Raw genomic sequence first — 54714 nt, forward strand, 5'->3', positions numbered from 1 at the left:
GCTGCGCTTGTGGCTCCCGATAGATCGGAGACAGTCATATCGATCTCCTTCGTCTACGAAATTTACAAAAGGCGTTTCAGGAAATGCTTCTTCGATATCTAAGTATTAGATTTCGAATGATCGCATCATCATGTTTATGTTCTATCTTTATCTTTAATTGGTTGTTAATTCAATCAGAAATTTGTCGCGCGGTAATACTATATTATATAAAATTACTTAAATCATTTTTAACATAAACGGCATAGACATGTATTTGTCGCGCGAAATAAACAAATAACTAATTGCAAATTACTTTGCTATTCCGTTCGTTGTGTAGAAGATGTGTCGGATGATTATAGTATAGAAAAATTGTTGGCTGTGTAGTTTCCCTCAAAAGGCGTTCTCGCTATCGCCTAAATTTAGAGCTCTATTTATAGCTGGAGAAATTGGTGAAAGGAGAATTCGCCAAATAACCTCCCGTTAATCCGTGAACCGAAACGCACTTGACGTACATACCAACTGACCGGTATGTTTCACCCATGCCGAGACCTGCCAAACATCACCCCGAACGCGGCGATGCCCGCATCCGGCTCCTCGAAGCGGCGCGGGACGTCATCCGGGCCAAGGGCTTCGCGGCGACCTCCGTCGATGATCTCTGTAAGGTGGCGGGGGTCACCAAGGGCGCGTTCTTCCATCATTTCGAAACCAAGGAAGCGCTCGGTGTCGCCGCCGCCGCCTATTGGGCGGAAACCACCTCGGCCTTCTTCGCGAACGCGCCGTACCACCGGCTCGACGACCCGCTCGACCGGCTGTTCGGCTATGTCGAGTTCCGCAAGGCGATCATCGACGGCGATCCCGCCGAATTCACCTGCCTCGTCGGGACCATGACGCAGGAGGTCTACGGGTCTTATCCGGCGATCCGCGACGCCTGCGCCGCCAGCATCTTCGGCCACGCGGCGACGCTCGAACCGGACATCGCGGCGGCCATGGCGGCGCGCGGGATCGCGGCCGACTGGACCCCGGCAAGCCTCGCGCGGCACACCCAGGCCGTGCTCCAGGGCGCCTTCATCCTCGCCAAGGCGACCGGCGGGCGCGAGGACGCGCTGGAGAGCGTCGATCACCTGAAACGCTACCTCACGCTGCTCTTTTCACAACCCCGTTCGAAAGGGAATCCCCATGACGGAAGGTGAGCGCGACCTCGTTCTGACCCGCAGCCTCGACGCGCCGCGCGGCGCGCTGTGGCGCTGCTGGACCGAACCCGAGCTGCTGAAACAGTGGTTCTGCCCCAAGCCCTGGTTCGTGTCCGAGGCACGGATGGACCTGCGGCCGGGCGGCGAGTTCTTCACGCTGATGAACGGTCCGAACGGCGAAGCCTTCGGCGAGCCCGGCGTCTTCCTCGACGTGGAGGAGGGGCGGCGTCTGGTCTTCACCGACGCTTTCCGCCCCGGCTGGCGGCCGTCGGGCCGGGCCTTCATGACCGCCGACGTGCGGTTCGAGGACGCGGGCGCCGGCCAGACCCTCTACACCGCGCGCGCCATGCACTGGAGCGCCGAGGCGCGCGACGAGCACGAAAAGATGGGCTTCCACGAAGGCTGGGGCAAAGCGACCGACCAGCTCGAAGCCCTCGCCAAGACGCTCTGACCCAAGAACAGTCTGACCGGGAGGAAACGACAGCATGGAACCGACGATCTACCTGTTCTTCAACGGGACCTGCCTGGAGGCGATGACCCACTACGCCGAAACCCTCGGCGGCGAGGTCGTCTACGTGTTCCGCAACGGCGACGCCCCGGATGCGGACAGCCGCATGCCCGGCGGCGATCACCTCGTGATGAACATGATGGTGAAGCTGGGGGCGACCACGGTGATGGCGTCCGACTCGCCGGACAGCATGTACAGCAAGCCGCAGGGATTCCGGGTGCAGATCGCCCCGCCGTCGCTCGCCGAGTTCGACCGTATCTTCGCCGTGCTGGCGAAGGACGCCCGGTCCGTGGAGATGCCGCCGGGCGAGACCTTCTGGGCCAAGCGCTTCGCCATGGTCACCGACCGCTTCGGCACGCCCTGGATGCTGAACCATACCGGCGCGAAAGGGCCGGACGCGGCGGCGCCCTGACGGACGGGGCCGAAACTTCAAACAAGCAAGGGGAGGGGAGACATGTCTTACATCGACGGTTTCGTCATCGCCGTTCCGACGGCCAACAAGCAGGCCTTCATCGACCACGCCAACAAGGCCGACAGCGTGTTCAAGGAACTCGGCGCGACGCGCGTGCTCGAATGCTGGGGCGACGACGTGCCCAACGGCAAGCTCACCGATTTCCGCCGGGCCGTGCAGGCGACGGAGGACGAGACGGTCGTCTTCTCCTGGATCGAATGGCCGGACAAGGCCACGCGGGACGCCGCCATGAAGCGGATGGAAGAGCTGATGAAGACCGACGAGCGGTTCAGCGCGGAGAAAAATCCGATGCCCTTCGACGGCAAGCGGCTGATCTTCGGCGGGTTCGCGCCGGTCGTCGAGTTGTGAGCGGGCGCTTCAGGAGCCGGTGAGCGCGCCAGCCTCGCTGATTGAAAGACCGAGGTCCGCGGCGGCGCCGCGCATCAGCGCCACCGCGTCCCGGTCCCTCATGCGCCGGTATCCTGCCTCGGCCAGCGCCGTCCGCCGCGCACCGTCGGCGACCAGCGCGCAGGCGGCCTCGACCAGCCCGTCGTAGGGGGCGAAGGCCATGGCGTCCAGCAGGTCGGGGTCGATCTCTGTGCCGGGGTGGCGCTCGGCCAGCACCGCCTTACGGTTCGACAGCAGGTGCGAGACGCGGACGATCTCGAAGATGCCCGCCTCGTAGTAATGCAGGTTCAGCACCAGCTTGGCGTCGGCGACGAAGCCGTCGCGCAGCGCCCCGTAATAATGCTGGAGGCTGACCACGGTCAGGCCGCGCTCGCCCAGCGCGTCGAGGATGGCGCGGCGGCGCGGGTTCACGGCGCCGTAGAACAGCACGTCGATGCCGGGGGAGGGGCTGTTCGGGATGCGGGTCATCTCGTCCACATGCCCGATGGGAACGAGGCGCGCCCGGATGCCCTGGCCGGCCAGATCGGCGATGTTGCGCGGGCTGTAGTCCCACACCCGGCAGCGGCGCAGCAGGTCCAGGTAATGGGCGTTGCGCGGGTGGATCGTGGCGATCTGCTCCAGATTGTAGAGGATGGTGCCGCTGGGCAGACGGTCGCCTTCCTCCGGCGTCAGGTCGTGGCCGCCCAGGACGATGGCGCGGCGCCGGCGGCCGACGCGGTTCCACACGATCTCCGCGTCGATGCCCAGGCGGCGCAGCGCGAAACGCAGGGTTTCCGCGACCTCCAAAAAGACGCTGGCCCCGGCGTCGCCCAACCCGTTCTTCTTGATGATGACGATGTCGATCCCGCCGGCCATGCGCTTGTCCCTCTGCCCCGCACCCTCATCCTAAAGCGCGGGCGGGCGGGCGCACAAAAAGAAACCCTCCTTCCCTTGCGGGAAGGAGGGCATGCAGTCTGGGGACTTCGCTGAAAAATCAGGCCAAAAATCAGGCCGGAACCAGCTCCTCCAGGGAGCGCTCGATGATGTCCAAGCCCTCGTCCACCAGTGCGTCCGACGCGGTCAGCGGAACCAGGATGCGGATCACGTTGCCGTAGGTGCCGCAGGACAGCAGGACGAGGCCCTTTTCCGCCGCCTTGGCGACCAGCGCCTTGGTCAGCTCCGGCGCCGGCTCCTTGGTGCCGCGGTCCTTCACCAGCTCCATGGCGATCATGCCGCCCAGGTTGCGCACGTCGCCGATCACCGACAGCGTGTTGCGCTGGGCCATGCTGCGGAAGCGGCCGGCGATGCGCTCGCCCAGGTCGTTGGAGCGCTGGATCAGCTTCTCCTCTTCGATGACGTCCAGCACGGCCAGCGCCGCGGTGGTCGCCAGCGGGCTGCCGGCGTAGGTGCCGCCGATGCCGCCGGGGATCGGGGCGTCCATGAACTCCGCCTTGCCGGTGACCGCCGACAGCGGGAAGCCGCCGGCCAAGCTCTTCGCCATGGTCATCAGGTCGGGCTCGACGCCGGAATGCTCGATGGCGAACATCTTGCCGGTGCGGGCGAAGCCGGTCTGGATCTCGTCGATGATCAGCAGGATGCCGTTGTCGTCGCAGATCTTGCGCAGGGCCTGCAGGAACTCCGGCGGGGCGATGTTGAAGCCGCCCTCACCCTGCACCGGCTCCACGATGATCGCGGCGACGCGGGTGGCGTCCACGTCCGACTTGAACAGCTGCTCCAGCGCCTTCAGGCTGTCCTGGACGCTGACCCCACGGTAGGCGTTGGGGAAGGGCGCGTGGTAGACCTCGGCCGGGAAGGGGCCGAAGCCGACCTTGTAGGGCACGACCTTGCCGGTCAGCGCCATCGCCAGCAGCGTGCGGCCGTGGAAGGCGCCGGAGAAGGCGATCACGCCCGGACGGCCCGTGTGGGCGCGGGCGATCTTCACGGCGTTCTCGACGGCTTCCGCACCCGTGGTGAAGAAGGCGGTCTTCTTCGGCGTGGAGCCCGGAACCAGCGCGTTCAGCCGCTCCGCCAGGGTCACGAAGGACTCGTAGGGCGTGACCATCGCGCAGGTGTGGGTGAAGCGGTCGAGCTGGGCCTTCACCGCCTCGATGATCTTCGGATGGCGGTGGCCGGTGTTCAGCACCGCGATGCCGCCCGCGAAGTCGATGAAGCGGTTGCCCTCGACGTCCCACAGCTCGGCGTTCTCGGCGCGGTCGACATAGACCGGCATGGCGTTGGCGAGGCCGCGCGGAACGGCGGCGTTGCGACGATCCTGGAAGGACTGGTTGCTCATCTCAAACCCCCGATTGGAAAGGATGGCGTCAGGCGCCCAGGCCGACGCACAGGTACTTGATCTCCAGGAAGTCCTCCACACCGTACTTGGAGCCTTCCCGCCCGATGCCCGACTGCTTGATGCCGCCGAACGGCGCGACCTCGGTCGACAGGATGCCTTCGTTGATGCCGACCATGCCGTATTCGAGCTGCTCGGCCACCCGCCACACCCGGCCGATGTCCCGGCTGTAGAAATAGGCGGCCAGACCGAACTCGGTGTCGTTCGCCATGCGGATGGCGTCGGCTTCCGTCTCGAACTTGAACAGCGGGGCGACCGGGCCGAAGATTTCCTCGCGGGCCACGCGCATCCCGGTGGTGACGCCGGTCAGGATCGTCGGCTCGAAGAAGGTGCCGCCCAGGCCATGCCGCTTGCCGCCGAGCGCGACCTTGGCGCCCTTGGCCAGCGCGTCGCCCATCAGCTCCTCGACCTTCTCGACGGCTTGGCCGTTGATCATCGGGCCCTGGGTGACCCCGGCCTCCATGCCGTTGCCGACGCGGATCTGCTTCACCGCCTCGGCCAGCTTGGCGGCGAAGGCGTCGTAGACGCCGGCCTGGACCAGCAGGCGGTTCGCGCAGACGCAGGTCTGGCCGGAGTTGCGGTACTTGGACGCGAGGGCGCCCTTGACCGCCTCGTCCAGGTCGGCGTCGTCGAACACGATGAAGGGCGCGTTGCCGCCCAGCTCCAGCGACACCTTCTTCACCGTGTCGGCGGACTGGCGCATCAGGATCTTGCCGACCTCGGTCGAGCCGGTGAAGGACAGCTTGCGCACGATCGGGCTGGCGGTCAGCTCGCCGCCGATGGCGACGGGGTCGGACCCGGTGACGATGTTAAACACCCCGGCCGGGACGCCCGCGCGCTCGGCCAGTTCGGCCAGCGCCAGGGCGGACAGCGGGGTGTCCTCCGCCGGCTTGACCACGATGGTGCAGCCGGCGGCCAGCGCCGGGCCGACCTTGCGGGTGATCATCGCGTTGGGGAAGTTCCACGGGGTGATCGCCGCGACGACGCCGATCGGCTCCTTCAGGACGACGATGCGCTTGTTGCCGGCGAAGCTGGGGATCACGTCGCCGTAGACCCGCTTGCCCTCCTCGGCGAACCACTCGATGAAGCTGGCGCCGTAGGCGACCTCGCCACGGGCCTCGGCCAGCGGCTTGCCCTGCTCCAAGGTCATCAGGACGGCCAGATCCTCCTGCGCCGCCATGATCAGCTCGAACCAGCGGCGCAGGATGGCCGCGCGCTCCTTCGCGGTCTTGGCGCGCCACGCGGGCAGGGCGGCGTCGGCGGCGTTGATGGCCTGCCGCGTCTCTTCCGCGCCGACATCGGCGACCTGGGCCAGTTCCTCGCCCGTCGCCGGGTTGGTCACCGCGAAGGTCTTGCCGGAGAAGGCGTCGCGCCACGCGCCGTTCACATAGGCTTGTGTCCGAAGAAGGCTCTGGTCGTTCAGCGACAGCATGGGAATCAGCCTCGATTTGCGATGTGAAGGGAGCGTACCCATGTTTAATAAATTAAACAACCCTAATCGGGTGTTGAGTTTTTGATGACGCACACACGCGAATCCGGTATGCCTTCCGGTCAGGAGCGAGGAACCGATCCATGGATGTGGACGCTGTCGATTTCAACGTGGGCGCGCGCCTGAAGCAGGTTCGGGAAGCGCACGCCCTGTCCCAGCGCCAGTTGGCGCAACGGGCGGGCGTGACCAACGGCACCATCTCGCTGATCGAACAGAACCGGTGCAGCCCGTCCGTCTCCTCGTTGCGCAAGGTGCTCCAGGGCATTCCGATGACCCTGGCGGAGTTCTTCTCCTCCGACGACCTGCCGCCGCGCGAGCAGATCTTCTTCAAGGGAGGCGATCTGGTCGAGCTGACCGGGCTGGTGAAGAGCCGGGTCGGCTCCATCTCCTTCCGGCAGGTGGGCGACCTGCGCGGCCGTAACCTCCAGGTCCTTCACGAGAAATACGCCCCCGGCGCCGACACCGGCGGCCGCACCATGCTCCAGCACGAATCGGAGGAGGGCGGCATCGTCATCAAGGGCCGGATCGAGCTGACGGTCGGCGACCGCAAGGAAATCCTCGGCCCCGGCGACGCCTATCTGTTCGACAGCCGCATCCCGCACCGCTTCCGCAACCTCGGCGATGAGGAATGCGAAATCATCAGCGCCTGCACCCCGCCGTACCTGTGACATCACTCCACCGGATTTGAGGAAAGGCCGGACCGCCCATCGGGCCGCCCGGCTTTTTCATGTCAGCGCAGGTTGCCCTTGAGCCGCTCGTTGCGGCGGCGCAGTGCCTCCAGCGTGGCGAGCAGGATGACCGAGATGGTCGTCAGGATCACCGCCGCGGCCGTGATGGTCGGGCTGATGTTCTCGCGGATGCCGCTGAACATCTCGCGGGGCAGGGTGCGCTGCTCCGGACCCGCCATGAACAGCACCACCACCACCTCGTCGAAGCTGGTGGCGAAGGCGAACAGGGCGCCTGACGCCAGACCCGGCAGGATCAGCGGCAGGATCACCCGGCGGAAGGCGTAGATCGGCGAGGCGCCGAGCGAGGCCGCGGCCCGCGCCAGATTCATGTCGAAGCTCTGCAGCGTCGCGCTGACCGTGATGACCACGAAGGGCGTGGACAGCGCGGTGTGCGCCAGGATCAGCCCGGCGTAGCTGCCGGTCAGGCCCAGCGGCGCGAAGAAGAAGTACAGGCCGACCGCGGTGATGACGCCCGGAACGACGACCGGCGACAGCACGATGGCCAGCACCAGCGGCTTGAACTTGCTCTTCCACTGGGCGAGGCCGAGCGAGGCGAGCGTGCCCAGCACCATCGACAGGATGGTCGAGGCCACCCCGATGATGACGCTGTTCTTCAGCGACGACACCCAGCGCGGGGAGTTCAGGAAGTCCTCGTACCAGCGCAGGGAGAGGCCCGGCAGCGGGTAGGTCAGGTAGGAGCCGGAGCTGAAGGACAGCGGCATGATCGCCAGGATCGGGGCCATCAGGAAGACCAGCACCAGCGAGGCGACGACCACGGTGGTGATCCAGGCGACGCGCTGGCTGGCGGTGCGGGGGGCGTGGTTGTCGCTCAATTCTTCATCCCTCCCGTGACCTGCTGGCCGTGGACCAGCTTTCCATAGACGACGGCGAGCAGCAGCGTGGCGAGCAGAAGCACCGCGCCCAGCGCCGAGGCCAGACCCCAGTTGACGGTTTCCGTCGTGTAGAAGGCGATGAAGTAGCTGATCATCTGGTCGGCGGCACCGCCCACCAGGGCCGGCGTGATGTAGTAGCCGATGGCCAGGATGAAGACGAGCAGGCTGCCCGCCCCGATGCCGGGCACGGTTTGCGGCAGGTAGATGCGCAGGAAGGCGGTGACCGGCGAGGCGCCGAGCGACGCCGCCGCCCGCATGTAGGCCGGGGAGATCGAGCGCATGCTGCTGTAGAGCGGCAGGATCATGAAGGGCAGCAGCACGTGCGTCATCGCCACATAGACGCCGAAGCGGTTGTAGATCAGCCGCAGCGGCTCGTCGATCAGGCCGATCCAGCGCAGGCTGTCGTTGACGATGCCCTCGCTCTGCAGCACGACGATCCAGGCGCAGGTGCGCACCAGAAGCGAGGTCCAGAAGGGCAGCAGCACGAAGATCATCAGCACGTTCGACTGGCCCGTGGGCAGCGTCGCCAGCATGTAGGCGACCGGGAAGCCCAGGATCAGGCAAAGGACCGTCACGCCCAGGCTGATGGTGAAGGTGCGCCCGAAGACGTCGCGGTAGATCGCCTGCTCCTCGGGGGCGGCGACGATGGCGCCGTCCACGTTGCGCGTCAGGTCCAGCGCGCCCAGCAGGTAGAAGCTGGTGAGCGGCCCGCTGGCGCCCTTGATCGCCGCCCAGGTGGCGCGTTCGCCCCAGGCCGGGTTGATGCCGATCAGCGTGTCCTTGGCGGTGCCGGGTTCCGGCAGGGCCTTCAGGTTGCGCGCCGTGCCCGACATGATGGTGCGGAAGCCGTTCAGCGCGTAGTTCAGCCGCTTGGACGCGATGGCGACGGTGCCGGCGTCGCGCGCCGTGCGGATGTCGCCGGCCAGCGCGGCGAAGGCCGGCTCGCCCGGAACGTCCTTGCCGTCCCAGTCTGCCAGGGCCGCGACGGTGTGGGGCATGACCTGACGCACCTCCCAGTCGTCGACCGACCGCCAGAGCATGCCGGCGATGGGACCGAGGAAGGTGAAGAGCAGGAAGAGGAGGAGCGGCAGGATCAGCGCCAGGGCCTTGAGCCGGCGCGTCCGCTCCGCCCGCTTCAGGCGGCGCTTGAGAGGCACCTCGGGCGACGCATCGGCGCCGGCGACGAACGCGGCTGTCATGGGCGGCCTATTTCGAAAATGCGGTAGAGACGTGTGTGGTGGTCGAGGTGGGCCCCCACTCCGGCCCTCCCCCGCTGACGCAGGGGAGGGAGATTGTCCCCTCCCCTGCGAAGCGGGGGAGGGTTAGGGAGGGGGCCCGTCGCAACCACTCAGAGACGGAAGCGGCTTACTTCGCCGCCCACTTGTTGAAGCGTTCGGTCAGGCGGTCGATGTTCTCCAGCCAGAAGGGAACGCTGATCTCGACCGCGTTCTTCATGTTCTCCGGAGCGGTCGGCAGGTCCGTCAGAACCGCCGGGGCCAGCTTGGACGGGGCGTCCTTGTTGGAGGTGCCGTAGGCAATGTTCTCGGACAGCTTGGCCTGGTTCTCCGCCTTGCCGACGAAGTCGAGGAACTTGTAGGCAGCGTCCTTGTTCGGGCTGCCCTTCAGGATCACCCAGCTGTCGATGGTGTAGAGCGCGCCGTTCCACACCATGCCGAAGTTCTTCTTCTCGGCCTTGTTGGCGGCGTCGATGCGGCCGTTGTAGACCGAGGTCATCGCCACCTCGCCCGAGGCCAGCAGCTGCGGCGGCTGGGCGCCGGCCTTCCACCAGACGATGTCGTTCTTGATGGTGTCCAGCTTCTTGAAGGCGCGCTCCAGGCCCTCTTCGGTGCCCAGGACCTTGTAGACGTCCTTCGGCGCGACGCCGTCGGCCATCAGGGCGATCTCAAGGGTGGTCTTGGCGCCCTGGCGCAGGCCGCGCTTGCCCGGATACTTGGTGGTGTCGAAGAAGTCGGCCCAGCTCTTCGGCGCGTCCTTCAGCTTGTCCTTGTCGTAGCCGAGCACGAAGTCGTACACGATCGCGCCGACGCCGCAGGCATCGACGGTCTGCGGCAGGTAGGCCTGCTCGCCGCCGATCTTGCTGAACTCCATCGTCTCGAACAGGCCCTCTTCGCAACCGACGGCCAGTTCCTCGCTCTCCACCTGGACGACATCCCAGGTCGCCGCACCGCCCTGGACCTTGGCGCGCAGCACGCCGATGCCGCCGTCCCAGGACTCGTCGTTCATCGGGGTGCCGGCCTTCTTGAACGGCTCGAAATAGACCTTCTTCTGGGCTTCCTGATAGGCGCCGCCCCAGGACACGACCGTCAGGTCGCGGGCCTGCGCGGCGGTGGCCAGCGCCACACCGGCGGTGAACGTCGCAAGGAACCCAACTGCCACCTTAAGCTTCGACATCGTCCCCGTTCCTTCATTATGTGTGGTTGCGTCAGGAGGTTTTGCGCGCCCCCGGTCCCCCCTCCCGGAGAGACCGGACGGACGGGTGCGGCCGATCACACGGGATCGAGCGCCCGGCAGTCCTCGGGGCGGAAGCCGATGGACACGCTCTGGCCGTGGCTGAGTCCCGCGTGGGCGCCCGGCGGCAGCTTGACCATGAATTCCCCGTTGCCGGCGACCTTCAGCACGGCCAGCGCGTGGTCGCCGAGATAGATGGTGTCCTGGACATGGGCGGGCAGGGCGTTCATGCCGTCCGGGGCCTGCCCGTCGGTCAGGATGCTGATGCGCTCCGGCCGGACCGACAGCGCGGTGGCGGCCCCGGCGCCGGCGACGTTGACCGCCTGGGCCACGACCGAACCGCCCGACGCCAGCGCCACCCGGCAGAAGCCCTGTTCGATATTCTCGACGGTGCCGCTCAGCACGTTGTTCTCGCCGATGAAGTTGGCGACGAAGCTGTTGACCGGGCGTTCGTACAGCGCGTCCGGCTTGTCGATCTGCTGCACGATGCCGTCGTTGAACACCGCGATGCGGTCCGACATGGTCAGCGCCTCGCTCTGGTCGTGCGTGACGTAGACGACGGTGATGCCCATCGTCTCGTGCAGCTGCTTGATTTCGAGCTGCATGTGCTCGCGCAGCCGCTTGTCCAGCGCGCCCAGCGGTTCGTCCATCAGGACGAGCTGCGGGTTGAAGACCAGCGCGCGGGCCAGCGCCACGCGCTGCTGCTGGCCGCCCGAAAGCTGGCCGGGATGGCGATGCGCCAAGTTCTCCAGCTTGATCATGCGTAGCGCCGAGCGCACCCGCTCCTTCACCTCCGACCGCGGCATCTTGCGCACGGTCAGCGGGAAGGCGACGTTCTCCTCGATCGTCAGGTGGGGGAACAGCGCGTAGTTCTGGAAGACCATGCCGATGTCGCGCTTGTGCGGCGGCATGTTCTTGATCGGCCGGTCGGCGAGATAGATCTCGCCGTGGGTGGGGACCTCGAAGCCGGCCAGCATCATCAGCGTGGTCGTCTTGCCCGAGCCCGAAGGGCCGAGCAGGGTGACGAACTCGCCCTTCTTGATGTCGAGGTCGAGGTTCTTCACCACGAGGTGTTCGCCGTCATAGGTCTTCTGGACCCCGACGAAGCGCACCAGTGCCTGTGCGGTCGTGACCATGCCGCCGTCCATCATCCTCCCCCCGTCCGAGGTGTCCCGAGCGCGGTCCGGGGCCAGGGTTGCGTTCCCGACACAGGACCTATGCAATGGGCCAGACGGTATACCCGTTTAATAAATTCGACAAGCCCGTTGCTCGCGTCGCGATCAATTCAACGGTCTGACGAAAATTTGTGCATCTGCGAAGGCCGTGCACGCGGTTTGAACGGGAGTTTGCTCCTTCCTTGACCGCTTGAAAACCCAGACTTTGGGAGGTTTGGCGTCCGGACCGGCGATTTTCCCCGAGTCGCCGCTCAGGCACCGGGGATGGGTGGAACAAACGGAACGATCCGCTCCACGAGACCGGTGAATTTTTTCACCAGGGGCGAACTTTCGTTGCTCCGTTGGGCCAGTTGCAGGGTGGTGACGGCGTCCGGCGTGTCGAGCGGCCGGTACACCACCCCTTCCAGCGCCACCTGCCGAAGCTGGCCGGGCAGAATCGACACGCCCAGCCCGGCGGCGATCAGCCCGATGATGGTGAAGGCCTCGCGCGCGTCCTGGGTCACGTTGGGGCGGAATCCGGCGGCGGCGCACAGCGCAAAGACCTGCTCGTGCGTGCTGGTGCCGAAATCGGCGGGGTAGAAGACGAAGGGCTCGTCGCGCAGGGCGGCCAGCGGCACGACCTCCCGTCCGGCCAGCGGATGGTCGGCGCGCATCACCGCCAGCAGCGGCTCCCGCACCACGTCGTGGAAGCGGAAGGAGTCGGGATCGGGGATGAAGCGCGGCTCCCGGATGAAGCCGACGTCGAGCCGGCGGTCGGCCAGCGCGGTCAGCTGCTGCTTGGACGGCAGCTCGACCAGGGTCAAATGCACATCGGGATGGGCGCGGCGGTAGGCGTCGATGATCCGCGGCACCATCGGCAGGAAGGGGGCCGCCGCGGTGAAGCCGACGCGCAGCTCGCCGACCTCGCCCTTGGCGGCGCGGCGGGTCAGCACGGCGGCGCGCTCCGCCCGCGCCAGGATCTCGCGCGCCTCGCCCAGCAGGAGCTGGCCGGGTTCGGTCAGCTCGACCCGGCGCTTTGTGCGTTCGAACAGGCGGGCGCCCAGTTCGGCCTCCAGCGCCTGGATCGACTGGCTGAGCGGCGGCTGGCCGATGCCCAGCCGGGCGGCGGCGCGGCTGAAATGCAGCTCCTCGGCGACGGCGACGAAATGGCGGAGATGGCGCAGGTCCATACCAGTGTCTTATATGAGGATCATATTAAAGTCCCCTGATAAATGTATTTGAACCATGAAAGCGACCGCGCCATGTTGGGGCGCATCGGACCTAGGGAGACACTGATTATGGCCGCCAAGACCGGAGCCGCCTCCGCCAAGCTCGCTTCCTTCGCCTGGGAAGACCCGCTGCTCCTCAACGAGCAGCTGACCGAGGACGAGCGGATGATCCGCGATGCCGCGCGCAGCTATTGCCAGGACAAGCTGCTGCCGCGCGTGACCGAGGCCAACCGGCACGAGATCTTCCACCGCGAGATCATGAACGAGATGGGCGAGCTGGGCTTCCTCGGCTCTACCATCGACGGCTACGGCTGCGCCGGGGTCAACTACGTCTCCTACGGTCTGGTCGCCCGCGAGGTCGAGCGGGTGGACAGCGGCTACCGCTCCGCCATGTCGGTGCAGTCCTCGCTGGTCATGCACCCGATCTACGCCTACGGCAGCGACGCCCAGCGCGAGAAGTACCTGCCGAAGCTCGCCACCGGCGAGTGGATCGGCTGCTTCGGCCTGACCGAGCCGGACGCCGGCTCCGACCCCGCCGGCATGAAGACCCGCGCGAAGAAGGTCGCCGACGGCTACATCGTCAGCGGCGCGAAGATGTGGATCACCAACTCGCCGGTCGCCGACGTCTTCGTCGTCTGGGCGAAGAACGACGAGGGCAAGATCAACGGTTTCGTGCTCGAAAAGGGCATGAAGGGTCTGTCGGCGCCGAAGATCGAGGGCAAGTTCTCGCTGCGCGCCTCGGCCACCGGCGAGATCGTCATGGACGAGGTCTTCGTGCCGGAGGAGAACCGCCTGCCGAACATCGAGGGCATCGTCGGCCCGTTCGGCTGCCTGAACCGCGCCCGCTACGGCATCGCCTGGGGCGCCATGGGTGCGGCGGAGTTCTGCTTCCACGCCGCCCGCCAGTACCAGATCGACCGCAAGCAGTTCGGCCGTCCGCTGGCTGCGAACCAGATCCCGCAGCTCAAGCTCGCCAACATGCAGACGGAGATCGCGCTCGGCCTGCAGGCCGCGCTGCAGGTCGGCCGCCTGCTCGACGCGGGCAAGGCGGCGCCGGAGATGATCTCGCTCATCAAGCGCAACAACTGCGGCAAGGCTTTGGAGATTGCCCGTGTCGCCCGTGACATGCACGGCGGCAATGGCATCGCCGACGAGTTCCATGTCATCCGCCACGTGATGAACCTGGAGGCGGTGAACACCTACGAGGGCACGCACGACATCCACGCCCTGATCCTGGGCCGCGCCATCACCGGCATCCAGGCCTTCGCGTGAGGTGATTGTTGAAGCCCTCTCCCCTCTGGGGAGAGGGTGGCCCGAAGGGCCTCTCGCGCTGGCTGAAAGCCAGCGCTGGCGGCAGGCGGATGCCCTTGGCATCCGCTGAGAGCCGGTGAGGGGGATGTGCACGGCGGAAGGTCCGGCACAAGCAAACCCCCCTCACCCTGACCCTCTCCCCAGAGGGGAGAGGGGAAATGGTCGAATTTATAGGGATGTAGAGCATGCCCGGCCCGCTTTCCCATGTCCGTGTCCTGGAACTCTCCCGCGTGCTCGCCGGGCCGTGGGCGGCGCAGACGCTGGCCGATCTCGGCGCCGACGTCATCAAGGTCGAACGGCCCGGCGCCGGGGACGACACGCGCGCCTGGGGTCCCCCCTGGGCGGGCGAGGAGTCCGCTTATTTCCTCTCCACCAACCGCGGCAAGCGGTCGATCACCATCGACTTCGAACGCCCGGAAGGCCAGGAACTGGTCCGCAAGCTGGCTGCCCAGGCCGACGTCGTCATCGAGAATTTCAAGGTCGGCGGGCTGGTCAAGTACGGGCTGGACTATGAGAGCCTGAAGGCGATCAACCCGGGCCTCGTCTACTGCTCGATCACCGGCTTCGGGCAGGACGGCCCCTATGCCAAGCGGGCCGGCTACGACTTCATGATCCAGGGCATGGGCGGGCTGATGAGCATCACCGGCCAGCCGGACGCCGAGGCGGGCGGCGGGCCGGTCAAGGTCGGCGTCGCGGTCACCGACGTCTTCACCGGCCTCTACGCCACCATCGGCGTGCTCGGCGCGCTGGCCCACCGCGACCGGACGGGGGAGGGGCAGTGGGTGAACCTCGCCCTGCTCGACGTGCAGGTGGCGGTGCTGGCGAACCAGGCCATGAACTATCTGGTCGGCGGCAAGGCGCCGCAGCGGCTGGGCAACGCGCACCCGAACATCGTGCCCTATCAGGCCTTCGCCACGCTGGACGGCCACATCATCCTGGCGGTCGGCAATGACGGGCAGTTTGCCAAATTCTGCCAAGTCGCCGGGCGTCCGGAGCTGGCGCAGGACCCGCGCTACGCCACCAACCCGGCCCGCGTCGCCAACCGCAAGGAGCTGGTGCCGATCCTGGAGCTGCTGCTGGAGCAGCGGTCCAGCCGCGACTGGCTGTCGGCGCTGGAGGCGGTGGGCGTGCCCTGCGGGCCGATCAACGACGTGTCCCAGGTCTTCGCAGACCCCCACGTCCAGGCCCGCAACATCCACCAGGATCTGCCGCACCCGACCGCCGGGACGGTGCCGACGGTGGCGAGCCCGATCCGCTACTCCGTGACCCCCATCGAGCACACGGTCGCTCCGCCGACGCTCGGCCAGCACACCGACGCCGTGCTGGAGGAAGCGCTGGGCCTATGCGCGGCGGACATCGCGGCCCTGCGGGAGAAGGGCGTGGTCTGAACCGCGCGCACCCGTCATTTTGCCGCCCCTGTCCCATCCTTCAGGGCATCGTATCGACCGTCATAACCCTCTCCCCTCTGGGGAGAGGGTGGCCCGAAGGGCCGGTGAGGGGGGGCGCGAGGCGGTACGTTCGGCAAAAGCGCAACCCCCTCACCCTAACCCTCTCCCCGGAGGGGAGAGGGGATATACGATGCGAATGCCCAATCCCATCCCTTCCCCCGCCGTATGCGGGGGAAGGGATTTTTTGCGTGAACCGAGATGATCGCCTCCAGCACCCCGTCCTCCGCCGCCACCGACACCCGCCTGGGCATCCTGCTGATGCTGCTGGGCATGTCGCTGTTCACCGTCAACGACGCACTCGGCAAATGGCTGGTCGCCGACTATCCGGTGGCGATGCTGCTGGCCATCCGCAGCCTGTTCGGCGCGATGCTGCTGGCCCCGCTGATCCTGCGCGAGGGGGTGCGGTCGGTCTTCGCGGTGAAGCGGCTGCCGTTGCATCTTCTGCGCGTCGGCTGCGTGGCCGGGGAGGTCGCCTGCTTCTACTGGGCGGTGCGGTCGCTGCCGCTCGCCAACGTCATGACCATCTACATGGCCGCCCCACTGATCGTCACCGCCCTGTCGGTGCCGCTGCTCGGCGAGAAGGTCGGCTGGCGCCGCTGGGCCGCGGTGGTGGTCGGCTTCGCCGGTGTGGTGATCGTGCTGAATCCGACCGGCCAGTTCGACGCGGTGCCGTCGCTGGTCGCCCTATTCGGCACGCTGGTCTTCTCCACCGGCCTGATCTCCACCCGGCTGCTGCGCGATTCGAGCAACCTGTCGCTGGTCAGCTTCCAGACCTTCGGCACCGGCCTGCTCGGCAGTGCGGCGCTGCCGCTGGTCTGGGTGCCGCCGCCGGGGCTGGACTTCCTGCTGCTGGGGGCGCTGGGCGTCACGGCGCTGGCCGGGCACGCGGCGATGAACCGCTCGCTCCAGCTCAGCCCGGCGGCGGTGGTGGTGCCGTTCCAGTATGTCTCGATCATCTGGGCGGTGGTGCTGGACCTGCTGGTCTGGGGCACGGCGCCGACCCTGCGCATCATCGTCGGCGCGCTGCTCATCATCGGCAGCGGCCTGTTCGTCTTCCACCGCGAGCAGGCGCTGAACCGCGGTGCGGCGGCGGAGGCCAACGCCAGCGGCGGCCCCGGCGCTTAAGAAAAGGCGCCTAAAGCGGGAAAAAGCGCGGCTCCAGCCGGACGGCGACGGCCTCCACCGGAGTCCAGCCGAGGCGCGCGATCACCGCGTTCGACTCCACGGCGCGGCGGCCCGGTCCCAGCGACCATGTGACGTGGTAGGTCCCGCCGCCTGGGCGGTCGGTCGTCCCGGCGATGGCGACAACCAGCGCCTGAACGCCCTCGCCGTCGTCGGCCAGCCCCAGGACCGTTCCCTCACGTTCCGTGGGCAGCGGATGACGTGCCCCGACGCCGTGGGCCAGCGTGACATGATGGGCGACGGTGCGGGCGTAGCGCGCCGGGAACCGCGCCAGCAGGCGGGCGCGTTCGGCCTCCGGCAGCGCCCAGCCGACATAGCCTCCGCGACGCGTCATGCGATCTCCCCGGTACCCTCAGCGGCGGCCACCCCTCAGGATGTCGTCCATGATCTGGTTGGCCTCCGCCGGTCCGGCAATCAGCTCGATCATGCGGATGGCGGTGTAGCCGGTCCGCACGTCGCCGACGCCATCGGCCAGCGATTGCCGCGCCGTGCCGGTCAGCGAGGCGGTGGCCTGCTGGGTCACGCTCTTCAACGCGCCGCGCAGGCCCAGCGTGTCGGCGATGGTCGAGCATTTGCGCAGGGCGCGCGCCTGGTTCTCCGCCTGCACCATCCGGGCGGTGTCCGTTCCAGGAGTCATGGTCTCCACCGCGGACAGGATCTCGGTCTCCGCCCCGTCGAGCACCTGGGTGCGCACCAGCTCGTGCACGGAGTTCCGGATGATCTTCAGTCGCTGGTCGAAGTCCTTGTTGCGGCTGTGCTCCATGGCGTTGCGCGTGGCCTCCAGGCTGGCCACCAGATTGACCGCGAGGGTGGCGGCGGCCATGCGGTCCACCGTGCCGCCCGAGGCCGAGGCGACGCCGTGCGACCGCTCCTCGATCTGGGCCACCACCGTGCCGCTGAGATCCAGGAACAGGGCGGCCCGGTCGCTGGATTTCTGGCCCAGGTCCATGTCCCACAGGTTGCCCAGCAGAATCGACGGGTCGGACAGGCGGGCCGCCGCCAGCAGGATGAACAGCTTCAGCGCCTCCGGCCGCCCACGCGCGACCTGCCGCCCGATGGCCTGGATGCCGTCCAGATGGTCCTTGTGCAGCTTCTGGACCGGTTTGGGCGACAGGACGGCCTTCAACTCGGCCGCCGGCTGGGCGATGGTCAGGATGCGGGCGATGTCCTCGACGGTGCGGAGGCGGTCTGGGTTCAGCCGCAGCCCCAGCTCGTCCGCGAAGCGCCCCGTTTCCGTCTGCTCCAGAATGCCGGCCACGGCGGCGGAGGCCATGGACCAGAAGGCGCTGGCCGGCTCCGCTCGCGATGCGGCGTCGCCCAGTGCTCTGGCGACGCCGCGCAGCCGCTCCTTGCCGATCTGCCCCTCCACCAGCGGCCACAAGGCGTTGACCACCTTGCGGTCCAGCTTGTTCAGGGGGGCGGGCTGGTTGCCGCCGGGAAGCTGGAACAGATCCTCGAACGGCTCGCAGAACAGCCGCTTGAAGGTCGGGCGCCGCCTGGGCCGCACCTCCGCCAGACGCGGGCGGATCAGTGAGAAGGTGTGCTGCACCTCGGGATGGTCGCCGATCTGCTGCAGCAGGTCGACCACCTGCCGGAACCGGGCCTCGTCGATGTCCAGCAGCTTGGTGCCGAGGCTGAGGAGGGCCTTGGGGTCCGTGGTCATGGTCAGGCCGCCTTCCCCTTGATCGCCTCAATCCGCATCACGAGGTCCATGTCGAGCTGGCCGCTGCGCCAGTCCACATAAGCGCGCACCGTGCGGCGGTTCGCGGCCAGCAGCCCGTCGGCCAGCAGCGCGTGATCGGACTTCTCCTCGTCCTTGGGCAGCAGCGGCAGGACGCGGAACAGCTCATGCACGGTCATGTCCTGCTCGTGCTTGCTCCGGGTCTGGGCTTCCGCCCAGCTCGTGACGATGAAGTCCCAGCCGTCGAGCAGCCAGGACAGCCGGGTGGTCGCCTTCCGCACCAGCGTGCGCTTGGTGTCCCACTGGCGCAGCAGCAGTTCGAAGGCCGCCAACGATTGGTCGAGCTGGTTCACCACGTTGCGGACTTGGTTGAGCGTGTGCTCCGCCACCTCCGCGCAGAAGGCGCCGATGGGAGCGGCCTCCGACACGTTGCCGTTCGCCCAGTCGGTCATGCTGTCGCGGAACTGCAGCAGGTCGCGCGCCAGACGGCGCAACCGCGCCGGCTTCGGCGAGGTGGCGATGCTCACCGGCTCCATGAAGGTCGCCAGCTCGGCCACCCGCGCGTACAGCTCGGTCGGTTCCAGGGCGAGGCTCTGCGCCGCCTTGGTCATGTAGCTGCGGGTCAGCTGCTCGCCCTTCTCGGAGCCGAGGCCGGCGCGCAGGATGTCCGTGGATTCCAGCCCGACCGCCTTCAGCACCTCGACGATCAACTGGTAGTTGATGAGCAGCCGCTGCTCGTCCTCGTCGCGGAGCGCGGCCTCCGCCGCTTCCACGGCCAGCGGACCGGCAAGGCCGCAGCGTGCCGCCTGGAGCACCGCCTTGCGGATGTCGTCCGGCGAGCAGCCGTCCGCCTCGCGGATCAGGTCCTGCAACATGCGGTCGTGGACGGTCATCGGGAAGGCGACCGGCAGACCCTTCCACGGCACCACATAGACCCCGTGCCCGTCCGACAGGTTGGGGATCAGGACCTCCAGCTTGTCCCGGTCGTCCTTGCGCACCCGCGTCTGCGCCAGTACCGGCGTGGTGAAGGCCACGGCGGCGCCGCGCTCCTCGAAGGTAGAGGGAGCAAAATTCGTAAGTGAACGCATGGTTCTCGGGTCGGGAGGGAAGTGGAAAACGGAATGCTACCATCCGTAGCATGATTCGTTCAATTTTTCGTTAAGTCCGTGCAAGGCCGTCCTTTTCTCTGCCCTTTGGAGGTAAGGCGTCACACCGCCGGGCATTTGCCCGTTATTCAGCCACAGGGTGCGGTATGGGCAGACAAGGGGGCGCGGCGGATGGCCGTGGTGAAATGGATCGGCTACGGCCTTTTGGGGCTGGTGGTGACCGTGACGGCGGGCGTCGGCATCGCTCTGGCCGTTTTCGACTGGAACGACGCCCGCGGCTTCATCGCCCGGCAGGCGTCCAAGGCGCTGAACCGCGAGGTCGCCATCGACGGCGATCTCAACGTCCGTTTGGGGGACCCGCTGCGCATCCGCGTCGAAGGGCTGCGGGTCGCCAACGCGGAGTGGAGCGACGACAAGACGATGGCGGAACTGCGGGTGCTGGACCTTCAGCTTCGCCCCTGGCCGCTGTTGCGCGGCGACTTCGAGTTTCCGGAGATCCGCCTCACCGGTCCCAAGCTGCTTCTGGAGAAGAACCGGGAGGGCGCCGCCAACTGGAATTTCGGCGGGCCGGACCCGCGCAAGGAGGCGGCGAAGGAGACGGTCAAGCCGGAAGACCGGACCGATCTGCCGATCATCGAGACGCTGGTGGTCGAGGAGGGGCGCCTGCGCTTCCGCGATCCGACCCGCAAGATCGACATCGACAGCGGCGTCAACACCGCGGTCGGTGGCAACGGCGACCAGGAGGTCCGGCTGGAGGGCAAGGGCGACTTCGCCGGCAAGCCCTTCACCCTGACGGCGGCCGGCGGTTCGCTGGAGTATCTGCGCGACGATCCGAAGCCCTATCCCTTGCGGGTCGAGACCGCCATCGGCAAGACCCGCGGCAAGATCGAGGGCTCCATCGCCGAACCGGTGCTGCTTGAGGGCGTCGACCTGTCGGTGGAATTGCGCGGCGACGATCTGGCCGACGTCTTCCCGATCCTGGGCATTCCCGTGCCGACGACGCGGCCCTATGCCATCTCCGGCCATCTTGGGCGCGAGGGCGACGTCTGGCGCTTCGAGGGGATGAACGGCAAGGTCGGGGAAAGCGACCTGTCCGGTCAGGTGGCGGTGGATCTGGGCGGCGAACGCCCGCGGATCACCGGCGACCTGACCTCGCGCAAGCTGGCGGCGATCGATCTGGCGGGCTTCATCGGCGCCTCGCCGGAAGGCCGGGGCGACTACCCGACCAAGGGGCGGGAGCGGATCATCCCGGCCACCGAGGTTCCGCTGGAGAAGCTGCGCACCGCCGACATGGACGTGAAGTTCCGCGGCGAGCATGTGGAGGCGCCCTTCTCAACGCTGGACGCGCTCGACGCGCGGGCGAAGCTGGAGAACGGGCGGCTGGTGCTCGACCCGCTGTCGCTCGGCGTCGGCGGCGGGCGGGTGGCCGGGACGGCGGTGCTCGACGGCGGGCGCAAGACTCCGGCGCTGGACGTCAACCTGGACGTTCGGCAGATCAAGCTGGCCCGGCTGTTCCGCGAGACGGCCTTCGCGCAGGAGATGGGCGGCACGGCCAGCGGGCGCATTCAGCTCAAGGGGCAGGGCACCACGGTCGCCAACATCCTGGGGTCCTCCGACGGCAAGCTGGGCGTCGCGGTGGACGGCGGCCGGATCACCAGCTACGCGGTCAAGGGGCTGAAGACCAACATCCTGGAAACGCTGGGCGTTGTCCTGTCCGGCGACAAGCCCTTGCCTTTCAACTGCCTGGTCGCCGACGTGACGGTGAAGGACGGGCTGGTGGAAAGCCGCGCTCTGGTGCTCGACACGCCGGAAACGCTGGTGACGGCGGACGGCACGATCAACCTGCGCAGCGAGGCGATGGACATGACCGTGCTGGGGCGCGCCAAGAGCCCGCAGATCTTCGCCACCCATGTCCCGGTCCATGTCCGCGGCACGCTGGGCGCGCCGGACATCGGGGTGAACGCGACGGAGTCGGCGGCGCGCGGCGCCGCGGCGGTGGCGCTCGGCGTCCTGCTGACGCCGCTGGCCAGCGTCCTGCCTTTTCTTGACCCAGGCAGTAACGAGCAGCCACACTGCGGCGAACTCGTCCGGAACGCCCGGTCCCCGTCGAACTCCAGCACCGGTTCCAGCGGCACCGGCAAGGGGCGCGACGCGGCTCCCTCGGGCTCCCCGTCCGGCAAATCGCAGTAACGACGCACCAACAATTCCCCAAAAAAGGGCTGCATGACGCTCGACCAGGGACTCGCCTTCGGCATCATCGGCGCGGTGATCGCGCTGCTGATCTGGGACAAGCTGCGCTACGATCTCGTCGCCATGCTGGCGCTGCTGGCGGCGGTGGCCGTCGGGATCGTCAAGCCAAAGGACGCCTTCAGCGGCTTTTCCGACGACATCGTCATCATCGTCGGCTCGGCGCTGGTGGTCAGCGCGGCGGTCGGCCGCTCCGGCATCGTCGAGGAGGTGATGCGCCCCCTCAGCGCCCGCATGAAGACCGTGCCGGCGCAGATCATCGTGCTGACGGGGGCGGTGACGCTGCTGTCGGCGGTGGTCAAGAACATCGGGGCGCTCGCCATCTTCATGCCCATCGCCATGCAGGTGGCGCGGCGCAACGGGACGAAGGTGTCGTCTCTGCTGATGCCGATGGCCTTCGGCTCGCTTCTCGGCGGGCTGATGACGCTGGTCGGCACCTCCCCCAACATCATCGTCAGCCGCCTGCGCAACGAGATGGTCGGCGAACCCTTCGGCATGTTCGATTTCACGCCGGTCGGGCTGACCGTCGCGGTGGCGGGGGTGGCCTTCCTGACGGTCGGCTACCGCCTTCTGCCCACCGGCCGGCAGGCGGCCTCGGGCAACGCCGGGGGCTTCTCCATCGACGACTACACGGCGGAGGCGCTGCTGCCGGAGAAGTCGCCCTTCGTCGGCAAGACGGTCGCCGACCTGGAGGCCTACGGCGAGGGCGACGTGACGGTCGCGGCGATCATCCGCGGGCGGCACCGCCGCCACATCCCGTCCGGCCACTGGGTGCTGCTCGCGGGCGACGTGCTGGTGCTGGAGGCCGACACCCAGGCGCTGGGCGACCTCGTGAAGCACGCCGGCCTGGAGCTGATGCACGAGAAGGAGCTGGAGGGGGTGGAGAGCGACGAGGATCTGGCCGTCCTCGAAGCGGTGGTGGAGCCGCGCTCCCCCTTGATCGGCAGCAACGTGGAGGATGTCGAGCTGCGGGAGCGCTACGGCGCCAACCTGCTGGCGCTCAGCCGGCGCGGCCGGCCGATCCGCCAGAGGCTGCGCCGCGTCCGCTTCCAGCCGGGCGATCTGGTCGTGCTTCAGGCGCGGGCGGCGGGGTTGTCGGACACGCTGAACGAACTCGGCTGTCTGCCGCTGGCGGAGCGCAATCTGTCCATCGGGCGGCGGCGCAAGCGGCGGATCGCGCTGGCCGTGATGGCGGTGACCATCGGGCTGGTGGCGACCAGCCTCGTCCCGGTGACGCTGGCCTTCTTCGGCGCGGCGGTCGCCATGACGGCGCTGCGCGTGGTGACGCTGAAGGAGGCCTACGAATCGATCGAATGGCCGATCCTGGTGCTGCTGGGCGCCCTGATCCCGGTCAGCGAGGCGTTGCGCACCACCGGCGGGACGGAGCTGATCGCCGGCTGGCTGTCCATCGCCGCGCAGGGGCTGCCGCCCATCGGCGCGTTGGCGATGATGCTGGTGGCGGCGATGGCGGTGACGCCCTTCCTGAACAACGCGGCCACCGTGCTGGTGATGGCCCCCATCGCGGCCAGCCTCGCCAACCATCTGGGCTTGCGGCCCGACGCCTTCCTGATGGCGGTGGCCGTGGGGGCGGGCTGCGATTTCCTCACCCCCATCGGGCACCAGTGCAACACGCTGGTCATGGGGCCGGGCGGCTACCGCTTCAGCGACTACGCGCGCCTTGGCCTGCCGTTGTCGCTGATCGTCATCGTGCTGGGCACGACGGCGATCGCGCTGTTCTGGCCCTTGATGCCGCATTAAGACGCCTTCTCCCGTCCTGGGAGAGGGAAGGGAATGCTCCCTCAGTCCCAGGCGGGCGCCAGACCGTCCGGGCTGACGATCCGCCCGTCGGGGCGGGCGAGGCCATGAATGGCCGCCATGTCCGCCTCCGACAGCTCGAAGTCGAAGACGGCGAGGTTCTCGGCGGCGCGCTTTTCGCCGACCGTCTTCGACAGGGCGATCACCCCCTCCTGCTGCACCAGCCAGCGCAGGACCACCTGGGCGGGGCTCCTGCCCAGCCGGGCGGCGATGTCGGTCAGCACGGGGTCCTTGAAGACCTTGCCGTCGGCCATGGCGTAATAGGCGGTGATCGACTGGCCGTGGCGGCGCGCCGCTTCCAGCATCACCGACTGGTCGAGATAGGGATGGTACTCGATCTGGTTGGTCACGATGGGCGCCGTGCTGAGGCGCACGGACTCATCCAGCAGCGCTCGGTTGAAGTTGCTGACGCCGATGTGGCGGGTCTTGCCGGCGGCCTGGACGGCGTTCAGCGACTCGATCTGCTCGGCGAGCGGAACGGCCTCGTTCGGCCAGTGGAGCAGCAGCAGGTCCACGTAGTCGGTCCGCAGCTTCGCCAGGCTCTCGTCCACCGAGCGGCGGAAGTCGTCGGCCTTGTAGTTGCTCACCCAGACCTTGGTGGTCAGGAAGACCTCGCCGCGCGGCAGGCTCGCCGCCTTGATGGCCTCGCCGACCTCGCTCTCGTTGCCATAGATCTGGGCGGTGTCGATGTGGCGGAAGCCGAGCTTCAGGGCCTCCGGCACCATGCGCAGCACGTCGGGGCCGCTCATGCGGAAGGTGCCGAAGCCGAGGGCGGGGATGGAGGCGCCATTGGCGGTCACGTTGTGCATTGGTCTCGATCCTCTCGAACGTGGATTTTTTATCAATGTATCACGCAGGCTGGGCGACGGCCTCGCCGCGGCGCCCGTCCTTGCGGTCGAGCGCGCCGCTGAGCAGGGTCAGCGCCAGCCCACCCAGCACGAACAGCCCACCCACCCACGGTGTTGCCGCGAGGCCGAGCGCGCTGTCCACCACCCGCCCGCCGAAGAAGGCGCCGGCAGCAATGCCCAGGTTGAAGGCGGCGATGTTCAGGGCCGAGGCGACGTCCACCGCGCCCGGCGCGTGGCGCTGCGCCAACTGCACGACGTAGAGCTGAAGCCCCGGCACGTTGGCGAAGGCCAGCGCGCCCATGCCGGCCAGGGTGACCAGCGCCGGAACCGGGCTGGAGGCGGTGAAGGTGAAGACGATCAGCACGACCGCCTGAAGGGCGAACAGCCACGCCAGCGCGCGGACCGGGTTGCGGTTGGCGAGCTTGCCGCCCACCATGTTGCCGACCGCGATGGCCGCCCCGTAGAGCACCAGGACGAGGCTGACCGTGCCGCTGGAGAAGCCGGTGATCGTCTCCAGGATCGGCGCCAGATAGGTGAAGGCGACGAAGGTCCCGCCATAGCCCAACGCCGTGATGGCGAAGGCCAGCAGCAGGCGCGGCTTGGCCAGCACGCGGACCTGCGTGGCCAGCCCGGCGGCGGGCGGCTGGCTGAGCTTCGCCGGGACCAGAGCCGCGACGCCCAGCGCACCGATCACGCCCAGCGCGGAGACCGCCAGGAAGGTGGCGCGCCAGCCGAAATGCTGGCCGATCCAGGTGCCCATCGGCACGCCGGTGACGATGGCGATGGTCAGGCCGGAGAACATCATGGCGATGGCCGAGGCCCGCTTGTCCTCCGGTACGAGGTCGGCGGCGATGGTCGCGCCGACCGAGAAGAAGACGCCGTGGGCGAAGGCGCTGAGCACGCGGGCGGCCAGCAGAAGTCTCGTAGTTGGGGCTGACCCCGGCCAGCAGGTTGCCGGCGATGAAGAGGCCCATCAGCCCGAGCAGCAGCGGCTTGCGCCGCAGCCGGCCGGTCAGCGCGGTCAGGACCGGGGCGCCGATGGTGACGCCCAGCGCGTAGACGCTGACCACCATGCCGGCCATCGGCAGGCTGACATTCAGGTCGGTGGCGACGGTCGGCAGCAGGCCGACGACGACGAACTCGGTCGTTCCGATGGCGTAGGCGCTGATCGCCAGCGCCAGCAGTGCGAGTGGCATGACTGAAGGCTCCATCCATGCGAGCTGTGCAGGACGCATCAGATGAGCCAAAAATCCGGGATGCGGAATGCCGTCCGTTTTCGCATGATCGTGTCATTCAATGACAAGATTGACGGAAGGGCACCTTTGATGAGCGACAGCCGCGCCTGGGACATGAGGGTCTTCCTGCGCGTCGCGGCGCTGGGCAGCTTCAGCGCCGCCGGGCGGGAGGTTGGCATGACCCCGTCCTCCACCGCTAAGCTGGTGACCCGGCTGGAAGAGCGGCTCGGCGTGCGGCTGGTCGAACGCTCCACCCGCCGGCTGCGCCTGACCGCGGAGGGAGAGCTGTACCGCGAGCGGGCCGAGAGCCTGCTTGGCGACCTCGACGCCATGGAGGCGGAGGTGGCGGGCGGCGCACGCTCGCCCACCGGCCTGATCCGCATCAGCGTGTCGGTGCCCTTCGGGCGGCATTGCCTGCTGCCGCTGCTGCCCGACTTTACGCGGGCCTATCCCGGCATCCGGCTGGACCTGACCCTGACCGACGAGGTGGTGGACCTCTACGCGGCGCGGACCGACGTGGCCTTCCGCGCCGGGCGGCTGTCCGATTCGGCGCTGCTGGCGGTGCGGCTGGGCGACGTGCGGCGGCGCATCGTGGCCTCGCCGGACTATCTGGAGCGCATGGGCCGGCCGGAGAGCGCCGCCGATCTGGAGCGCCACGACTGCCTGGGCTTCAACTTCCGCCGCGCCGCCGCGGTCTGGCCGCTGAAGTCCGGCGGGCGGCTGGTCGACCGCGAGATCGACACGCGCATCGTCGCCAACAACGGCGAGACGGTGCGCCACTTGGCGCTGCTCGGCCTCGGGCTGGGGCGGCTGGCCGAATATCACATCCGCGCCGACCTCGCCGCCGGGCGGTTGGTCAGCGTCCTCGACGACGTTCTGGTCGACCGCGAGGAGATCCACGCCGTCTACACCGGGCGGGAACGGGTGCCGCACCGGGTCCGCGCCTTCCTCGATCACATGACGCCGCGGATGCGCGCATGCCTGCAATGACCGAGCGGCGGGGTGGGGCGTCTTGTCGAAAATAGATAGCAAAGCTATTAAATAGGCATGCAATCGAATGGCCCGTCCACTCCCGCCCCGGACTTTCCGTCCAACTTCGGCATCCACCTGTTCCGCGCCGCCCATCTGTGGCGGCGGGAAGCGAACAAGGTGCTGGCGGAGAGCGGCTTCTCCTCCTCCGTCATCTCGCCGCTGATGCTTCTCAACGAACTCGGCGACGGGATGCGCCAGCGCGAGCTGGCCGAGGAGATGGGGGTGGAGGGGCCGTCGTTGGTCCGGCTGCTCGACAGCCTGGAGGCCGCGAAGCTGGTCGAGCGCCGGGAGGCCCCGGACGACCGGCGGGCCAAGACGCTGCACCTGACGGACCAGGGCCGCAACCTGCTGGCCCGCGTGAACGCCGCGCTAAACGACGTGCGCCGCCGCCTGCTCCAGGGCGCCTCCGGCCCGGAGATCGCCGGCGCGGTGCGCGTCATGGCGGCGATTGAGTCGAACGCCCGAGCCATGAAGGGCTGACGGCGGTTCTACACAGCAGCGCGTCCCGCAGCGGCGGGACACGGAACGATCGCTCCCGGCCGCGCCGGTGGAGCGCAAGGACGAACCACGGTGAAACTCTTCTCCCTCCTCATTCGGATCACGGTCACGCTGGTTGTCACGCTGGGCGCCGTCGGCGGCGGCTGGTGGCTGTGGGATTACTACATGAACCAGCCCTGGACCCGCGACGGGCGGGTGCGGGCCGACGTGGTGCAGGTGTCCTCCGACGTCGCCGGACTGGTGACCGAGGTGCGGGTCATCGACAACCAGGCGGTCCGCAAGGGCGATGTCCTGTTCGTCGTGGACCCCAGCCGCTACCGCCTCGCCGTCGATCAGGCCGAGGCCAATCTGGAAAGCGCCCGCGCCGAGCTGTCCTTCCGCAAGGCCGAGGCCGACCGCTACGCGCAGCTCGGCAACAACGTCGTCTCCACCGCCCAGCGGCAGGAGGTCGCCTCCGCCCAGGCCAAGGCCGCCGCCGCCGCCCGCCAGATGGAGGCGGCGCTCGACCTCGCCCGCTTCAACCTGGAGCGGACGGAGGTGCGGGCGACGGTGGACGGCTTCGTCACCAACCTCCAGCTCAAGGCCGGCAACTATGTGACGGCGGGCCAGCCGGTGGTCGCGGTGATCGACCGCCATTCCTTCTACGTCGTCGGCTATTTCGAGGAGACCAAGCTGCCGCGCATCCGCGTCGGCGACCCGGTCCGCGTCACCATCATGGGCGAGCCGGAGCGGCTGACCGGTCGGGTGGACAGCGTGACTCACGCCATCGTGGACCGCGACCGCACCGAAGGCACCGGGCTGCTGCCCAACGTCAACCCGACCTTCAACTGGGTCCGTCTGGCCCAGCGCATCCCCGTGCGCGTCGCGCTGGAGCAGATCCCCGACCCCCGCGACCTCGTCGCCGGCCGCACCGTGACCGTCGAGGTGGTGCGCGAGACGGAGCAGGGGGCGCCCGCCAAGCGGGTGGCCGGGCAATGAAGACCTCCGCCCTGAAACTGGTCTCGCTGAACGAGGCGCTGTTCTCGGTCAAGGCCTTCGCGGCGGCCATGGCGGCGCTCTACATCGCTTTCTCCATGGGGCTGCCGCGGCCCTTCTGGGCGATGGCAACCGCCTACATTGTTTCCGGCCCGCTGTCGGGCGCCGTGCGGTCGAAGGCGGTCTTCCGCGTCGCCGGGACGGCACTGGGCTGCGCCGGGGCCATTGCCCTGGTGCCGGCGCTCGCCGATTCGCCTGAGCTGCTGACCCTGGCGCTGGGGCTGTGGGTGGCGGTCTGCCTGTTCATCTCGCTGCTCGACCGCACGCCGCGCAGCTATCTCTTCATGCTGGCCGGCTACACCATCGGCCTGATCGGCTTTCCCGCGGTGACCGACCCGTCGACCATCTTCGACACCGGTCTGGCCCGCGTCGAGGAGATCCTGATCGGCATCCTCTGCGCCACCGTGGTGCACAGCGTGGTCTTCCCGCAGAGCGTCGGCCCGGCTCTGCTCGGCCGGCTGGACGCCACGCTGCGCGACGCGGAGCGCTGGACCCGCGAAGCCCTGTCGCGGGAGACGGCGCCAGAGGGCGCGGCCAACGCGCAGGAGCGCCAGAAGCTGGCCCGCGACATCACCGAGCTGCGCGTCATGGCGACCCATCTGCCCTATGACACGTCCGACGTGCGCTGGATGACGCGGGCGGTGCGGGCGATGCAGGACCGCATGGCCTATCTGCTGCCGCTGACCGCGGGCATCGAGGACCGGCTGGACGCCCTGCGCGGTCAATTGCCTGCCGAGGTCTCGGCCCTGCTGGCCGATCTCGACCGCTGGGTGGGTGGTGACCCAGTTGGGGGCGATGATGAGGAGGGCGGCGCCGACCGCCTGCGCGCCGAGATCGCCCGGCTGTCCCCGGTCATCGGCGCGGACACCGGCTGGAAGGAGGCAACGCTTCTCAACCTGCTGACCCGGCTGCGCTCGCTGGTGGACATCCACCAGGACTGCCGCGACTTGCGGGCGCACATCCGCGACAGCAAGAGCAGCCTGCCGGAGCGTCTCGACCCGTTGACCCGCCGCCGCTCGCGCGACGTCTTCCATCTCGACGCCGGCATGGCGCTGTGGTCGGGCTTCGCGGCGCTGCTCGGGATCGCGGTGGTCTGCGCCTTCTGGATTGGCACCGGCTGGTCGTCGGGATCGGCGGCGGCGATGATGACGGCGGTCTTCTGCTGCTTCTTCGCCTCGCTGGACGATCCCGCGCCGGGCATCCGCCTGTTCCTGGTCTTCACCCTGCTGTCGGTGCCGCTGGCCGCTTTCTACCTGCTGGTCGTGCTGCCGTCCTTCGACAGCTTCCCCATGCTGGTGCTGGGCCTCGCCCCGACCTTCCTGCTGTTGGGTGTCTTCGTGGCGCGGCCGGCGACCATGGGCAAGGCGATGGCCCTGCTGATGGGGGTGGTCGGCTCGCTCAGCCTGCTCGACCTCGGGACGGGGGATTTCGCCTCCTTCCTGAACAGCAACGTCGCGCAGGTGGTGGGCATCGCCACGGCGCTGCTGGTCACCCAGCTCTGCCGCTCGGTCGGCGCGGCCTGGAGCGCCCGGCGTCTGCTCCGCGCCGGCTGGAGCGAGATCGCGGCGATGACCGCCGCCCGCTCCGGCATTCCGGTGGGCAGCTTCGAGAACCGGATGCTCGACCGCGTCGGGCTGCTGTCCTCCCGTCTGGCGCTGGCCGGTCCGCAGCAGGATCTGGCGGCGGCGGACGCGGTGAACGACCTGCGGGTTGGGCTGAACGTGGCGGAACTGCAACGCGCCCGCCGCGCCCTGGGCGGCCCGGCGGCGCCCCATGTGGCGCGGCTGCTGGGCGCGGTGGGGCAGCATTTCCGCGGCCTGTCCAGCCGCCGCCTCGGCACGCCCCCGGCGGAGGTGCTGCCGATGATGGACGCCGCCCTGTCCAACCTGTCGGCCGAGCCGCGGTCGGCGGAGCGCGACCGCGCGGTGATCGCGCTGGCCGGGCTGCGCCGCGCGCTGTTCCCGCACCTGACCTTCGCCGCACCTGAATCCTCCAGCGAATCGCTCCGCGAATCGGTGACCGCATGATCGGCGAAATCGACATCTACGGGCTGTTCATTCCCCCGCTGCTCATCCTGGCGATCGCGGCCTGGTTCGTCTCGGGCCTGCTGCGGCGCGGCCTGCGGGCGGTGGGGTTCTACGGCTGGGTCTGGCACCCGCCGCTGTTCGATCTCGCGCTCTACGTGCTGGTGCTGAGCGCGCTGGCGGCGCTGACCGCATGGTTGCGGTAAGCGGCTGTGCCGGAAGAGGAAAGGCGGGTCGGGGCGCTTATTGTTATGGACTTCCCTCCGACGCCCCGAACCACCTATACCCATCCAAACCGTAAGGTTTAGAGACGTATCGGTTACCGCTGATATAACAGTTTGTCAAGCGATGGGGCGGTTGAGAATCGGGAAGATTTTATCCGGCTCTTAATAACCCTCTCCCCTCTGGGGGAGAGGGTGGCCCGTAGGGCCTCTCGCGCTGGCCAGAGGCCAGCGCTGACGGCGGCAGGCGGATGCCTCTGGCATCCGCTGAGAGCCGGTGAGGGGGATGCGCGTGTCGCGACGTTCGGCAAAAGCGCAACCCCCTCACCCCAACCCTCTCCCCGGAGGGGAGAGGGGATATCGGCGCTTCCGCGCGACAACGGATGGACCGCGCCGCCTCCGCCTTGCCGGTGGGGCGGCCTATGCGGTACCATTTCGGCCATGGTTGAAACGCGACGCACCGGTGACCGCTCCAACGAACCGATCCGCTCCGAGGTCGGGGGTGGGCGCGTCGCGTCGCCCGGCACGGTCGGCGTCCGCAACCGGGCGGAGCAGGTCGGCGGCGGGCGCCAGCGCATTCCCAGCGTCCGCGAACTGGCCAGCCTTCTGGTCAACGGCATCCTGACGCTGCCGCGCAATTACCGCCGCGGCATGTATCTCGACGTTCAGGTCTGACCCACCCCGCCCCCCGTGTAAGCCGCGATGTCCGGTCCGAACAGGCGCTCCAGCAGAAGGGGCGGCAATTCGTATTGCGGCAGGCACAGGCTGGTGCTGCGGGCGTGCAGAGTGTGCAGGCAAAGCCCCTCGGCGTCCGGAAAAGCGGCGACGCGGAAGCGCTCCTGCGCCGCCTTCATGAAGGGAGCGTCCTCGCAGGCGTTGACCGGCGGGAAGCGCACCGCCTCCCACACTGACCGCCGGTAGGCGTAGGAAAAGCCGTAGCCCAGCACATTGTCGTCGGAGGGCGGCGTCTCCGGCGCCTCGACGTAGGACCGGGTCGTCCGGCCCCAGCGGTGATGCGAGCCGCCCCGCGCCGTGTCCCAATAGCCGAAGGTCCCGTGCACCGCGCTGTGCAGGAACCAGCCGGACAGGGTCACCGCGTCGTGGCCCTCCTCCAGCCAGCCGAGCAGCCGCTCCACATAGTGGGGAGCGTAGAAGTCATCGTCGTCGAAATGGACGATGACCTCGCCGCGCGCGTGCTCGGCCAGGATGTTGCGCTTCTCCCCGATGGCGTAGCGGCGCGGCGCGTAGAAATACTTCAGCCGCGGCCCGGCGAGGGGCTGGAGATAGGCGGACGGGCGCGGGCTGTCGTCGAACACCAGCCACTCGACGTTGGGGACGGTCTGCGACAGCACGCGGGCGTGGCACAGCGGCAGGAAGGCTTCCCGTCCCCAGCTTGGCGTGATGATGCTGACGAGCGGCCGGTCGGCCATGGTCTCTCCTTCGCAACAGGCGGTGCCCCCAACCGCTGCGCCGCATGGACTCCGGCCCGGCGGCGCGTGTAGACAGGCGGCATGGTGACACTTCGGGATGCCCTGGCCGCCGCGGTCGGCCACCATCAGGCGGGCCGGCTGGACGCGGCCCGGCCCCTCTATCATAGCATCCTGCGCAGCCAGCCGGGCCATCCCGACGCGCTTCACCTGCTGGGCGTCCTGGAAAGCCAGAGCGGCCGGCCGGGCGCGGCCTTGCCGCTGCTGCGCCGCGCCGTGGCCCTGCTGCCCGGCGACGCGGATTTCCTCGGCAATCTGGCGCGGACCCTGCGCGCGGCGGGGCAGCCCGACGCGGCGGAGCGCGCCTTCGCCCGCACGGCGGCGCTCGACCCCGCGGATGCCCAGATCGCTTTCACGCTGGGCGCGCTGCGGCTGGAGCGCGGGGATGCGGCGGGTGCCGCGGCGGCCTTCGCCCAGGCGCTGGTCCGGCGGCCCGACTTCGCGGAGGCGCGCATCAACGGCGCCAACGCCCTGGCGGCGCTGGGCCGGGCGGAGGACGCGGCGCGGCTGCGCCGGCAGGCGGTGGCCCTGGCGCCGGCCCATCCCGACGCCCTCCACAACGCCGCGGTGAGCGCGCTCGCCGACGCCGGGCTGGACCGCCCGCTGTCGCACGCCCGGCGCCTCGACCCGGAGTTGGTGGACCGCGCGGGGCATGCCCTGACCCACGCCTTGGCCGCCGATCCGCGGCATGGGGCGGCGGCGGACGCGTTGATCGGGACGGCGCTTTCGCTCGTCCAGGCCGGGCAGGCGCCGCCTTGGCTGTTGGACCGCGCCGCCCGCACCGCCCTCACGGTCCTGCGCCGCAACCCGCGCGACACGCGGGCGGCGGCCGTGGTCGCCTACCGCTTCTACCGGCAGGGACGGACGGACCTCGCCAGCCGCTTCATGCGGCGCTTTGCCCGGAGATTCACCGCGGCGGAGGTGGCGGCGGATTTCGAGCTGCGCCTGTGGTCGATGGTGCGGGCAGGGCGGCGGGCGCTGGATAGCTTGCCCGACGCCGACGCTCTGCTCGGTGCCTTCCCCCCGCTGGAACTGCTGGCCGATCCGCCCGCGGGGAACGGGCCGCTGCTGGCGGTGTCCTGCGACGACGGCTACTACCGGCGCTTCGCCACCGGCCTGCTCGATTCGGTTGAACTGGCGGGCGGCGGTGTGGCGGTCCATGTCCATGTCGTGAACCCTTCACCGGAAACCCTGGCCGACCTCGCCCGGCGGCGGGAGCGCTTGCGTCTAAGCTGCAGCCGGGAACGGGTGGACTTCACGGGCTGGGACGATCATCGGCGGACCACCTACTACGCCTGCGTCCGTTTCCTGCGCTGGCACCAGTTGATGACGCTCTGGGGGCGGCCCCTGCTGCATCTCGACGCCGACTGCACGCTGGCCGGGGGGCTTGATGCGCTGGCGGCGCTGCTGGACGGAGCCGACGTCGGGCTGCTGCGCGACGCCCGTTGGCGCGGCCCGACGCGGGAAATCACCGTCTGCTTCGCGGCGTTCCAGCCGACCCCGCGGGGGCGTGCCTTCCTCGCCTCGACCGCGGCCTACATCGGGGCCTTTCTGCGGGAGGGGCGCGGATTCTGGATGCTGGATCAGGCCGCACCCTTCGCGGTGCTCGACGCGCTGGAGCGGCGGGGGGAGGGGCCGCGGGTGCGCTGGTTCGACGTTCTGGATTTCCCCTGGGTCCGCTTCATCGGGGAGAAGTGACTCAGGAGGGGAGCCGGGCGCAGCGTCCATCCGGGCAGTCGCGGCAGCATTGCCCGCAGATGTCGTCCAGGTCCACGGCGATGCCGTGCCGCTTGAGAAGCCCCTGGGCATAGGCGGTGTAGAGGCGCGCCAGCGCCCGCCGGTTGGTGGCGACCGTCTTGGCGGCCAGCGTCTCCGGCGCCAGCGTCGTGGCGATGGCTTGTTCCACGTCCTCGATGGCTGTGCGGACAGCCGAAAGGTTCAGCATCCAGGACCCCCTGGGCGTCGCGACCCTTGATGAATCTGATATACAACATGTGACGAAAAATTAGTGTCCAAACAACCCTTAATTTCGGATTTTGCGGTGTCCTATCCGGAAAGGCTAATCGCCTTTCGCTAAACCACGCAGGGCTGTCGCCAGCGCTTCGGCCAGGCGCCGCCCGTCGCAGAGCGGCCCGGCCGCCATGCGCGGGCGCAGGGTTCGGCGCAGTTCCGCCAACCGCGCCGGGTCGGCGGCCCAGCCGGCAGCGCGATCCACATAGTCCGCCGGGTCGCGGGCGACGCAGCCCTCCACCCCCGCCACGTTCAAGAAAGCCAGGGAATGGCGGCTGGAGAAGGTCTCGCCGGGCAGGGTGACGACCGGCACGCCCATCCACAGCGTCTCCAGCGTCGTCGTGCTGCCGGCGAAGGGGAAGGGGTCCAGCGCCACGTCGACGCGGGCGCACCAGCCCATATGCTCGCGGCTGGGAGTCGCCCCGGCCAGGACCAGCCGCTCCGGCGCGATGCCCGCCGCGGCCAGCCTCCCACGCCACCGGGCGGCGGTTTCCGGGCAGGACAAGGCCTTGGTCTTCAGCAACAGACGCGACTCGGGCACCCGGGCGAGCAGGGCGGCCCAGGTGGCGAGGACCTCGTCGGTCAGCTTGGTCAGGATGTTGAAGGCGCCGAAGGTGACCGGCTGGCCGCTCAGGCAGGGCGGCGGACCGGGCTCCGGCGCGTCCGGCGGCGGGTCGTAGGCGATGAAGGCGCCGGGCATGCGCAGGATGCGCTCGCTGTAGAAGCGTTCGGCCCCCTCCGGCACATGGTGGGCGTCGGCGACCAGCGCGTCCATGGCGGCGAGCCCGGTGGTCGCCATGTAGCCCGACCACGCCACCTGCACCGGCGCCGGCTTGCGGGCGAAGACCCCCAGCCGCCCGCGGGCGTTGTGCCCGGCGAGGTCGATCAGCGCGTCCAGCCGGTCGTTGCGGATCAACGTTGCAAGTTCAGCGTCGGTCCGGTCGGCGACCGGCACCCAGCGCGCCGCCGCGGCGCGGAAGCGGTCGGTCAGGTCGTCCGCTTCCAACTGGTTGGCGTAGAGGGTCAGTTCGACGCCGAAGTCCGGCAGCGCCTCGACCGCCCGCACCGCGAATTGCCCCGCCGGGTGGCGGCGGAAGTCACCGGACAGGATGCCGACGCGCAACGGACGGGAGTCGTCCCGAACCGCCGGAGCGCGCGGCGTCCATTCGGGCCGCAACGGCGCGCCGTGCACGGCGTCCCAGCCGCGGTGCGCCTCCAGCACGCGGGCCAGCGTCACGCCGGGCTGGAACAGCTCCAGATAGGCGAGGTTGGAGCGCACCTCGGCCAGATCGGGCCGCAGGGTCAGCGCGCGGCGGTAGCCGGCCTCAACGGCGTCCAGGTCGCCCTGCGTCTGGCGCACCAGCGCGAGGTTCGCGTAAGCCTCCGCCAGATCGGGACATAGGGCGGCGGCCCGGGCGTAGGCACGAGCGGCCTCCGCCAGCCGGTTGCGCTTTTGCAGCGCGTCGCCCCGGCGCAGCGCCGCTTCCGCGAAGTCCGGGCGCACGGATTCGGCGCGGCGTGCCGCCTGTTCGGCGTCGGCGGGGGCGTCGAGGGCCAGCAAGGCGGCCGACAGGTTGGCGAGGGCCGTGGCGTGGTCGGGGCGCAAGGCCAACGCCCGGCGCAAGGCCCGCTCTGCCTCCGCCGCCCGGCCGCGTTGCAACATCAGCGAGGCGCGGTTGGCGTGCGCCTCCCCGAATCCGGGATCGTCGGCCAGCGCGGCGCGGAAGGCCTCGTCCGCCTCGCCCAGCCGGCCGAGCGCCGTCAGCGTGTTGCCGAGGTTGAAGCGCGCCCGCGCGTAGCCGGGGCGCAACGCGGCGGCCTGCCGGTAGGCGTCCGCGGCCTCCTCCAGCCGGCCCAGCCGGTCCAGCGCGTTGCCGAGGTTGTAATGGGCCTGCGCGAAGGCCGGGCGCAGGCGGATCGCCGCGCGGTGGGATTCCGCCGCCTCCGCGTCGCGGTCCAGGGCGCGCAGCGCGCTGCCCAGATTGTCGTGATAGTCGGCGACGGTCGAATCGGCGCGGATGGCGGCGCGGATGCGCGGCTCGGCCTCCGCCGGGTGTCCGGCCTGGAGATAGACGACGCCCAGCAGATGCAGCGCGTCGGGATGGTCGGGCAGCGTGTCGAGGACGGCCTGATAGCCGGCGGCGGCCTGCGCCAGCCGTCCGGCCTGATGATGGGCCAGCGCCGCGGCCAGCACGTCCTTGATCGTCGCCATGCTGGCTTGTTTAGAGCATTTCACCGCAGGGCTGAAGAGTACGCGTCAGCTCACCATGCGCCAGCTTCCGTCCGACTGGCGGCAGGCGGTGCCGTAGCCCTGCTGAAGCTGCCCGCCGACCACGATGCTGGTCTGGAACTCCCGGCACGGCTCGCCATAGGGACCGGTGCCGTCGCGGGTCGGGGTGTAGGTGCCCCAGTTGCCGGTCTGCGGGTTGTTCCACTGCACGGTCGCGCCGGTCGGCGCCATGTAGGCCTGCCCCGCGGCCTGCTGCGCGTACATCAGATCGGCGCGGTCCATCGACTGGCCGGCGGCGTTGCCGAGCGCGGCGCCGAGCAGCGTGCCGACGCCGACCGCCACCAGCTTGCCCGTGCCGCCGCCGAAGCGCGACCCGGCGAGGCCGCCGACCACGCCGCCCAGCAGCGTGCCCGCCGTCGCCTTGTTGCCATAAGCGGGGGCGTAGCCGCCGCCATAGTTGGCCCCGTACCCGCCACCGCCATACCCACCACCATACCCGGCGCCATACCCATAGCCATAGGGGCTGGCGCAGCCGGCCAGCAGGCCCACGGACAACACAACCGCAACAATCCCCTTGGCCTTCATCTCGAACCCCACGGAACGGAACCTGTGTTCATGAACCCTGTGTCAATGAACATGGCAGCCCCGCAAACTATTCCGTCCGCGTGACGGAACGCCGCCGTTGCCCCTATGATGAAACCAAATGGCCGCGACCAAGCGGCTGGCAAGAACCCGACGGGAGGAAAAGCATGCTGCCGGAAGCGGACAGCTACGAGGGCCTGCGCGACCGTTTCGTCTGGTCGGTGCCGGAGCGTTACAACATCGGCGTGGACGTCTGCGACACGTGGGCGGAGCGCGATCCGGACCGCACCGCCCTGATCCACAAGCGCCGCGACGGCGCGGTGGAGACCTACAGCTTCGCCGACATCCGCCGCCTGTCGAACCGCCTCGCCAACGCGCTGACTGCCCATGGGGTGGCGCGCGGCGACCGGGTGGGCATCCTGCTGCCCCAGGCGGCGGAGACCGCGGTCAGCCACGTCGCCGTCTACAAGATGGGCGGCGTCGCCGTCCCCCTCTTCTCGCTGTTCGGCGTTGAGGCACTGGAATACCGGCTCGGCAACTGCGGGGCGCGGGCGGTGGTGACCGACGCCGTGGGCGCGGCCAAGATCGCCCAGATCCGCGACCGCCTGCCCGAACTGAAACTCGTCCTGCGCATCGACGAGGCCGGAGAGGGCGAGCTGGACTGGCACGCGCTGGTCGATGCGGCGTCGGAGGACTTCGCGCCGGTGGACACGGCGGCCGATGACCCGGCGGTGATCATCTACACCTCCGGCACCACCGGCCAGCCCAAGGGCGCGCTGCACGCGCACCGGGTGCTGCTCGGCCATCTGCCGGGGGTGGAGATTTCCCACGACCTGTTCCCGCAGCCGGGCGACCGCATCTGGACTCCGGCGGACTGGGCGTGGATCGGCGGTTTGCTCGACGTGCTGATGCCCGCCTGGCACCATGGCGTGACCGTCGTCTCCCACCGCTTCGAGAAGTTCGACGCGGAGGAGGCCTTCCGCCTGATCGCCGATTTCCAGGTGCGCAACGCCTTCCTGCCGCCGACCGCGCTGAAGATGATGCGCGCGGTGAAGGACCCGCAGACGCGCTGGAATTACAGCATGCGCTCCGTCGCCAGCGGCGGCGAGACGTTGGGGGCCGAGCTTCTCGATTGGGGCCGCCAGACCTTCGGGCTGACCATCAACGAGTTCTACGGCCAGACCGAGTGCAACATGATCGTGTCCTCCTGCGCCACGGTCATGCCGCCCAAGCCCGGCGTCATGGGCCGCCCGGCGCCCGGCCACGACGTGGCGGTGATCGACGGGCAGGGCAACCGCCTTCCTCCCGGTGAGATCGGCCTGATCGCCGTGCACCGCCCGGACCCGGTGATGTTCCTGCAATACTGGAACAACCCGGAGGCCACCGCCGCGAAGTTTGTCGGCGACTGGCTGGTCACCGGCGACCAGGGCGAACTGGACGCCGACGGCTACATTCGCTTCGTCGGGCGGGACGACGACGTGATCACGTCGGCCGGCTACCGCATCGGCCCCGGCGAGATCGAGGATTGCCTGATCGGCCACCCCGCCGTCCGCATGGCCGCCGTGGTCGGCGTGCCTGACCCCCTGCGCACCGAGATCGTGAAGGCCTTCATCGTCCTCCAGGACGGCGTGCGCCCCAGCGACGAACTGGCGGCGGAGATCCAGGCCCATGTGAAGACCCGCCTCGCCGCCCATGAATACCCGCGCGCCGTGGAGTTCGTGGACAGCCTGCCGATGACGACCACGGGCAAGATCATCCGCCGCGAGTTGCGGACGAGGGGGTAGGCTTCCCAAACCCCTCTCCCGTCCTGGGAGAGGGACTTAAAAATAACAAGAAACGAAAACGACCCGAACGATGGTGACGACATCTCTGCTCCTGCTCGCCGCAGCTTTCCTGGCCGGGGCGATGAACGCCGTTGCCGGCGGCGGCAGCTTTCTCACGCTTCCCGCGCTGATCTACGCCGGGGTCCCGCCCGTCGCGGCGAACGCCACCGGCACGGTGGCGCTGCTGCCCGGCTACGCCAGCGGCGTCTACGGCTACCGCCACGACCTGGAGCCGGTGGGTGGGGTCGGGCTGGTCACGCTGTCGGTGGTCAGCCTGACCGGCGGGCTGATCGGGGCGGCGCTGCTGCTGGTGACCCCGGATTCGGTGTTCCGCAGCATCGTGCCCTGGCTGCTGCTGGTCGCCACGGCGCTGTTCGCCTTCGGCGGCATGCTGGCGGCCCGGCTGCGGGCGGTGGGGCTGCACGGGACAGGGGCGATGCTCGCCACGCTGTTCGCGGTGTCGGTCTATGGCGGCTATTTCAACGGCGGCCTCGGCATCCTGCTGCTGGCGCAGCTGAGCCTGTTCGGGATGACCAACCTGAACGCCATGAACGCGCTGAAGAACCTGTTCTCCGCCGTGCTGACCGCCATCGCGGTCGCCGCCTACGCGGTCGGCGGGGCGGTGGAGTGGTCCTACGCCGCGCTGATGACCATCGCGGCCGTGGCCGGCGGCTATGTCGGGGCGCGGGTCGGGCGCAGGATTCCGTCGCGCATCCTGCGCGCGGGCATCATTGCGGTGGGCTTGGCGATGAGCATCCTGTTCTTCCTGAAGTAGTGTGGGTTGAAGCAAAAGCCGTTCGGTTCCGGCGGCGCCTGCGCTAAGGTGGCGGCCCTCTCCATGATGGCCGCCACGACGCAAGACCCCGCATGCTGACCGTATCCGACCTCGACCTCTTCTACGGCGACGCCCAGGCGCTCGACGGCGTGTCCATCGCGGTGGCGGAGGGCACGACGACCGCCATCGTCGGCGCCAACGGGGCGGGCAAGACCTCGCTGATCCGCACCATCTCCGGCATCCTGAAGCCGGCCCGCGGCACCATCCGCTTCCGCGGCAAGGACATCGCCGGCCTGCCCAGCCACGTCGTCTGCGACCTCGGCATCGGGCAGGTGGCGGAGGGGCGCCAGATCTTCCCGACGCTCAGCATCCGCGAGAATCTGGAGATGGGCGCCGTCATCCCGCGCGCCCGCACCGGGGCGAAGGACACGTTCGAGCGCGTGCTGACCCTCTTCCCCCGCCTGCAGGAACGGCTGGAGCAGGCCGCCGGCACCCTGTCGGGCGGTGAGCAGCAGATGCTGGCCATCGGGCGCTGCCTGATGGGCAAGCCCGATCTGATCATGTTCGATGAGCCGTCGCTCGGCCTCTCCCCGACCATGGTGCAGGAGCTGTTCCGCACCATCCGCGCGCTCGCCGCCGAGGGCATGACGATCATCCTGGTGGAGCAGAACGTCGCTGCTTCGCTGAAGTTGGCACAACGCGCCTATGTGCTGGAGAACGGGCGCGTCGTTCTGGCCGGCACGGGCGAGGAGCTGCTGGCCGACCCCGCGGTGAAACAAGCCTATCTCGGCCTGTGACGCCTCGGCGGTCGTGGTGGCGGAATCGCTCTTGACTTAGAGCGCGCTCGAACCCGTAGCGTCCTGTGCATCGTGATGAGAAGCAGACGCTCATGAAGATCGGAGACCTCGCGAAACGCTCGGGACTGACGGCCCACACCATCCGCTACTATGAGCGGATCGGGCTGCTGCCCTATGCCGACCGGAACCAGTCCCGCCACCGCGATTACGACGCCTCGATCCTGACCTGGATCGAGTTTCTCGGCCGTCTGAAGACGACCGGCATGCCGATCCGCGACATGCTCCGCTATGCGGCGCTTCGTGAGGCGGGCGCCGGGACCGAAGCGGAGCGGCGGGCGTTGCTGGAGCAACACCGCGAGCGCGTGCGCGCCCAAGTCGATGAACTGAACGCCTGTCTTCTCGTCCTCGATACCAAGATCGACGGTTACGTCGAAACGGAACAGAGGAAGAGTAACGATGACGCACCTGTCCAAAATTGCATCCGGGGTCGAAGAAAGCCGGCTTGAGCGTGGGCAACGGGCGCTTGCCGAAATCGATGGCGAGGCCGGCCACAAGGTGGTGGCGGCGCTTGCCGACATCGCGCCGGACTTCGCGACCTATGTGTTCGAATTTCCCTTCGGCGACATCTATTCGCGGCCCGGGCTCGATCTGCGCTCCCGCGAGATCGCCACCATCGCGGCGCTCGCCGCCATGGGGAACGCAACACCCCAGCTCAAGGTGCACATTGAGGCCGGTTTGAACGTCGGGCTGACCCGCGACGAGATCGTCGAGATCCTCATGCAGATGGCGGTCTACGCGGGCTTCCCGGCCGCTCTCAACGGGCTGTTCGCTGCCAAGGAGGTGTTCGCGGCGACCGACGGGCATCGGCCGCCGGGACCGTCGTGAGACCTACCGCGCCAGCAGGTCGTGATGCTCGCGGTGGCGGTGCATCCAGTTGGCGGCGTAGCCGCAGATCGGGACGATGGTCAGCCCCTCGGCGCGGGCGATGGCCATCACTCCCTCCAGCAGCCGCCCGGCGGCCCCGGTGCCGCGCAGAGACGGTGGCGCCTCCACATAGGGGATGTGCAGGATGGTGCCGCGGCGGCGGTAGGTCGCGAAGACCGTCTGGCCGTTCACGTCCAGTTCGAACCGGCTCATGGCCGGGTTGTCGGTCACGGTGTCGCTCATGCCCATTCCAACAGCCGAAGCCTTTGGTTGTTCACCGCAAATGTCATGAACCGGGCGCGCGCGGCGCGCTCCAGCCGCGCAGCACGCTGACCACCCGCAGCAGGAAGGCCGCCGCTGCCCCGGCGATGGCGACCGGCGCCTTCGGCAGGTCCAGCATGGCCCCGGCGATGACGATCGCCGCACCCAGCAGGGCGGCCACCGCGTAGATCTCCTCGCGCAGCACCCGCGGCACCTCGGCCACCAGCACGTCGCGCACCAGCCCGCCGCCGCAGGCGGTCAGCACGCCGAGCAGGACCGCGGGCAGCGGGCCCAGCCCATAGGCCAGCGCCTTGCCGCAGCCGGCCACCGCGAAGATGCCAAGGCCGGCCGCGTCCAGCACCATCACCGGCTTGACCAGACGGTTGATGAAGGGGTGGAAGAAGAAGGCGAACAGGCCCGAGGCCAGCGCCGTGATCAGGTACCGCTCGTCCTGCATGGTGGCTGGCGGGATCGCCCCGATCAGCAGATCGCGCAGCACGCCGCCGGCCAGCGCCGTGACCAGCGCCAGCACCATCACGCCGAAGATGTCCAGACGGTGCCGCACGGCCAGCGTCCCTCCCGTCAGCCCGAAGATGAAGATCCCGGTCAGGTCCATGGCGAGGAGAAGGGGCGAAACATCGGGTATGATGGCGGGCATGATGGCGGTCGGCGACGCTGGTTGAGGGGAGCCGCCATCATAGCCATTTGTTGCGTCTCATGAAACAGATAAGCCACAACTCCGGCAATTGTTGTTTTGCGGAAACGGGAGCACATTCCTCTCCAGACGAGGGGCCACAGGGCCTCGCACAGGACGAGGAGGAGCAGAGATGATCACGATCCGCAACCGCGACGAACGGGGCGCCGTCAACATGGGCTGGCTGAACAGCAAGCACAGCTTCTCGTTCGGCCACTACTACGACCCGGCCCATATGGGCTTCCGCGCGCTGCGCGTCATCAACGACGACCGCGTGATCCCCGGCGCTGGCTTCCCCACCCACGGGCACGCCGACATGGAGATCGTGTCCTATGTTCTCGACGGCGCGCTGGAGCACAAGGACACGCTGGGCACCAGCTCGGTCATCCGCCCCGGCGACGTGCAGCGGATGAGCGCCGGGTCGGGCATCCGGCACAGCGAGTACAACGCGTCCAAGAAGGACCCGGTGCACTTCCTGCAGATCTGGATCCTGCCCAACGAGGAGGGGATGGTCCCCGGCTATGAGCAGAAGGCTTTCGAGCGGGAGGAGAAGCAGGGCCGCCTGCGCCTCGTCGGCTCCCAGGACGGGCGCGACGGCAGCGTGGTCATCCACCAGGACGTGGACCTCTACGCCACGCTTCTGGACGAGGGCGACAGCGTGACCCACGAGCTGCGTCCGGGCCGCCACGCCTGGGTGCAGGTCGCCCGCGGTCAGGTCCGGCTGAACGGCGAGATCCTGAAGGAAGGCGACGGCGCCGCGATCAGCAAGGAGGAATCCCTGACGCTGGACGGCGTGGTCAGCGCCGAGGTGCTGCTGTTCGATCTGGCGTGAGGCATGAACCCCTCTCCCGTCCCGGGAGAGGGTGGCCCGGAGGGCCGGGTGAGGGTCGTGCGAGGATTGATGCGCGAATTCTCGGCGGTACCCTCACCCTCCCGCCGCTCGCGCGGCGGGTCCCTCCCTCTCCCGGGGCGGGAGAGGGTATCTCGGGAATCTTCACATCCCCTGCGGGACCGCCAGACGGATGCCCATGCGGCGGGCCTCCAGCATGAAGGCGCGGGTCATCTGCACGAGGTCCGTCCGCCAGTAGAGCTGCTCCAGCGGGTTGTCGAGGAAGTCCTCCGGCAGCATGGCGTAGCAGTAGGTTTCCACCACGCGCCGGTCGGGCTGCCAGGGATCGGCGCCGTCGCGCCAGCCGATGGTCCAGCCGGCGTGGCCGGCGCCGATGGCCCAGCGCTCGAAATGCGGGGAGATGGTGGCGCTGGCCACCGGATCGGCGACCGGCACCTGATAGATCGCCACGAAGCGGCGGACGTTCAGTTGCAGCCGCATCACCAGCGATTCATCGAAGGCGTCGACGCGGTACAGGCAGTCGGACGCCCCTTCGACGTGGCTGAAGCGCACCGCGGCCCGCCGTGCCGCCTCCAGCGTCAGGCCGGACGGCTGGTCGGCCAGCGGCGGGGATTCGTAATCCACGGCGCGCAGCGCCTCCACCATGTCGCCGGTCAGAAAAAGGCGGATGCGCTGCTGCGCCTCGTCGATGGTCAGGCGGGTCATCGCGGGGTCGGTGTCCTCTGTTGCCGGTACCACGACAACAGGCCGGGGGCCGCTTGGTTCAGGGCTCCACGTAGCCCAGCACGCGCAGGCGCAGCGCGTGCGCCCGCGGGTCGCGGTCGAAGAACAGGCCGCCCTTCTGTTCGGAGCCGGCGGGCACATAGTCGAACTCGACCATGGAGCTTTCCAAAGCCTCGTCGCCCGCCATGAGCTGTCCCTCCACCTGGACCTTCGCGCCGGTCTTGCCACCGTCGTTGGTGAGCCGGATGTGGGCGAGCCAGCGTGGCCCGGCGGGAACCACCTCCTCGATAACGGCGGTGATCGCCGGTGGGCCGCTGCCGCGGGTGATGCCCTCGTAACCCAGCACCCCCACCGAGCCCAGGAACAGCAAGAGCCCCAGCCCCGACGAGATCCAGGCCAACCGCGACACCGACGCGCTGCCGTCCTCGTCCCTCGACGTGATGTCGTTTTCCCGGATGTCGGCCATCGGCGTCCCTCCCGTCACACGATCAGGCGGGCGGTGGCGGCACCCAGCGCGCTGGGGAAGCCCAGCACCACCGTGGCGGTCACCAGCTCCATCATCGACAGGCCGGCGATCCGCTCGAAGGTCCACAGAAGATAGAGGCTGATCAGCAGGGCGATGCCGTAGCCGGCGACCGAGAAGCGCAGGAAGACGGAGAGGAAGCCGTCGTTCCCGGCGCTCTCCTGACCGGCGAAGCCGACCGTGTAGACGAAGATGTGCAGCAGCCCCAGCGACAGCACCGCCAGCGCCACCGCATGCCAGGGCGACATCTTGTAGGAGATCAGGATCATCTCCTCGGTCGGGGCGACGTTGAAGCCGACGAACAGCGCCCCCGCCCCCATCAGGAACAGTTCCCCCGGATAGCTGGAGCGGATGCGCCGCTCCCTGTCGGCGTCGTCCTGCTGGCCGAGCTGCTTGCGCGCCAGCATGGCGCCGATGCTGGCCGGCACGGACTGGAGCGCGATCTTGCCGATGATCTCCGGCAACGGCTGGTCCAGACGCACGATGGCGAAGACGGTCAGCAACGCCGCCGACATCAGGAAGCCGACGGCGAAGGCCGACAGCGCGTCGATCAGGTCGTCCTGCCAGCAGAAGGTCTCTTCGAAGCCGGCGAAGTAGGACAGGCCGAACAGCACCGGCAGGGTCACCAGGATGAACAGGGCCAGCCGGAAGCGGTCCATGTAGAAGCCCAGCTCCCACATCTCCATGGTCATCAGCAGCGGCAGGGCGAAAATGATCGCCCCCGCCGATGCGCGGGCCAAAGCGCGGGCGAATTGAGCTTCGTCATGGAGAAAGCTGCGCTGGCGGGTGATGTCCATGGCCCATGAATGCGCGAGCGGAGCGGTTGGTTCCGGCGGTACCACGGCAGTGATCGGACCCATGATCGGGATGGCGAATTTCCTCTTGACCTTCCAATCGTTGGAAGGCGGAAGCTGACGGCAACACCACCTTGTGGGAAGGAGTTCGTCATGATTGCGTTCAAGGTTCCCGGTATGACCTGCGGCGGCTGCGCCGCCTCCGTCCGCCGCGCGCTCGGCGCCGTCGCCGGGGTCGAGGATGTGCAGATCGACCTGGAGTCGAAGGACGTCCGCGTCGACGGGACGCCCAGCGCCGACGCGCTGCGGACGGCCCTGGGCAAGGCCGGCTTCGAGGCCGAAGGGTTGCCGGTCGCGTAACGGTTTTCGGCGCCCTTGACCTTCCAATCATTGGAAGCCTTATCTGGGGAAGCCGGCTGACGACGAAGAAAGGACGATCATGTCCGCCACCACCACCGACCTCGACATCGGCATATCCGGCATGACCTGCGCCTCCTGCGTGGGGCGGGTGGAAAAGGCGCTGTCGCGCCTGCCGGGCGTCACCGGCGTGTCGGTCAACCTCGCCACCGAGCGGGCGCGGGTCGCCTTCGCGGGCGATCCCGATCCGCGGGCGGTGGCGGAGGCCATCGAAAACGTCGGCTTCGAACCGCAGAGGCAGGACTTCGACCTGACGGTCGGCGGCATGACCTGCGCCTCCTGCGTCGCGCGGGTCGAAAAGGCGCTGCTCCGCGTGCCGGGGGTGGAGTCCGCCGCCGTGAACCTCGCGACGGAGCGGGCGCACGTCACCGCCTACGCCGGAACGGTGGACGCCGCCCGGCTGGCCGAAGCGGTGGAGATGACCGGCTTCACCGCCGCCCCCGTCGCCGACACCGAATCCGCGGTGACGGCGGAGGACCCGGCGCAGAACCGCAACCGGCGGGACCTTCATCATGTGCTGATCGCCGCCGCGCTGTCGGCGCCGCTGGTTGTCGGCATGGCCGGGGACCTGCTGGGGCTGAACCTGATGCTGCCGCCCTGGGCGCAGTTCCTGCTGGCGACGCCGGTGCAGTTCTGGCTGGGCTGGCGCTTCTACCGGGCCGGTTTCATGGCGGCGCGCGCCGGGTCCGGCAACATGGATCTGCTGGTGGCGCTCGGCACCTCGGCGGCCTGGGGGCTCAGCGTCTACATGATGCTGACGGCGCATCCGGGCCACACGCCACACCTCTATTTCGAGGCGTCGGCGGTGCTCATCACCTTCGTGCTGCTCGGCAAGTGGCTGGAGGCCCGCGCCAAGGGCCGGACGGCGGCGGCGATCCGCGCGCTGATGCAGCTTCGCCCCGACACCGCCCGCGTCCGCCGCGACGGCGTGGAGGTGGACCTGCCCATCGCCCAGGTGCGCGTGGGCGACCATGTGGCGGTCCGCCCCGGCGAGCGCATCCCCGTGGACGGGCGCGTGGCGGAGGGGGCGGGCAGTGTCGACGAATCCATGCTGACCGGCGAAAGCCTGCCGGTGGAGAAGGCGCCGGGCTCCCGTGTCACCGGCGGCTCCATCAACGTGGACGGGCTGCTGCTGGTCGAGACGGTGGCGGTGGGCGCCGAGACGATGCTTGCCAAGATCGTCCGCATGGTCGAGGGCGCCCAGGCGTCCAAGGCGCCGATCCAGCGGCTGGTCGACAAGGTGGCGGCGGTCTTCGTGCCGGTGGTGCTGGGCATCGCCGCGGTGACGCTCGCCGGCTGGTGGATCGGCACGGGGAACGCGGAGACGGCGATCATCACGGCGGTGTCGGTGCTGGTCATCGCCTGCCCCTGCGCGCTGGGCCTCGCCACGCCGACCGCCATCATGGTCGGCACCGGCGCGGCGGCGCGTCACGGCATCCTCATCAAGGACGCGGAGGCGCTGGAGCGCGCCCACGCCATCACCGCCGTGGCCTTCGACAAGACCGGCACGCTGACCGAGGGCAAGCCCCGCGTCACCGATCTGGTGCCGGCGGACGGCGTCGACGACGGGGAGCTGCTACGGCTGGCCGCGGCGCTCCAGACCGGCAGCGAACACCCGCTCGCCCGCGCCGTCCGCGACCGTGCGGCGGAGCGCGGCGTGGCTGCCGTCACACCGGAGGGCTTCAAGGCTCTGGCCGGGCGCGGCGTGTCGGCCAGCGTGGAGGGCCGTGCGCTGCTGCTGGGCAGCAAGCGGCTGATCGCGGAGAACGGCTTGTCCGATGCGGCGCTGGAGGCGCGGGCGGCGGCGCTGGAGTCCGCCGGGCGCACCCTGTCCTGGCTCGCCGAAACGGCGCCGGAGCGGCGCGTTCTGGGCCTCGTCGCCTTCGGCGACACGGTGAAGGAGAGCGCCCGCGCCGCCGTCCGTTCCCTGAAGGCGCAGGGGGTGGAGACGGTGATGGTCACCGGGGATGGTGCCGGGGCCGCCCGCGCGGTGGCCGCCGACCTGGGCATCGACCGTGTCTTCGCGGAGGTGCTGCCGGACGGCAAGGCCGAGGTGGTGGCGACGCTGAAGGCGGAGGGCAAGGTCGTCGGCATGGTCGGCGACGGCATCAACGACGCCCCGGCGCTGGCCGCCGCCGATGTCGGCATCGCCATGGCGACCGGCACCGACGTGGCGATGCACACCGCCGGGGTCACGCTGATGCGCGGCGACCCGGCGTTGGTCGCCGGCGCCATCGACGTGTCGCGCCGCACCTACTCCAAGATCCGCCAGGGGCTGTTCTGGGCCTTCATCTACAATCTGGTGGGCATTCCGCTGGCGGCGTCCGGCCTGCTCAGCCCGGTGCTGGCCGGGGCGGCGATGGCGCTGAGTTCGGTCAGCGTCGTCCTGAACGCCCTGTCGCTGCGGGGGTGGAAGCCATGAGCATGGGCGGCATGACCATCGGCGACGCGGCGAAGGCGTCCGGCGTCAACGCCAAGCTGATCCGCTACTACGAGTCCATCGGCCTGATCCCGGAGGCCGGGCGGACGGCGGCAGGCTACCGCGTCTATTCGTCCAGCGACGTGAATGTCCTGCGCTTCGTCAAGCGGGCGCGGACGCTGGGCTTCAGCATCGAGCGCATCCAGATCCTGGTCGGGCTGTGGCAGGACCGCAGCCGCTCCAGCGCCGAGGTGAAGCGCGTGGCGCTCGACCATGTGGCGGAGCTGGAGGCCAAGATCGCCGAGTTGCGCGCGATGAGCGACACGCTGACGCATCTGGCTCACGCCTGCCACGGTGACGAGCGGCCGGATTGCCCGATCCTGCGGGATCTGGAGGAGGGTGGGGTGAGTTGTTGCCACGAGCCCCCACCCTGACCCTCCCCCGCTGACGCAGGGGAGGGGATGAACTCCCTCTCCTGCGATCGCGGGGGAGGGAAGGGGCCCGCAGCGAAGCCGTGGGAAGGGTGGGGGCAAACACCTACCCCAGCGCCGCCCGCAAACTCGCCTCCAGCGGCCTGACCGTGTAGCCCAACTCCCGCACCGCCTTGCCGCTGTCGAAGCCGCCGCCGCCCAGCGCCAGCCGGACGCCTGTCACCGACGCCCTGGGCGGACGGCGGGTCACATGGTCGGACAGCCATTCCTCCACCCGCGCGGCCGCCAGCACCAGGGCGGGCGGCACGGAATGGCGGTGGAGCGGCACCCGGCCGCACAGCCGGTCGATCCGCTCCGCCAGATCGCCCAACCCGATATCCATTCCCCCCAGGATGTAGCGCTCGCCGACCCGCCCGCGTTCCGCCGCCAGGATCATCCCCTGCGCGACATCGCGCACGTCCACGAGGTTCAGCACGCAATCGAGGATCAGCCGCGGCCCGCCGCGCCGGAACAGGCGCAGCATGGCGTTCGGCGGGGTGGGCAGCCGGTCGCCGGGGCCGATGGGCGCCGTGGGGTTGACCACCACCACCGGCAGCCCCTGCGCCGCGGCGGCCAGCGCGTCCTTCTCCGCGAGATACTTGGACCGGCAGTAGGGACCGGCCAGCGCCTCCAGTCCCGGATCGGCGCGCTCGTCCAGCCGGCGGGGCGGCGGGTGGCCGATCATCACGGCCTCCGTCGAGCAATGGATGAAGCGCTGCAACCCCGGCGTCCGCGCGGCCGCGTCCAGAACCACCCGCGTGCCTTGCCGGTTCACCCGGTCGAAGACGGTCGGGTCGCGGTCCCACAGCGTGGCGACGGCGGCAAGGTGATGGACCCGCTCCACCCCCTCCAACGCGCGGGCCACCGCCGCCGCGTCGAGGATGGAGCCGCGCTGGACCTCCACGCCCGGCGGCAGGCCGTCCGGCGGGTCCTGAAGATCGAGGATGCGCACCCGCTCGCCCCGCGCCGCCAGCGCCGCCACCAGATGCCCGCCGATGAAGCCGCAGCCCCCGGTGACGAGGGTGATGCCCATGCGCCTCCGCCTCCGCCTCTAGGCCCCGCCGAGGATGCGGTCGGCGTTGCTGTTCAGGTCGCGCGTCAGGGCGGCCAGCCCGCCCCCGCGCAGCGTGTTCTGGAACTCCGAGCGCTGGGTGGCGAGCTGGCTGACCGTGCCCTTCGCCAGCACGTCGAGGATGCGCCAGCGGTCGCCCTCGGGACGCAGCAGATAGCTCAAGCGCACCGGCGTCTTGCCCGCGCGCACCAGATCGGTGTCGACCAGCAGCATCCCGCGCGGAGCCGGCCGCTCGCCGACGATCTCGAGCCGCTGGCCGTCGTAGCTGTCGAACCGGTCGACATACTGGGCGGCGCTGCGCCGGGCGAAGGCGTCGAGCGCCTGCCGCTTCTCCGGCTCCGCCGACTGGTCGAAATAGGGAGCGGCGGCGACGCGGAGCGCCGCTTCCAGGTCGAAGGTGTCGAGCATCACCGGCAGGAAGCGCTGAAGCCGCGCCCGCGCCGGCTCCCGTCCCGCGGCCTCCCGCATCAGGGACAGGATGGCTTCGTTCAGCCGCGCCACCGTGGCGCGGGCGCCCGGCGTGGTGCCGGCTTGCTGGGCCACAGCGGGGACCGGCAGCAGGCCAGCCGCCAGGACGGCCAGCGCGAGCGCGGCGCGCATCCATGTTCGGCGTGAGAAAGACCCAGTCATCGCGGTGCGCCCCGTCCTGTTCCGGCAAGAGTCGATGGGAATCTGCCCGTTCGGGGCAGATGGATTCAACCGTCCGTATGGGATGTAACAGCGTCCGGGCCGGTCTATCCTCCTGCGCGGCGCTGTCGAAGGGAGGTGTCCGGATGGGTGGATCGGCGAAGAGGGAAAGCGGATGGATGCCGATCCCGGACCATCCGCTGTATGGCTGCGACGCCGTCACGCTGCTGACCGTGCTGGCGCGCAACGGCGGGCCGAAGGGGCGCGGCTGGACGACGGCGCTGGCGGCGCTGGGCTCGGCCGTCGGGCGCGCGCCCTTCTCGCTGGCCGAGGCCGGGTGGGTGGCGGCGCGGCGCCGGACGTCTGCCGGTTTGCCGCCGCCGGTCTTCATCCTCGGCCATTGGCGCAGCGGCACCACCCATCTCTACAACGTGCTGAGCCGCGACCCGCAATTCGGCATCATCGACCCCTTCGCGGTCGGTCTGCCCTGGGACATGCTGGGGCTGGGCTCGGTCCTGCGGCCGCTGCTGGCCCGCGCCCTGCCGGAGCGGCGCTACATCGACAACGTGCCGGTCAAGGCCGACAGCCCGCAGGAGGACGAGATCGCGCTGGCGAACATGTCGCCGGTCTCCTTCTACCATGGCCTCTATTTTCCGGAACGGTTCGACGAGAACCTGCGCCGCGGCCTCTATTTCGATGGCTGCACGGCGGCGGAGCGGGACGCCTGGAAACGCCGCTTCCTCTATTTCCTGGAGAAGGTGTCGATCGCCCAGGGCGGGCGCTGCATCCTGCTGAAGAACCCGGTCTACAGCGCGCGGGTCGCCATGATGCGGGAGATCTGGCCCGACGCGCGCTTCATCCACATCCACCGCGACCCGCGGGCGGTGTTCGTGTCCACGGTGGGCTTCTACCGGACGCTGCTGGCGCGGCTGGCGCTCCAGCCGCACGGGCACATCGACGTGGAGCGGGTGGTGCTGGACCACTATCCACGCATCATGCAGGCACTGATCGACGACACGGCCGACCTGCCGGCGAACCGCTTCGCCGAGGTGCCGTTCGAACGCTTCGAGCGGGCGCCGCTGGAGGAAGTGGAGCGGCTGTACCAAACGCTGGAGTTGCCGGGTTACGCGGCGGCGCGTCCGAAATTCGAGACGTATCTGGGGGCGGTGAGCGATTACGCGAAGAACCGCCACCGCCTGTCCGACGAAGGGCGCGAGCGGGTGGACCGCGAATGGGCGCCCTTCGTCGCGCGCTGGGGGGCCGGTGTGGCGTGAGGGCTTTTGCCCCCTCCCTAACCCTCCCCCGCTTTCGCGGGAGAGGGGACTGCCGCCGCTCCGCTCAAAATTCCCTCCCTCGCCAAAGGCGGGGGAGGGTTAGGGAGGGGGCAATCGCACTCCTCCTTCTCACTTTCCTCACCCACCCCGCCTACGCTACCTGCCGCACGGTCTCCGTCACCGCCAACGGCGTCCCCGTCATTGGCATCGAGGACATGGCGCTCGACGCCGCGCGCGGTCAGGCGGTGCTGTCCGCTTACGACCGCCGGGCCGGAACCACGGGCGGGCTCTATCTGCTGAACCTGCGATCCCTCGACGCTCCGGCCGTCGTTGTCACTCCCCTCGCCACCGGCCTGCGCCCGGCGGGCATCGACCTGCGCGCGGAACCGGACGGCGCGCTCTCCCTGCTCGCCATCAGCCGCCAGGAGGACGGGTTGGCGACGGTCGAGCGCTACCGCCTGGACGGCGCCACCCTGACCCACCAGGGCACCACCGTCAGCCCCTTGCTCTGCCGGGCCAACGACGTGGCCTTCCTCGACGGGGACCGTTTTCTCTTCACCAGCAGCCACGGCGGCTGCGGCTGGGGCGCCGTGATGCAGGACAACGTCCTCGGCGGGCGCCACGGCTTCGTCGGTGTGGTGGACAACGGAACGGCCCGCGTCCTGATCGGCGGGATCGGCTTCGCCAACGGCCTGTTCCCCGACCCGAGCCACGACCGGCTGACCGTCGCCGCCACGCGGGAGGAGGCTTTGCTCGTCTACCGCTTGTCCGATCCGCAGGCCCCGCCGCGGCGCGTCGCCATGCCGGGCGGGCCGGACAACCTGACGATGGCCCTGGACGGCCGCCTGCTGGCGGCGCTGCACCCGTCGCCGGTCCGATTGGCGCTGCACCGTTACGGCTGGCCGGGCGGGGCGGCGGCGCCAACCCGCGTCGCGGCGCTCGGCCCCGCCGGGGTGGAGATCCTGCTGGACGAAGATGGACAACGCTTTTCGGCCGCCACGGTCGCCCTCTCGTGGAACGGGCGGCTGGTCATCGGGTCGGTGACCGCACCGGGGCTGCTGGTCTGCGACGAAGCCGCCAGCGGTGCCACAGGATCATCAGCGCCGGCAGAACCACCAGCGACGAGATGACCGTGTAGGTGATCGACACCGCCAGCAGCACCCCCATGCTGGACAGCCCGCGGTGGTTGGACAGCGCCAACGTCGCGAAGGCGGTGCTGGTGGTCAGCGTGCTGACCAGGACGGCGCGCGGCGTGCTGGTCACCAGAAGCTCGATGCCGAAGGCGCTGTCCGACGCCCCTTCCCGCACCAGATCCTGACCGCGCGAAACCATGTGGATGCTGCTCGACACGCCGAGCGCGAACAGCAGCGGGATGACGATCACGTTGGCGAAGTTGAAGGGAATGTCCAGCAACCCGGCGGTCGCCATGGTCCACAGGGCGGCCAGGACCAGCGGCGCCAGGATCAGCACCATCCCGGTCACCGAGCGCTGCACGGCGACCAGCAGAAGCACCATCAGCACCAGCGTCAGCGCCGTCGCCTCCAGGAAGGCGGAACTGACGACCCGCGCACCCTCCGTCACCGTCACCGGGGCGCCCGTGGCGTTGGGGGCTACGGCCAGTACCGCATCGGCGAACTCGGCCATGTCGCGGCTGTCGGAAATGTCATGGGTGGGCAGGACCTCGACACGGGCGCGTCCGTCAGCGGCGATCCAACGCGCCTTCAGGCTGTCCGGCACGTCGGCCGCGGTGACCGGCTGTTCGACTGCCATGCCCTCCCGCAGCCGGTCGAGCAGCGGCGGAACGCCTCCCGTCAGCGCGCGGTCGAGCGTGGCGAGCTGTGCCGGTTGGACGCGAGCCAGTGCGTCGGCAAAGCGCTGCACAGCGGCGCGGAGGTCGTTCGGGCCAGTCGGCTTTTCCGACAGATAGCTTCCCAGCACTGTCTTCAGCATGTCGAAGGCCCGCTCAAGCCCGTCCTGATCCAGTGCCGCCGACGCAGCGGGTGCGGTCAGGCTGGGGCCGAGGAGCAGCGACATGTCCGCCAGGATGGGCAGCTTGGCCTCCTGATCCTTGGGGATGAAGCTGGCGAAGGTGCGCACACCCCCGGATTCCGGCAGCGCGCGCACCCGGTCGGCCAGCGCCTGGGCCGCTTCGAGATTCGGGGTCAGGACATTGACGGAATAGGGGGATGTGCGCGGGACGGCCGCCAGATCGCGGTAGGTGGCGACGGCCTCCGTCCGCTCGTCCTGAAGGTTCAGCGGGTTGACGTCGAGCCGCACCAGCGGCAGAGCCGCGACGGACAGGACTGCGCTGGCACCGGCCAGGGCCAGGATGGCGCGATGGCGGCGGGTGACCCAGCCGGCGAACCCCCGGTCCTCGCGCTCCGGCTGGGGCACCCCGGGGCCGGGGCGCAGCAGTACGATCAAGGCGGGCAGGAGGGTCAGGCTGATGAACAGGGCCACCGCCATGCCGAGCGCGGAGATGATGCCGAACTCCGCCAGTCCCAGATAGGCGGTCGGCACGAAGGACAGGAAGCCGATGATGGCGCACAGGGTGCTGAGCACCAGCGCCGGCCCGACCGCCCGCACCGCCTCGATGGCAGCGGCCCGCGGAGGCAGGCCACGGCGCAACTCCTCCTGATAGCGCAGGCCGAGATGTCCGCCGTAATCGTCGCCAAGCCCGAAGAACATCACCGCGCAGGTGACGGAGATCAGGTTCAGCCGCCCCACGGTCAACGCTGCCGCCCCGGCGCTCAGCGTCAGGCCCAGCAGCAGAACCACCATGATGCAGGCGATCAGCCGCCCCGACCGCATTCCGGCGATCAGCACTGCTGACACCAGGATGAAGGACAGGATGGTGGCGAGGCCGGCGCTGTTGGCGACCGTGTCCAGCTCCGTTTGGCGCAGGGGGACCGTGCCGGTGACCCGCATCTCGACCCCTTGTCCGACCGGCTCCGCCTGGACGGCGGCGATGGCCTCGCGCGTCGCGTTCACCGGGGGGCGTCCCCGCCCGAAGGAGCTGTTGTCCAGAACGGGCCGGGCCAGGACGAAGCGGCGGTTGGCCGCCCGGTCTTCCTCCTCCGCGGCCTGCACCAGCCCCGTCCAGGACAGCGGCGCCGGCTGTCCGTCGATCACCGTCGCCGTGCTGACCGCCAGCCGGTTCAGCAGGTCAGCGGGGGAGGCCGGCGCTCCCTCGTCCACGTGGGTCAGGATCAGGTCCAGCAGGTCGGCCAAGCCCTGGAGGTTCGGGGCGGCGTTCAGCGCGCCCAGCGCCGCCTGCGCGTTGGCCAGCCGGGTCGCCAGATCTTGCAATTTTTCCGTGTCGAGAAACAGCAAGCCGTACTGGCGGAAGTACGGGTCGGTGGAGGGTACCTCCACCGCCGACAGCACGTCGGTGCGGGCGGACATAAGCTCCGCCAGACGTACGGCGGCGGCATCCGACTGGTCGGGGGAAG

General features: G+C 69.2%; 53 protein-coding genes and 1 pseudogene (1 of these 54 running past the window's edge). 28 read left to right on the plus strand and 26 right to left on the minus strand.

Translation table 11 applies throughout. From position 1 onward, the window contains the following. Positions 1–518: 518 nt before the first annotated feature. Genes ACWPN7_RS02255 through ACWPN7_RS02270 form a run of 4 tightly spaced genes read left to right on the plus strand, consistent with a single transcriptional unit; the run spans position 519 to position 2497 of the window. Positions 519–1169: a TetR/AcrR family transcriptional regulator gene (locus tag ACWPN7_RS02255; RefSeq protein WP_149650244.1), complete on the plus strand. Its 651-nt coding sequence runs from the start codon at positions 519–521 to the stop codon at positions 1167–1169. Next, complete coding sequence (locus tag ACWPN7_RS02260; protein WP_459197818.1) at positions 1156–1620, plus strand: SRPBCC family protein; 465 nt, start codon at positions 1156–1158, stop codon at positions 1618–1620. Before ACWPN7_RS02255 ends, ACWPN7_RS02260 begins: the two co-directional genes overlap by 14 nt. 34 nt (positions 1621–1654) lie before the next feature. After that, positions 1655–2089, plus strand: a complete 435-nt coding sequence (locus ACWPN7_RS02265; protein ID WP_040134527.1) for a VOC family protein — start codon at positions 1655–1657, stop codon at positions 2087–2089. A 42-nt stretch (positions 2090–2131) separates the two neighbouring features. Further along, positions 2132–2497 (plus strand): DUF1428 domain-containing protein, encoded by a 366-nt coding sequence (locus ACWPN7_RS02270; RefSeq protein WP_040134526.1) that lies wholly within the window; start codon positions 2132–2134, stop codon positions 2495–2497. Between the two features lie 9 nt (positions 2498–2506). On the opposite strand, the gene ACWPN7_RS02275 is transcribed toward ACWPN7_RS02270, so the two are convergent. The 3 genes from ACWPN7_RS02275 to gabD all read right to left on the minus strand — a co-directional run bounded on the left by ACWPN7_RS02275 (position 2507) and on the right by gabD (position 6297). Then, complete coding sequence (locus ACWPN7_RS02275) at positions 2507–3391, minus strand: CgeB family protein (RefSeq protein WP_459197819.1); 885 nt, start codon at positions 3389–3391, stop codon at positions 2507–2509. A 130-nt stretch (positions 3392–3521) separates the two neighbouring features. Continuing rightward, a complete protein-coding gene (gabT, locus tag ACWPN7_RS02280; protein WP_459197820.1) occupies positions 3522–4808 on the minus strand; it encodes a 4-aminobutyrate--2-oxoglutarate transaminase in 1287 nt (428 codons plus the stop codon). Positions 4809–4836: 28 nt separating this feature from the next. Beyond that, positions 4837–6297, minus strand: coding sequence for an NADP-dependent succinate-semialdehyde dehydrogenase (gene gabD, locus ACWPN7_RS02285; protein WP_176025329.1), 1461 nt, complete (start codon positions 6295–6297; stop codon positions 4837–4839). A 140-nt stretch (positions 6298–6437) separates the two neighbouring features. Here gabD and ACWPN7_RS02290 point away from each other — a divergent pair, with 140 nt between their 5' ends. Next, positions 6438–7022 carry a cupin domain-containing protein gene (locus tag ACWPN7_RS02290; protein ID WP_014198218.1) on the plus strand — a complete coding sequence of 195 codons (585 nt, stop codon included), beginning with the start codon at positions 6438–6440 and terminating at the stop codon, positions 7020–7022. Positions 7023–7084: 62 nt separating this feature from the next. Here ACWPN7_RS02290 and ACWPN7_RS02295 read toward each other — a convergent pair whose 3' ends face one another. The 5 genes from ACWPN7_RS02295 to ACWPN7_RS02315 form a co-directional block, all read right to left on the minus strand. Beyond that, entirely contained in the window at positions 7085–7915 is an 831-nt protein-coding gene (locus tag ACWPN7_RS02295; RefSeq protein WP_014198219.1) for an ABC transporter permease, read from the minus strand. After that, entirely contained in the window at positions 7912–9174 is a 1263-nt protein-coding gene (locus ACWPN7_RS02300) for an ABC transporter permease (protein WP_459197821.1), read from the minus strand. The genes ACWPN7_RS02295 and ACWPN7_RS02300 overlap by 4 nt, the downstream gene beginning before the upstream one ends. A gap of 166 nt (positions 9175–9340) precedes the next feature. After that, the gene (locus ACWPN7_RS02305) at positions 9341–10387 is read right to left on the minus strand and encodes an ABC transporter substrate-binding protein (RefSeq protein WP_145679243.1); all 1047 of its coding nucleotides are present in this window, start codon (positions 10385–10387) and stop codon (positions 9341–9343) included. A 95-nt stretch (positions 10388–10482) separates the two neighbouring features. Next, positions 10483–11580: an ABC transporter ATP-binding protein gene (locus tag ACWPN7_RS02310; RefSeq protein ID WP_247874765.1), complete on the minus strand. Its 1098-nt coding sequence runs from the start codon at positions 11578–11580 to the stop codon at positions 10483–10485. A 290-nt stretch (positions 11581–11870) separates the two neighbouring features. Beyond that, on the minus strand, positions 11871–12788 hold the full coding sequence (locus tag ACWPN7_RS02315) for a LysR substrate-binding domain-containing protein (RefSeq protein WP_174450168.1): 918 nt from the start codon (positions 12786–12788) through the stop codon (positions 11871–11873). A gap of 108 nt (positions 12789–12896) precedes the next feature. Between ACWPN7_RS02315 and ACWPN7_RS02320 the strand changes: the two genes are divergently transcribed. The 3 genes from ACWPN7_RS02320 to ACWPN7_RS02330 all read left to right on the plus strand — a co-directional run bounded on the left by ACWPN7_RS02320 (position 12897) and on the right by ACWPN7_RS02330 (position 16711). Continuing rightward, positions 12897–14099 (plus strand): acyl-CoA dehydrogenase, encoded by a 1203-nt coding sequence (locus ACWPN7_RS02320; RefSeq protein WP_459197822.1) that lies wholly within the window; start codon positions 12897–12899, stop codon positions 14097–14099. A gap of 224 nt (positions 14100–14323) precedes the next feature. Continuing rightward, positions 14324–15526 carry a CaiB/BaiF CoA transferase family protein gene (locus ACWPN7_RS02325; RefSeq protein ID WP_040134519.1) on the plus strand — a complete coding sequence of 401 codons (1203 nt, stop codon included), beginning with the start codon at positions 14324–14326 and terminating at the stop codon, positions 15524–15526. A 258-nt stretch (positions 15527–15784) separates the two neighbouring features. Continuing rightward, complete coding sequence (locus ACWPN7_RS02330) at positions 15785–16711, plus strand: DMT family transporter (RefSeq protein ID WP_014198227.1); 927 nt, start codon at positions 15785–15787, stop codon at positions 16709–16711. 10 nt (positions 16712–16721) lie between these two features. Here ACWPN7_RS02330 and ACWPN7_RS02335 read toward each other — a convergent pair whose 3' ends face one another. From ACWPN7_RS02335 to ACWPN7_RS02345, 3 genes are read right to left on the minus strand one after another with little or no spacing between them, the layout of a single operon-like run. Next, entirely contained in the window at positions 16722–17102 is a 381-nt protein-coding gene (locus ACWPN7_RS02335) for a hypothetical protein (RefSeq protein WP_040134518.1), read from the minus strand. 18 nt (positions 17103–17120) lie between these two features. Then, positions 17121–18431 (minus strand): hypothetical protein, encoded by a 1311-nt coding sequence (locus ACWPN7_RS02340; RefSeq protein ID WP_349621227.1) that lies wholly within the window; start codon positions 18429–18431, stop codon positions 17121–17123. A 2-nt stretch (positions 18432–18433) separates the two neighbouring features. Next, complete coding sequence (locus ACWPN7_RS02345; protein WP_200475058.1) at positions 18434–19537, minus strand: hypothetical protein; 1104 nt, start codon at positions 19535–19537, stop codon at positions 18434–18436. Positions 19538–19726: 189 nt separating this feature from the next. Here ACWPN7_RS02345 and ACWPN7_RS02350 point away from each other — a divergent pair, with 189 nt between their 5' ends. Together ACWPN7_RS02350 and ACWPN7_RS02355 are read left to right on the plus strand one after the other, a co-directional pair. Next, positions 19727–21745 carry an AsmA family protein gene (locus ACWPN7_RS02350; protein ID WP_040134515.1) on the plus strand — a complete coding sequence of 673 codons (2019 nt, stop codon included), beginning with the start codon at positions 19727–19729 and terminating at the stop codon, positions 21743–21745. 33 nt (positions 21746–21778) lie between these two features. Next, positions 21779–23560 carry an SLC13 family permease gene (locus ACWPN7_RS02355; RefSeq protein WP_040134514.1) on the plus strand — a complete coding sequence of 594 codons (1782 nt, stop codon included), beginning with the start codon at positions 21779–21781 and terminating at the stop codon, positions 23558–23560. Positions 23561–23601: 41 nt separating this feature from the next. Here ACWPN7_RS02355 and ACWPN7_RS02360 read toward each other — a convergent pair whose 3' ends face one another. The 3 genes and pseudogenes from ACWPN7_RS02360 to ACWPN7_RS02370 form a co-directional block, all read right to left on the minus strand. Further along, a complete protein-coding gene (locus ACWPN7_RS02360; RefSeq protein WP_040134513.1) occupies positions 23602–24426 on the minus strand; it encodes an aldo/keto reductase in 825 nt (274 codons plus the stop codon). Positions 24427–24466: 40 nt separating this feature from the next. Continuing rightward, the gene (locus ACWPN7_RS02365) at positions 24467–25366 is read right to left on the minus strand and encodes an MFS transporter (RefSeq protein WP_492273102.1); all 900 of its coding nucleotides are present in this window, start codon (positions 25364–25366) and stop codon (positions 24467–24469) included. 88 nt (positions 25367–25454) lie between these two features. Next, positions 25455–25700, minus strand: a pseudogene (locus tag ACWPN7_RS02370) (MFS transporter); the annotation flags it as partial. A 90-nt stretch (positions 25701–25790) separates the two neighbouring features. Between ACWPN7_RS02370 and ACWPN7_RS02375 the strand changes: the two are divergent. The 6 genes from ACWPN7_RS02375 (at position 25791) to ACWPN7_RS02400 (ending at position 31185) form a co-directional block, all read left to right on the plus strand. Next, positions 25791–26690: a LysR family transcriptional regulator gene (locus ACWPN7_RS02375; protein ID WP_459197824.1), complete on the plus strand. Its 900-nt coding sequence runs from the start codon at positions 25791–25793 to the stop codon at positions 26688–26690. A gap of 57 nt (positions 26691–26747) precedes the next feature. Further along, on the plus strand, positions 26748–27212 hold the full coding sequence (locus ACWPN7_RS02380) for a MarR family winged helix-turn-helix transcriptional regulator (protein ID WP_459197825.1): 465 nt from the start codon (positions 26748–26750) through the stop codon (positions 27210–27212). A gap of 90 nt (positions 27213–27302) precedes the next feature. Beyond that, positions 27303–28208, plus strand: coding sequence for an efflux RND transporter periplasmic adaptor subunit (locus tag ACWPN7_RS02385; RefSeq protein WP_040134509.1), 906 nt, complete (start codon positions 27303–27305; stop codon positions 28206–28208). Next, complete coding sequence (locus tag ACWPN7_RS02390; RefSeq protein WP_149650231.1) at positions 28205–30292, plus strand: FUSC family protein; 2088 nt, start codon at positions 28205–28207, stop codon at positions 30290–30292. Before ACWPN7_RS02385 ends, ACWPN7_RS02390 begins: the two co-directional genes overlap by 4 nt. After that, on the plus strand, positions 30289–30495 hold the full coding sequence (locus ACWPN7_RS02395) for a DUF1656 domain-containing protein (RefSeq protein WP_040134508.1): 207 nt from the start codon (positions 30289–30291) through the stop codon (positions 30493–30495). The genes ACWPN7_RS02390 and ACWPN7_RS02395 overlap by 4 nt, the downstream gene beginning before the upstream one ends. A gap of 456 nt (positions 30496–30951) precedes the next feature. Then, a complete protein-coding gene (locus ACWPN7_RS02400; RefSeq protein ID WP_014198240.1) occupies positions 30952–31185 on the plus strand; it encodes a hypothetical protein in 234 nt (77 codons plus the stop codon). On the opposite strand, the gene ACWPN7_RS02405 is transcribed toward ACWPN7_RS02400, so the two are convergent. Then, positions 31176–31940 carry a glycosyltransferase family 2 protein gene (locus tag ACWPN7_RS02405; protein WP_459197826.1) on the minus strand — a complete coding sequence of 255 codons (765 nt, stop codon included), beginning with the start codon at positions 31938–31940 and terminating at the stop codon, positions 31176–31178. The two genes, ACWPN7_RS02400 and ACWPN7_RS02405, sit on opposite strands and share 10 nt — an antisense overlap. An 81-nt stretch (positions 31941–32021) precedes the next feature. Here ACWPN7_RS02405 and ACWPN7_RS02410 point away from each other — a divergent pair, with 81 nt between their 5' ends. Continuing rightward, positions 32022–33695, plus strand: coding sequence for a tetratricopeptide repeat protein (locus ACWPN7_RS02410; RefSeq protein WP_459197827.1), 1674 nt, complete (start codon positions 32022–32024; stop codon positions 33693–33695). 1 nt (position 33696) lies between these two features. Here ACWPN7_RS02410 and ACWPN7_RS02415 read toward each other — a convergent pair whose 3' ends face one another. From ACWPN7_RS02415 to ACWPN7_RS02425, 3 genes are all read right to left on the minus strand, one after another. After that, positions 33697–33942: a hypothetical protein gene (locus ACWPN7_RS02415; RefSeq protein WP_040134505.1), complete on the minus strand. Its 246-nt coding sequence runs from the start codon at positions 33940–33942 to the stop codon at positions 33697–33699. A gap of 114 nt (positions 33943–34056) precedes the next feature. Continuing rightward, a complete protein-coding gene (locus tag ACWPN7_RS02420) occupies positions 34057–36219 on the minus strand; it encodes an O-linked N-acetylglucosamine transferase, SPINDLY family protein (RefSeq protein WP_459197828.1) in 2163 nt (720 codons plus the stop codon). Positions 36220–36264: 45 nt separating this feature from the next. Beyond that, on the minus strand, positions 36265–36795 hold the full coding sequence (locus ACWPN7_RS02425) for an RT0821/Lpp0805 family surface protein (RefSeq protein ID WP_459197829.1): 531 nt from the start codon (positions 36793–36795) through the stop codon (positions 36265–36267). Between the two features lie 191 nt (positions 36796–36986). Between ACWPN7_RS02425 and ACWPN7_RS02430 the strand changes: the two genes are divergently transcribed. From ACWPN7_RS02430 to ACWPN7_RS02450, 5 genes are all read left to right on the plus strand, one after another. Continuing rightward, on the plus strand, positions 36987–38603 hold the full coding sequence (locus ACWPN7_RS02430; protein ID WP_459197830.1) for an acyl-CoA synthetase: 1617 nt from the start codon (positions 36987–36989) through the stop codon (positions 38601–38603). Between the two features lie 70 nt (positions 38604–38673). After that, entirely contained in the window at positions 38674–39417 is a 744-nt protein-coding gene (locus ACWPN7_RS02435; protein ID WP_040134501.1) for a sulfite exporter TauE/SafE family protein, read from the plus strand. Between the two features lie 92 nt (positions 39418–39509). Continuing rightward, positions 39510–40214 (plus strand): ABC transporter ATP-binding protein, encoded by a 705-nt coding sequence (locus ACWPN7_RS02440; RefSeq protein ID WP_103041307.1) that lies wholly within the window; start codon positions 39510–39512, stop codon positions 40212–40214. Positions 40215–40306: 92 nt separating this feature from the next. Further along, positions 40307–40720, plus strand: coding sequence for a MerR family transcriptional regulator (locus tag ACWPN7_RS02445; RefSeq protein WP_149650224.1), 414 nt, complete (start codon positions 40307–40309; stop codon positions 40718–40720). Then, positions 40671–41099, plus strand: coding sequence for a carboxymuconolactone decarboxylase family protein (locus ACWPN7_RS02450; protein ID WP_103041305.1), 429 nt, complete (start codon positions 40671–40673; stop codon positions 41097–41099). The genes ACWPN7_RS02445 and ACWPN7_RS02450 overlap by 50 nt, the downstream gene beginning before the upstream one ends. 3 nt (positions 41100–41102) lie before the next feature. On the opposite strand, the gene ACWPN7_RS02455 is transcribed toward ACWPN7_RS02450, so the two are convergent. Next, on the minus strand, positions 41103–41381 hold the full coding sequence (locus ACWPN7_RS02455; protein ID WP_035678432.1) for a GNAT family N-acetyltransferase: 279 nt from the start codon (positions 41379–41381) through the stop codon (positions 41103–41105). Between the two features lie 43 nt (positions 41382–41424). Further along, positions 41425–42057 carry a trimeric intracellular cation channel family protein gene (locus tag ACWPN7_RS02460; RefSeq protein ID WP_035678407.1) on the minus strand — a complete coding sequence of 211 codons (633 nt, stop codon included), beginning with the start codon at positions 42055–42057 and terminating at the stop codon, positions 41425–41427. 169 nt (positions 42058–42226) lie between these two features. Here ACWPN7_RS02460 and ACWPN7_RS02465 point away from each other — a divergent pair, with 169 nt between their 5' ends. Beyond that, positions 42227–42925 (plus strand): pirin family protein, encoded by a 699-nt coding sequence (locus tag ACWPN7_RS02465; RefSeq protein ID WP_040134497.1) that lies wholly within the window; start codon positions 42227–42229, stop codon positions 42923–42925. 162 nt (positions 42926–43087) lie between these two features. On the opposite strand, the gene ACWPN7_RS02470 is transcribed toward ACWPN7_RS02465, so the two are convergent. Genes ACWPN7_RS02470 through ACWPN7_RS02480 form a run of 3 tightly spaced genes read right to left on the minus strand, consistent with a single transcriptional unit; the run spans position 43088 to position 44986 of the window. Beyond that, positions 43088–43648 (minus strand): hypothetical protein, encoded by a 561-nt coding sequence (locus tag ACWPN7_RS02470; protein WP_137117068.1) that lies wholly within the window; start codon positions 43646–43648, stop codon positions 43088–43090. Positions 43649–43706: 58 nt separating this feature from the next. Further along, on the minus strand, positions 43707–44132 hold the full coding sequence (locus ACWPN7_RS02475) for a hypothetical protein (protein ID WP_103041303.1): 426 nt from the start codon (positions 44130–44132) through the stop codon (positions 43707–43709). Positions 44133–44146: 14 nt separating this feature from the next. Beyond that, a complete protein-coding gene (locus ACWPN7_RS02480; protein WP_103041302.1) occupies positions 44147–44986 on the minus strand; it encodes a TIGR02587 family membrane protein in 840 nt (279 codons plus the stop codon). Positions 44987–45136: 150 nt separating this feature from the next. Between ACWPN7_RS02480 and ACWPN7_RS02485 the strand changes: the two genes are divergently transcribed. From ACWPN7_RS02485 to cueR, 3 genes are all read left to right on the plus strand, one after another. Further along, positions 45137–45343, plus strand: coding sequence for a heavy-metal-associated domain-containing protein (locus ACWPN7_RS02485; protein WP_349621213.1), 207 nt, complete (start codon positions 45137–45139; stop codon positions 45341–45343). A gap of 79 nt (positions 45344–45422) precedes the next feature. Beyond that, positions 45423–47822 carry a heavy metal translocating P-type ATPase gene (locus ACWPN7_RS02490; protein ID WP_459197831.1) on the plus strand — a complete coding sequence of 800 codons (2400 nt, stop codon included), beginning with the start codon at positions 45423–45425 and terminating at the stop codon, positions 47820–47822. Continuing rightward, positions 47819–48253, plus strand: coding sequence for a Cu(I)-responsive transcriptional regulator (gene cueR / locus ACWPN7_RS02495; protein ID WP_459197832.1), 435 nt, complete (start codon positions 47819–47821; stop codon positions 48251–48253). Before ACWPN7_RS02490 ends, cueR begins: the two co-directional genes overlap by 4 nt. A gap of 103 nt (positions 48254–48356) precedes the next feature. On the opposite strand, the gene ACWPN7_RS02500 is transcribed toward cueR, so the two are convergent. Then, entirely contained in the window at positions 48357–49322 is a 966-nt protein-coding gene (locus ACWPN7_RS02500) for an NAD-dependent epimerase/dehydratase family protein (protein WP_459197833.1), read from the minus strand. Positions 49323–49340: 18 nt separating this feature from the next. After that, the gene (locus ACWPN7_RS02505; protein ID WP_040134492.1) at positions 49341–49961 is read right to left on the minus strand and encodes an ABC transporter substrate-binding protein; all 621 of its coding nucleotides are present in this window, start codon (positions 49959–49961) and stop codon (positions 49341–49343) included. 206 nt (positions 49962–50167) lie between these two features. Between ACWPN7_RS02505 and ACWPN7_RS02510 the strand changes: the two genes are divergently transcribed. Continuing rightward, positions 50168–51262, plus strand: coding sequence for a sulfotransferase family protein (locus ACWPN7_RS02510; protein ID WP_492273103.1), 1095 nt, complete (start codon positions 50168–50170; stop codon positions 51260–51262). A 215-nt stretch (positions 51263–51477) separates the two neighbouring features. Further along, positions 51478–52392, plus strand: a complete 915-nt coding sequence (locus ACWPN7_RS02515; RefSeq protein ID WP_451994456.1) for an SMP-30/gluconolactonase/LRE family protein — start codon at positions 51478–51480, stop codon at positions 52390–52392. On the opposite strand, the gene ACWPN7_RS02520 is transcribed toward ACWPN7_RS02515, so the two are convergent. Then, positions 52292–54714, minus strand: the 3' portion of a protein-coding gene (locus ACWPN7_RS02520; protein WP_492273104.1) for an MMPL family transporter. It continues 277 nt past the right edge of the window; the window shows 2423 of its 2700 coding nt (coding positions 278–2700); its start codon lies beyond the right edge, outside the window; the stop codon is at positions 52292–52294. The two genes, ACWPN7_RS02515 and ACWPN7_RS02520, sit on opposite strands and share 101 nt — an antisense overlap.

This window comes from Azospirillum sp. UENF 312511, assembly GCF_058780635.1.

Excerpts from the sequence above, each read along its gene's own strand:
- ACWPN7_RS02410 (WP_459197827.1), top strand. The coding sequence starts at position 32,022 with ATGGTGACACTTCGGGATGCCCTGGCCGCCGCGGTCGGCCACCATCAG.
- ACWPN7_RS02500 (WP_459197833.1), bottom strand. The coding sequence starts at position 49,322 with ATGGGCATCACCCTCGTCACCGGGGGCTGCGGCTTCATCGGCGGGCAT.
- ACWPN7_RS02475 (WP_103041303.1), bottom strand. The coding sequence starts at position 44,132 with ATGGCCGACATCCGGGAAAACGACATCACGTCGAGGGACGAGGACGGC.
- ACWPN7_RS02380 (WP_459197825.1), top strand. The coding sequence starts at position 26,748 with ATGCAATCGAATGGCCCGTCCACTCCCGCCCCGGACTTTCCGTCCAAC.
- ACWPN7_RS02270 (WP_040134526.1), top strand. The coding sequence starts at position 2,132 with ATGTCTTACATCGACGGTTTCGTCATCGCCGTTCCGACGGCCAACAAG.
- ACWPN7_RS02305 (WP_145679243.1), bottom strand. The coding sequence starts at position 10,387 with ATGTCGAAGCTTAAGGTGGCAGTTGGGTTCCTTGCGACGTTCACCGCC.
- ACWPN7_RS02480 (WP_103041302.1), bottom strand. The coding sequence starts at position 44,986 with ATGGACATCACCCGCCAGCGCAGCTTTCTCCATGACGAAGCTCAATTC.
- gabD (WP_176025329.1), bottom strand. The coding sequence starts at position 6,297 with ATGCTGTCGCTGAACGACCAGAGCCTTCTTCGGACACAAGCCTATGTG.
- ACWPN7_RS02440 (WP_103041307.1), top strand. The coding sequence starts at position 39,510 with ATGCTGACCGTATCCGACCTCGACCTCTTCTACGGCGACGCCCAGGCG.
- ACWPN7_RS02335 (WP_040134518.1), bottom strand. The coding sequence starts at position 17,102 with ATGACGCGTCGCGGAGGCTATGTCGGCTGGGCGCTGCCGGAGGCCGAA.
- ACWPN7_RS02420 (WP_459197828.1), bottom strand. The coding sequence starts at position 36,219 with ATGGCGACGATCAAGGACGTGCTGGCCGCGGCGCTGGCCCATCATCAG.
- ACWPN7_RS02260 (WP_459197818.1), top strand. The coding sequence starts at position 1,156 with ATGACGGAAGGTGAGCGCGACCTCGTTCTGACCCGCAGCCTCGACGCG.
- gabT (WP_459197820.1), bottom strand. The coding sequence starts at position 4,808 with ATGAGCAACCAGTCCTTCCAGGATCGTCGCAACGCCGCCGTTCCGCGC.
- ACWPN7_RS02310 (WP_247874765.1), bottom strand. The coding sequence starts at position 11,580 with ATGGTCACGACCGCACAGGCACTGGTGCGCTTCGTCGGGGTCCAGAAG.
- ACWPN7_RS02505 (WP_040134492.1), bottom strand. The coding sequence starts at position 49,961 with ATGCGCGCCGCGCTCGCGCTGGCCGTCCTGGCGGCTGGCCTGCTGCCG.
- ACWPN7_RS02465 (WP_040134497.1), top strand. The coding sequence starts at position 42,227 with ATGATCACGATCCGCAACCGCGACGAACGGGGCGCCGTCAACATGGGC.
- ACWPN7_RS02350 (WP_040134515.1), top strand. The coding sequence starts at position 19,727 with ATGGCCGTGGTGAAATGGATCGGCTACGGCCTTTTGGGGCTGGTGGTG.
- ACWPN7_RS02300 (WP_459197821.1), bottom strand. The coding sequence starts at position 9,174 with ATGACAGCCGCGTTCGTCGCCGGCGCCGATGCGTCGCCCGAGGTGCCT.
- ACWPN7_RS02375 (WP_459197824.1), top strand. The coding sequence starts at position 25,791 with ATGAGCGACAGCCGCGCCTGGGACATGAGGGTCTTCCTGCGCGTCGCG.
- ACWPN7_RS02400 (WP_014198240.1), top strand. The coding sequence starts at position 30,952 with ATGGTTGAAACGCGACGCACCGGTGACCGCTCCAACGAACCGATCCGC.
- ACWPN7_RS02355 (WP_040134514.1), top strand. The coding sequence starts at position 21,779 with ATGACGCTCGACCAGGGACTCGCCTTCGGCATCATCGGCGCGGTGATC.
- ACWPN7_RS02510 (WP_492273103.1), top strand. The coding sequence starts at position 50,168 with ATGCCGATCCCGGACCATCCGCTGTATGGCTGCGACGCCGTCACGCTG.
- ACWPN7_RS02405 (WP_459197826.1), bottom strand. The coding sequence starts at position 31,940 with ATGGCCGACCGGCCGCTCGTCAGCATCATCACGCCAAGCTGGGGACGG.
- ACWPN7_RS02395 (WP_040134508.1), top strand. The coding sequence starts at position 30,289 with ATGATCGGCGAAATCGACATCTACGGGCTGTTCATTCCCCCGCTGCTC.
- cueR (WP_459197832.1), top strand. The coding sequence starts at position 47,819 with ATGAGCATGGGCGGCATGACCATCGGCGACGCGGCGAAGGCGTCCGGC.
- ACWPN7_RS02435 (WP_040134501.1), top strand. The coding sequence starts at position 38,674 with ATGGTGACGACATCTCTGCTCCTGCTCGCCGCAGCTTTCCTGGCCGGG.
- ACWPN7_RS02445 (WP_149650224.1), top strand. The coding sequence starts at position 40,307 with ATGAAGATCGGAGACCTCGCGAAACGCTCGGGACTGACGGCCCACACC.
- ACWPN7_RS02430 (WP_459197830.1), top strand. The coding sequence starts at position 36,987 with ATGCTGCCGGAAGCGGACAGCTACGAGGGCCTGCGCGACCGTTTCGTC.
- ACWPN7_RS02255 (WP_149650244.1), top strand. The coding sequence starts at position 519 with ATGCCGAGACCTGCCAAACATCACCCCGAACGCGGCGATGCCCGCATC.
- ACWPN7_RS02450 (WP_103041305.1), top strand. The coding sequence starts at position 40,671 with ATGACGCACCTGTCCAAAATTGCATCCGGGGTCGAAGAAAGCCGGCTT.
- ACWPN7_RS02265 (WP_040134527.1), top strand. The coding sequence starts at position 1,655 with ATGGAACCGACGATCTACCTGTTCTTCAACGGGACCTGCCTGGAGGCG.
- ACWPN7_RS02290 (WP_014198218.1), top strand. The coding sequence starts at position 6,438 with ATGGATGTGGACGCTGTCGATTTCAACGTGGGCGCGCGCCTGAAGCAG.
- ACWPN7_RS02320 (WP_459197822.1), top strand. The coding sequence starts at position 12,897 with ATGGCCGCCAAGACCGGAGCCGCCTCCGCCAAGCTCGCTTCCTTCGCC.
- ACWPN7_RS02485 (WP_349621213.1), top strand. The coding sequence starts at position 45,137 with ATGATTGCGTTCAAGGTTCCCGGTATGACCTGCGGCGGCTGCGCCGCC.
- ACWPN7_RS02460 (WP_035678407.1), bottom strand. The coding sequence starts at position 42,057 with ATGCCCGCCATCATACCCGATGTTTCGCCCCTTCTCCTCGCCATGGAC.
- ACWPN7_RS02415 (WP_040134505.1), bottom strand. The coding sequence starts at position 33,942 with ATGCTGAACCTTTCGGCTGTCCGCACAGCCATCGAGGACGTGGAACAA.
- ACWPN7_RS02325 (WP_040134519.1), top strand. The coding sequence starts at position 14,324 with ATGCCCGGCCCGCTTTCCCATGTCCGTGTCCTGGAACTCTCCCGCGTG.
- ACWPN7_RS02515 (WP_451994456.1), top strand. The coding sequence starts at position 51,478 with ATGGCGCTCGACGCCGCGCGCGGTCAGGCGGTGCTGTCCGCTTACGAC.
- ACWPN7_RS02455 (WP_035678432.1), bottom strand. The coding sequence starts at position 41,381 with ATGAGCGACACCGTGACCGACAACCCGGCCATGAGCCGGTTCGAACTG.
- ACWPN7_RS02330 (WP_014198227.1), top strand. The coding sequence starts at position 15,785 with ATGATCGCCTCCAGCACCCCGTCCTCCGCCGCCACCGACACCCGCCTG.
- ACWPN7_RS02345 (WP_200475058.1), bottom strand. The coding sequence starts at position 19,537 with ATGCGTTCACTTACGAATTTTGCTCCCTCTACCTTCGAGGAGCGCGGC.
- ACWPN7_RS02360 (WP_040134513.1), bottom strand. The coding sequence starts at position 24,426 with ATGCACAACGTGACCGCCAATGGCGCCTCCATCCCCGCCCTCGGCTTC.
- ACWPN7_RS02340 (WP_349621227.1), bottom strand. The coding sequence starts at position 18,431 with ATGACCACGGACCCCAAGGCCCTCCTCAGCCTCGGCACCAAGCTGCTG.
- ACWPN7_RS02470 (WP_137117068.1), bottom strand. The coding sequence starts at position 43,648 with ATGACCCGCCTGACCATCGACGAGGCGCAGCAGCGCATCCGCCTTTTT.
- ACWPN7_RS02275 (WP_459197819.1), bottom strand. The coding sequence starts at position 3,391 with ATGGCCGGCGGGATCGACATCGTCATCATCAAGAAGAACGGGTTGGGC.
- ACWPN7_RS02390 (WP_149650231.1), top strand. The coding sequence starts at position 28,205 with ATGAAGACCTCCGCCCTGAAACTGGTCTCGCTGAACGAGGCGCTGTTC.
- ACWPN7_RS02490 (WP_459197831.1), top strand. The coding sequence starts at position 45,423 with ATGTCCGCCACCACCACCGACCTCGACATCGGCATATCCGGCATGACC.
- ACWPN7_RS02315 (WP_174450168.1), bottom strand. The coding sequence starts at position 12,788 with ATGGACCTGCGCCATCTCCGCCATTTCGTCGCCGTCGCCGAGGAGCTG.